The sequence below is a fragment of the Saccharopolyspora sp. NPDC047091 genome (assembly GCF_040643635.1).
Lineage (GTDB): Bacteria > Actinomycetota > Actinomycetes > Mycobacteriales > Pseudonocardiaceae > Saccharopolyspora_C.
Map to the genome: position 1 here is coordinate 1 of NZ_JBEYUS010000030.1, position 55,936 is coordinate 55,936.

Here is a 55,936-nt window from a genome sequence, read left to right on the forward strand (position 1 = left end):
GTCGAAGCGCGCCTGGGACGCGATTCCCCAGGTGGTGGGAAAACCGCCAGGATTTCCCAAGTCGTGTCGCTTGCCGCGGTGCACCACCACGTGCACCGGGTGTGCCGGTTGCTCGGGTGGTCGCTGCTCAGCGGCTTCGCCGCTGACGGGAAGGACCCGGATTCGCTGTTGTGGGTCGCGGGTCGGTGGTGGGGTGCCGGTGTGTTGCTGCGCCGGTGTTGCTGCGTCGGGTGAACGGTCCGTTCGTCCGGTGCCGTCGGGTGTTCGGTCTCGCTGCGACTGGTACTAGTGCCACTCGAACGAGTGAGTTGCTTGTTAAGGTCCTCTGCGGTCGGCGCCGGTGGACGGAGCCAACGGCTCCGGGAGGGCGGCATGGGCTCGGCACGGCGGATCTGGCGCGCGGTGCTGGCCGGCACGGCGGTGCTGGCCGTGACCGCGGGCTGCGCCGTCTCCGCCGGTTCCGGCAGCGGCACCCTGATCGGCGCGGCCGCCGCCGACCTCGGCGCGGCGCGCGTCGTCCCCGGTCAGGTGTACGCGACGCGCGCGTCCGGGCCGCTGGCGCTGGATCTGTTCCTGCCCGAAGGATCCGGGCCGCACCCGCTGGTGGTGTACGCGCACGGCGGCGGCTGGGACGCGGGCGACCGGGCGCTCGACGGGCACCTGGCCGTCGGCGGCGCCGCCGAATCGCTCGCGGCCGAACGGATGCTCAGCCGCGGTTTCGCGGTGGCCACAGTGGACTACCGGCTCAGCGATCTCGGCCCCGCACCCGCGCAGGTCGAGGACGTCGCGGACGCGGTCCGCTGGTTGCAGTCGCACGCGGGCGCGTGGAGCTTGGACGCCGACCGCGTGGTCCTGTGGGGCGCCTCCGCGGGCGGGCTGCTGGTCTCGCAGCTCGGCGCGGTCACCGACGACCCCGGCGAACCCGGTGGCGGGCTCACCGGCATCCGCGCGGTGATCGACTGGTTCGGGCCCACGGACCTGAGTGCCGAAGCGGAACTGGCCACCCCGCAGCTGTCGGACTACTCGCGCCGGACGGTGCGCAAGTACCTCGGCTGCATGCCGAGCGAATGCCCGCAACACGCGGCCGCGGCCAGCCCCGTCCGCAACCTCTCCGGCGCCGAACCGCCGTTCCTCATCCAGCACGGCACCAAGGACTCGCTGGTGCCGATCGCGCAGAGCCTCAACTTCGCGGCCGAACTGCGCGAACTCGGCGTGGACGTGTCGCTGCACCCGTACGACGACTTCGACCACGGCTTCACCCCGGGCCCGAGCGTGCCGATGATCGTGGACGCGATCGACGAGTTCCTCGCCACCCACGTCTGATCGGGCCTCAGTTCTCGGCCGGGTCGCTGCCCACCAGCCCCTCCTCCTCGCGGCGCACGGTGCCGATCGACGCGGCACCGCCCGCACCCTCCGCCAGCGGCTGCACCGCGCCGCGGAACGACTCCAGCGCGTCCAGCTCGCGGCGGCGGGCGGAGACGAAGCGCTGCAGGTGCGTGCTGGACAGGTTCACCGCCTCCACCGCGCCGGACGCGGCCCGCTGCGCGCGCACCGCCTGCGACCGCACCTGCTCGATGTCCTCGGCGATGGTGCGCTCGGTCGCCGCGAACAGCGCCGCCGAGGCCAGCACCGCGAAACCCGTGGGGCCACACAGGAAGACCCGCTTGTCCAGCAGCCAGGACAGCAGGCTCGGGTCGGTGTCCAGCGCGGTCACCACCGCCGCGTCGGACGGCACGAACATGATCGTTCCGTAGATCGCGTCCGCCCAGCGCTGGTAGCCCTTCCCGGACAGCTCCGCCGCCCGCGAGCGGATGTTGCGCACGTGCACCCGCAGCGCATCGCCGCGTTCCTGCGGGTCGTCGGTCTCCATCGCCTCCGCCCACACCGCGAGGCTCGCCTTCGCGTCCACCGGCACCTGCCTGCCGCCGCCGACGGCGAGCACCAGGTCCGGCCGCGCCGCGCCGCCCCCAGCCAGGTCGGTCTGCACGCTGAAGTGCACGCCTTCCCGCAGCCCCAGCGACTTCGCCGTCTCGACCAGCACCTGCTCGCCCAGCTCCCCGCGGCCGGTGATGGACGCGAACGCCACCTCGTACCGGCGCAGCGCCGCCTGCTGCTCCACGGTGCGGGCGCGTTCGGCCTCCACCATCCGCAGCGCCTCGTCGGCGCGGTGCGCGGAATCCGTGTAGAGCCGCCAGATCAGCACCAGCGCGGCCGCGAACAGCAGCACCAGCACGATCACGACGGCGATCAGCACGCCCATGGCGATCTCCTCTCGGCCGGGAACGGGGCTGATCATTCCGCATCCGGCCGGTGATCCGGTTCCGATCGGGTCGAGCACCACCTGATCGGCCCGAACCGGCGCGTTTTCCCTGGCAGGAACGCATGTCAGACTCGCCGTCCGCGTGTCGGCGCAACGGTCCGCCGGTCCGCCGGGAGACCCGCCGCGAGTCCGGCGCGGTGTCGATCACCTGCGAAGACGATGTCGCGGGCCGCGTCCCGACGGCCTCGACGCAGCGCGATCGGAGTCGGAGGCGTTCGGTAACTTGACCGCCATGCGGGTGCTGCACACCTCCGACTGGCACGTGGGACGGACGTTCCACGGCCGCGACCTGCTCGCCGAGCAGGAAGCGGTCCTCACCGGGCTCGCCGACCTGGTCACCGCCGAAGACGTCGACGTGGTCGTCGTCGCCGGCGACCTCTACGACCGCGCCGTGCCCTCCGGCGAGGCCGTGGAGACCTGCGTGCGCGTGTTCGGCGCACTCCGCGCGGCCGGGGCGCGACTCGTCGTCACCCCTGGCAACCACGACTCCGCCGCCCGCGTCGGCGCCTTCGGCGAGTTCGCCGCCGCCGGTGGACTGCACCTGCGCACCCGCATCTCCCGGCTGCACGAACCCGTGCTGCTCGACGACGAGCACGGGCCCGTCGCCTTCTACGGAATCCCCTACCTGGAACCGGATCCGGCGCGCCAGGTCCTCGACTCGTCGCCCGACGTGCCCGGCGCGGCACCGGTCCGGGGCCGCGGGCACGAACCGGTGCTCGCCGAAGCGATGAACCGCGTCCGCGCCGACCTCGCGGGCCGGCCCGCCGGAACCCGGTCCGTGGTGCTCGCGCACGCCTTCGTCGTCGGCGGCGACGCCAGCGAATCCGAACGGCCCATCGCCGTCGGCGGCGTCGACACCGTGCCCGGCGCGGTCTTCGACGGCGTCGACTACGTCGCGCTCGGCCACCTGCACGGGCCGCAGACCCTCGCCGAGCACCTGCGCTACTCCGGCAGCCCGCTCGCCTACTCGTTCTCCGAGGCGCGGCAGCGGAAGTCCGCGTGGCTCGTCGACCTCGACGCCGACGGGCTCCACGAGGTGCGCCGCCACGAACTGCCCGTGCCGCGCGCGCTCGCGACCGTCCGCGGCCGGCTCGAAGCGCTGCTCGCCGAACCCGAGTACGCCGAGTACGAGGACTGCTTCCTGTCCGCGACGCTCACCGACGACGTGCGGCCGGTGGACGGGATGCGCGCCCTGCAGGAGCGGTTCCCGCACGCGGTGCACCTCGAATGGCAGCCGGAGAACGGGCGCGCCACCGCGGAACTGCGCTACTCCGAAGCGGTGCGCGGGCGGGACGACATCGCCATCGCCGACGGGTTCGTCGCCGACTGCCGCGGCACCGAACCCACCGGCGGCGAACGCGCGCTGCTCGCCGAAGCGCTGCACGCCGTGCAGGTCGCGGAGGTGCGGGAATGAGGCTGCACCAGCTCACGATCACCGCGTTCGGCCCCTACCGGGACCGGGTCGACGTCGACTTCGACGCGCTCGGCACCGACGGGCTGTTCCTGCTGCACGGCGACACCGGCGCGGGCAAGACCAGCCTGCTCGACGCCATCTGCTTCGCCCTCTACGGCGCGGTCCCCGGCGCCCGCGAACAGGTCAAGCAGCTGCGCTGCGACACCGCCGCCGACGACGTGGTCACCTCCGTCGAACTGGAGCTGACCGTGCAGGGCCACCGGCTGCGCATCGTGCGCAGTCCCAAGTACGACCAGCGCAAGAAGCGCGGCGAAGGCACCACGACCCGCAACGCCAAGGCCTCGCTGACCTGGATCGACGACGCCCCCGGCGACGCGCCCTCCGAAGGTTCCAGTCGCATCGACGAGGTCAACCGCAGCGTGCAGCGGCTGCTCGGGATGAGCGTCGACCAGTTCACGAAGGTCGTGCTGCTGCCGCAGGGCGAGTTCGCGAACTTCCTGCGCGCCGAGACCACCGAACGCGAGAAGCTGCTGGAGAAGCTGTTCGGCACCCAGCGGTTCGCCGACGTCGAGCAGTGGTTCGTCGACCACCGCCGGGAACGCGGCCGCGAAGTCGACGCCCACCAGCAGCAGGTCCGCGAACTGCTCGCCCGCACCGCCCAGGTCATCGGGCAGGACCCCGAGGACGGCGCCGACGAGCGGCACTGGCTGGAGAGCTGGGAGAAGCACCTCGCCGCCGAACTCGACGAGGCCCGGCGGCAGCACGCCGAACTCGGCACCCGGCGCGACGCCGCGGAACGGGAGCTCACCGCCCGCCGCCAACTCGCCGACAAGGTGCACCGAGTCCGCAGCGCCCACGCCGAACTCGCCGAACTCGACGCGCGGCGCGCCGAGCACGAGCGGTGGCGCGCCGAACTCGACGCCGCCCAGCGGGTCCTGCCGGTGCTCACCGCGCGCCGCGCCGTCACCGAAGCCGAGACCGAACTCGACCGGGCCGCCCGCGAAGCGGCGCACGCCGAAACCGGCTGCCCCGCCCCGGACGCGCCGCTCGACGACCTGCGCAGGCGCTCCGGTGCACACCGGGAACGCGCGGGCGCGCTCGCCGAACTGCTCCCCGAAGCCCGCAAGCAGGACACCGACCGCGCCCGGCTCGCCGAACTCGACCGCGGCATCGACGCCGACGAACGCGCCATCGCCGAGCTGGACGAGCAGCAGGCCGCGCTGCCCGACCGGATCAGCGCCGCCCGCACCCGGCTCGACGAGGCGAAAGAAGCGGGCAGCCGCCGCGAGCAGGCCGAGGCGAAGGTCGACGAGCTGACCGAGCTGCTCCGCACCGCCCGCGCCGTGCCCGCCGCGCAGCAGGCCCACGACCAGGCCGCCGAAGCCGCCCGCCGCGCCGTGGACGAGCACCAGCGCGCCCGGGAGACCGTGCTCGACCTGCGCGACCGCCGGCTCGCCGGGATGGCCGCCGAACTCGCCGCCGGGCTCACCGCGGGCGACCCGTGCCCGGTGTGCGGTTCCGCCGACCACCCCGAACCGCGCTCGGCCGTCGACGACTCGGTCGGAGCCGAGGACGAGGAACGCGCCCAGCAGGCCGAACAACGCGCCCAAGCCCGCCGGGACGACACCGCCGCGGCCGAGACCGAGGCGCGCAGGCACCTCGAACTGCTGCGGGACCGCGTCGGCGACCGCGGCACCGATGACCTCGCCGCCGAGACCGCCACCGCCACCGAACACCGCGACGCGGTGCGCGATCTCGCCGACCGAACCCCGGCGCGCACCCGGGAACTCGCCGAACTCGACTCCGCCGCGCAACGGCTCACCGAGCAGCGCGGCGAACTCGACCGGCGCATCGCCGCCGCGCGCACCGAACGCACCGGTCTCGCCGACGCGATCGACGCCCGCGCCGCCCGGCTCGACGCGGCCCGCGGCGAGCACGCCGACATCGACGCGCACCGCGCGCACCTGCTCGACCAGGTCGGGCGGCTCGATCGCCTCGTCGCCGCCCGCACCGCCCGCGACGACGCCGACGCCCGGCTCGCCAAGCAGCGCGCATCGCTGCGGACCGCGGCCGTCGACGCGGGCTTCACCGACGTCGAGGAAGCGCTGCGCGCGGAACGGGACGAAGCCCGGCGCGGCGAGCTCACCGATTCCCTCACCCGCGCCGAACAGCGGCGCGCCACCGCGCAGGCCGCGCTCGGCGGTGAGGAGCTCTTCGGCATCGACGCCGACACCGAGGTCGGGCTGGACACCGCCGCCGAAGCCGCCACCACCGCCCGCGAAGCCGCCGAACGCGCCGCCGTGACCGCGCAACGCGCCGAACAGCGCGAACGCGACGTGCGGCAGCTCGCGACCCGGCTGCGCGCGGCCTGGGACGAACTCGGCCCGGCGCTCGCCGAGCACGCCGAACTCGAAGCGCTCGCCGACGTCGTCAACGGGCGCGGCCAGAACGCGCGCAAGATGTCGCTGCGCTCCTACGTGCTCGCCGCCCGGCTGGAAGAGGTCGCGGTCACCGCCACCCGGCGGCTGCGGCGGATGAGCGACGGCCGCTACTCGTTCGTGCACTCCGACGCCGCGGGCGCGCGCGGCACCCGCGGCGGGCTCGGGCTCGACGTGCTCGACGACTACTCCGGGCAGACCCGGTCCGCGAAGACGCTCTCCGGCGGCGAATCGTTCATGGCCTCCCTGTCGCTGGCCCTCGGCCTCGCCGACGTGGTGGCCGCCGAGACCGGCGGGGCGCTGCTGGACACGCTGTTCATCGACGAGGGCTTCGGCACGCTCGACGCGAACACGCTCGACCTCGTGATGGACACCCTCGACGAGCTGCGCGCCGGTGGCCGGGTGATCGGCCTCGTCTCGCACGTGGACGAGATGCGCCAGCGCATCGGGGTGCGGCTGCGGATCCGGAAGTCGCGGGACAACGGCTCCACCATCGAACTCGACACCTGACCACCGGCTTCCGATCTTGCGTTGCCGCGGCGAAGCCGCTGACGTGCCGGCCCCTTGATCGACCGGGCCGCCTGCGGGTTCTCAGCGGTCTTCTCGCGAGGACGGCGTGGTCCGCTGGGCCACCGGTGGACTCGATCCCGCAGTGAGACGACCGCCGAGGTCGCGCCACCCCTCGCCTCGCGACGAGAGCGGGTCGTCGCGGCCGGATGACAGGTGGGGGATTGCTCCTTAATGTCGGAGTCATGGCTCACTCCACGATCATGCGTTCCCGCGGCAGGCTCGTCGGCGGTGCGGCGGGCGCGATCCTCGCGCTCACCGTCACCGCGGGCTGCGACGACCCGGCTCCGCCGCCGCAACAGCAGCAGGAGCAGCAGGAGCAGCAGGACGGGGAACAGCAGGACGGGGAACAGCAGGACGGCGACCGGCAGGACGGGGATCAGCAGGACGGGGATCAGCCGGGTCCGGATGAACAGGACCGGGACCAGCCGGACGACCACGGGGACGGGGACCAGCAGAACGGGGACCAGCACGAAGACCGCGAGGACGACCAGGGCGACGGCGAGCAGGACGACGACTGACGCGGTCACCCCGATCGGCTGGACGCCCGATCCGGGCGCGCCGCGGACCGGGCTCGCACCCGAACTGGTCTTGCGTCCGAACCGGGCACCCGGACCGGTCTTGCGTCCGGACCGGGCTTGCACCCGAGCTGGTCTTTGGTCCGGACCGGTCTCGCACTCGAACCGGGCTCGCTCCCGAACCGGGCTCGCTCCCGAACCGGGCTCGCACCCGAACCGGGTGCGCGCGGTTCGGGTGCGGGCCACCTGCGCCGATCGCCGCCCGCACCACTTAGACTCACGGCCCGTGAGCCTCACCCTCGGAATCGTCGGGCTGCCCAACGTCGGCAAGTCCACCTTGTTCAACGCCCTCACCAGCAACGACGCGCTCGCGGCGAACTACCCGTTCGCGACGATCGAGCCGAACGTGGGTGTGGTGCCGTTGCCCGACCCCCGACTGGCCGAGCTCGCCGAGCTGTACGGCTCCGAGAAGCTGGTGCCCGCCACCGTGTCCTTCGTCGACATCGCGGGCATCGTGAAGGGCGCCTCCGAAGGCCAGGGCCTCGGCAACAAGTTCCTCGCGAACATCCGCGAAGCCGACGCGATCTGCCAGGTCATCCGCGTGTTCGACGACCCGGACGTGGTGCACGTCGACGGCAACGTCGACCCGTCCAGCGACATCGAGACGATCAACACCGAGCTGATCCTCGCCGACCTGCAGACCCTGGACAAGGCGCTGCCGCGGTTGGAGAAGGAAGCCCGCACGCACAAGGACAAGCGCCCCGCGCTGGACGCGGCCAACGAAGCGAAGCGGGTCCTCGACGAGGGCACCACCCTGTTCGCCGCGAAGATGGCCGACATCCCGGAGCTGCGCGAGCTGAACCTGCTCACCACCAAGCCGTTCCTGTACGTGTTCAACGCCGACGAAGGCGTGCTCTCCGACGAGGCCCGCAAGCAGGAGCTGCGCGACCTGGTCGCTCCCGGCGACGCCGTCTTCCTCGACGCCAAGGTCGAATCCGAGCTGATCGAGCTCGACGAGGAATCGGCCCGCGAACTGCTGGAATCGGTCGGTCAGCCGGAGCCGGGCCTGCACGCCCTGGCCCGCGCGGGGTTCCACACCCTCGGCCTGCAGACCTACCTGACGGCGGGCCCGAAGGAAGCGCGCGCCTGGACCATCCCGCAGGGCGCGACCGCCCCGCAGGCCGCCGGCGTGATCCACACCGACTTCGAGCGCGGCTTCATCAAGGCCGAGATCGTGTCCTTCGCCGACCTGGTCGAAGCGGGTTCGATGAACACCGCGCGCTCCGGCGGCAAGGTCCGCATGGAGGGCAAGGACTACGTCATGGCCGACGGCGACGTCGTCGAGTTCCGCTTCAACGTGTGAGGCCGCTAGCGACGAGCCTGGCCGGGGTCGGCCTCGCCACCGCGGGGACGGCTCCGGCTGCGCAGCGCGTCGCGGTTCGGAGCGCCGGGGCAGGTCGATCCGGGCCATTGCCGGCCGTGAGCTCCTGCCTCCGGAGTCTCAGCTCCCGCGATCCGATTTCGTCCGCAGTTTCTCCAACCCTCCGACCAGGACGGAGACGGCGAGTTCGGTCGCGACGTCGCAGTCGTCGCGCCAGTTGTCGACGGAGACCGCATAGGCGGGAAGCGCGTCGCGGATGGCGTCCGACATCGTCGGCGCGGGCAGTCTCTGAGCGAGTCCGAAGGCCTGGAACTCGATCATCCCGATGATCGGGAGCAGCTGGTCGAAGGGGAAGCCTCCGCGTATGAGGGCGGCGAAAACCGGCTCGTAAGCGGCGATGGAGCGCTCATCGGCGAACTTGGTGTCGAAGATCAGCGGGAGGATTCGGCGGTGCTTGATGTAGAGACCCGCGAGTCCGCGCAGCAGCGTGCTGACGGCTTCGCGCCAGTCGTGCGCATCGGGGGTCCCCATCTGTTCGAGCATCCGCCGGCGGGCGAGGTCGATGACGTCGCCCCGCCCGCCGACATGGCCGTAGAGCGAGGACGGGGCGACGCCGAGGCTCTTCGCCAGCTGGACCATCTGGATGTCCCCGGTGGTGTCGACGAGCGCGAGCGCGCCGTCGGCGATGATCTCTGCCGACAGCAGCGGCACCTTCGGTCTGGCCATCCTCGTTCGTTCCTTCGTCGATCGGCTCGCGCGTCAGCGTAGGCCGAAGCCGCGCCGCTGGAGCGTCGGGCGCAGGTTCTCGCGTCCGTCCATGTAGTCGAAACCGGTACCGATCACGACGGCCTCGGCCCAGGTCTTGTCCCGCAGGCCGTTCTCCTCCCTGAACACCGTGGTGGCGGCCTCGTAGTCGCGCACCCATTCCTCGTGGGCGGTGTGCTCGTACTTCTCGTGGTGGAGGACGACGCTCTGCGCGGGTCGCGGACGCACGGCGCTGGGACGGGTCTCGTCCGGAATGCCGATGGCCGTGCCGAAGACGACGTAGGCGTACGGCGGAAGGCCGACGAGTTCGGCGAGCTCCTCGGCGTGGTTGCGCAGCGAGCCGAGGTAGACCCCGCCCAGCCCCAGGGACTCCGCGGCGACCATCCCGTTCTGGGCGGCCAGGGCCGCGTCGACGGAGGCCATGAGGAAGGCGTCCAGGTAGTCGGTGACGACGGGGTCGCCGCCGCTGGCGGAGCTGATCTCGCGGTTGCGCGACATGTCGGCGACCCAGAGGAGCACGGTCGGGGCGTCGGCGACGAAGTCGTAGCCGCCGCCGTCCGTGCGGGCGCTGCGGGTGAGCCTCGCCAGCTCGCGCTTGGTCTCGGGCTCTGAGATCGCGACGACGCTCCACTGGTGCAGGTTCGAGGAGGTGGACGCCGACTGGGCGGCGGCGACGATCGTCTCGAGCGCCCCCTCCGGGACCGGCTCATCGGTGAAGGCCCGCACCGAGCGGTGGGCGAGGAGGGCTTCGACCTGCTGATTCCACAAGATCGTGGCGGGAGTGGGCTGCTCCCCGTAGCGGGCGCGCAGGAGTGCATCGTGCTTCGGCATGCTCACGGTCCTTCTTTCCGAATCGGATTCGGTTACGTCAACTCGCTGCGCACCCGTGGCATTCCCGGCTCCGCGGCCCGGGAGGCAGGACCTCGCGCACACGACGGGCGCGTGCTCGTCCGGCGCACGGGCCGGGTACGCGTTGGCGACAACACGCTCGCTGCACGGCTAAGGTCCACGGACGTCGCGGGGCCGGATCGACTCGCTCGCTCCGCTGCGAACCGAACGACGAGACCGCATCGGATGCGCACGGCTGGGGAGGACATCGCTGACGTGTGGGTCGTCCTGGCACCGCACCGAGCACGCTGGATCACCGGGCAGGTTCGGCACGTGCTCCGCGGCCTGAGCACCTGGTTCTCCGCATCGGAATCCGGGCGAACTCCGCTGCACCGCGCAGGTCGTCGTGGCTGAGCCGACGATCCGCGACTCGACGGGGCCCGAGGAGTACTCGGACCTCGTGCGGATCTGGCGCAGCGCCGTCGACGCCACCCACGCGTTCCTCGATCCGCGGCACCGCGCCGAGATCGAGGAACTCCTGCCCGCGGAACACTTCCCGCAGGTTCGGATCAGCGTCGCCGAGCTCGGGCACGTGCCGGTCGGGTTCGCGGGCACGTCCGGCGGCAGCCTGGAGATGCTGTTCGTCGACGCGGCGCACCGCGGGCGAGGAGTCGGCCGCGCCCTCCTCGCGCACGCGGTGGCCGAGCTCGGGGTGATGTCCGTGGACGTCAACGAGCAGAACGCGCAGGCCGTCGGGTTCTACCTCCGGCACAGGTTCGCGATCACCGGGCGCAGCGAGCTCGACGACGAAGGTCGGCCGTACCCGCTGCTGCGGATGTCCCGCGACGGCCGAGCGGCGCCCTGACCGGTGGCGGCCCGGTCCGGCTCGCGCGGGTCAGGGCAGCCGGGACGGGGTGGGCGGTGCGGTGGTCCACGCGGCGAGCAGCTGGAGCCGTTCGGCCGTCGCCGAAGCAGGCTCCGCGATGTAGGCGGACAGGACGATCGACGGTGCCGAGTCGATCGTGAGCTGCTCGAATCCCAGGTCGAGGTGGCCCACTTCGCGGTGGTCGATCGCCTTGCTGCCGTCGCGGAGCCGCCCGACGTCGTGTCCCGCCCAGCGGGTGCGGAAGTCCTCGCTGCGGGTGGAGAGCTCCCCGATGAGCCCGGTCAGCTGCTTGTCGTGCGGCGTGGCCCCGGCTTGGACGCGCAGCATCCGCACGCAGGCGCTCGCGGCGTCGTCCAGGTCGGTGTAGAAGTCTTCGGCCGCCGGGTCGAGGAAGACGAACGCCGCCATGTTCGGCGGGGTGGCCGCGGAGCTCCTCGTCGGGCTGTCGTAGACGACGGAGAACAGGGCTCGGCCGAGGGCGTTCGCCGCCACGACGTCCAGGCACCTGTTGTGGGCGAGCACCGGGGTCTGGGGCATGGCGTCCATGAGCAGCCGCACCCGTTGCGGAACCGTCCGGGCCGGTTTGGTCCGCTTGCGGGCGAGTGCGGGGCGCCGCGCGGTCCGCGCGAGGTCGTAGAGGTACCCGGTCTCGTCGGAGGTGAACCGCAGGGCTCGGGCGATGGAATCCAGGACGTCGTCGGACACGCCGGTCAGGTCGCCCTTCTCGATCCGGGTGTAGTAGTCGACCGACACCCCGGAGAGCATCGCGACCTCCTCGCGGCGCAGGCCGGGCACGCGCCGGATGCCGGGGAGCGAGGGCAGTCCCGCCACGTCCGGTGTGATCTTCGCGCGTCGGGTGGCCAGGAAGTCCCGCACGTTCTCGTCCTTCGACGCCATGCCCCGAGGCTAGGTGCGCCCGCCGCCCCGATCCAGGCTCTGGTGGAACCCCGGAAGCCCTGGTCGAGGGGGTTCCGGCCGAACCTGCCGCACCCGCCGAACGGCTCCCACAGTGGAGGGCGTCCGGTGCAGCCGGGTCCGCCGGGAGCCGGCCGGACGCGCTGCACGGCGTTTCACCGGAGGAGGATCGTGAGCGAGAACATCGAGATCGAGACCCGCAACGGCTACGGCACCACGTTGGCCGCGGTCATCAACTTCCCACCCGAGTTCGACGAGGCCGAGGAGTACCCGGCGATCGTCGTCTCCCACCCGGGCGGTGGTGTGAAGGAGCAGACCGCGGGCACCTATGCGAGAGAGCTCGCTGAGAACGGGTTCGTGACCGTCGCCTACGACGCATCGTTCCAAGGCGCGAGCACCGGCAGCCCCCGGCAGTTGGAGAACCCGCACGTCCGCACCGAAGACGTCAGCGCCGTGGTCGACCACCTGACCACCCTGCCGTACGTGGACGAGGAGCGGATCGGCGCGATGGGCGTCTGTGCCGGAGCCGGGTACACCGCGAACGCGGCGATCAACGACCCGCGCATCAAGGCCGTGGGCACCGTGAGCATGGTCAACGTCGGCCAGATGTTCCGCAACGGCTGGGACGGCTCGGTCGCCGCCGCCGATGCGGCACCGGCGCTGGACCAGGCCGCCCGAGCGCGGACCACCGACGCCACCGGGCGGGGCGAGGACAACCGGTTCCCGCTCGCGCCGATGAACAGGGAGGACGCGCCGAACCCCGAGCTGGAAGAGGCGTGGGAGTACTACCACACGCCCCGCTGCGAACACCCCGCCGCGCCGGGCTGGATGACGGCGCGCAGCCTCAGCCAGATCGTCACCTACGACGCCTTCCACGAGGCCGAGGTCTTCCTCACCCAGCCGCTGCTGCTCATCGCGGGCAGCGATGCCGGTTCGAAGTGGATGAGCGACGACTTGCACGAGCGGGCGGCGAGCGCGGACAAGTCGCTCCACGTCGTGGCGGGGGCGAACCACATGTCGCTCTACGACGGCGAGAAGGAGGTCGCCGAAGCGGTCGCCCAGCTGGTTCCGTTCTTCTTCGGCACGATCTGACGCATCGACTCGGGGCGCGGCGCCGGGGTGCGCGTGTCGCGCACCGCGCGGAGCCGCCACCGGACCCGGTGCGGGCACGAGCCGACGCGTGCACCCCGGCGCATCGATCACGGAAGTCGGCACGCGGAACCGGACATCGCGGCCGCAGGGCCGCCGAACACGAGTGCGGAGACGTGGGCCGACTGGAGACGAACCGGGCTGTATCAACGCGGAGATCTGTTCCACCGTCGGAGCGACCCTGCCCGACGGCACCACCCCGAAGACCGTGGACATCTGGTCGGTGCCCGTGGGCGGTCGGATCTTCATCCGCTCCTTCAACGGCACCCGGGGCAAGTGGTACGGGCCCGCGCTGGAGACCGGGCGGGGACGCATCTCCGCCGGAGGAGTGCGGAGGAGCGTGCGTTTCGCCGCTGTTCCCGCTGATGACGAGGAGACCAACCGGGCGGTGGACGCCGCGTTCCTCGACGAGTACTCCGACAGCCCGTATTCGGTGACGATGTCGACCGAGCCCGTGCGCCGGAACACCCTCGAGGTCGTCCCCGTGGACTGAGCTCACGGGCAGGGGCGGTCTCCCGGGATGCGCCCCCTGCCCGCTCGCCGAGGGCGCGGGCCGGTCGGGTCGGGGAGGTCAGGCCCGGGTGCTGCGCAGCGCCTTGGTGCGGGTGATCGGTTCGCCCGACTCTCCGGTGCGCCGGCCGGAGGTGAACTCCGCGTACTCCGGGCCGTCCACGGCGTACAGGGCCAGGCGGCCGCGGGCGTCGGCGTGGATGCCCCAGCCGTAGCGCTTGCCCAGCGGCGAGGAACGCAGGCAGGCCCTGCTCCGCGCGAAGAACTCCCGGCGGGCGTCCGCCCGCTCCTCGTCCGGGATGGCGGCCCGGTCCGCGAAGACGGTGAAGATGACGTCGCCGGACGTGAACTCGTACGGGTGCTCGGTGATCAGCCGGTAGGTGCGCGCGGCGACCGACGGCGCCTCGGCGTTCAGCGGGGGCACCGTCGCGGTGGTGACCGGGCAGTCCTCGGCCACCTCGATGAACGTGTTCGTGCGATCGACCCGTTCCATGGCCGGAACGGTACGCCGGGGGACCGACGTCGGATGGGGAAGCGGCCGCTCCTCGAATCCGGTCCTCCTCGCCTCGGACCGCGATCGGCTGACCCCCGATCGATGACGAACACCGGGCGAACGCGATTCTCCGACCCGCCGCCCCCTCCGCTCGGGCACGTCCGGGTGAAAGGCGGGCGGGGCCGGTAGCGCAGCGCGGCCCGCCGCGAACCGTCGGCGACGCACCCCGGAGCAACGGAGTCGCACGCCGTGACCAGGCGATTTACGTTGTGCGCATGCAGCACATCACCCTGATCTGCGGAGACTGCAACGGCAAGGGGTGCAGCAACTGCGGCGGCACCGGAACGATCACCATCGTCGAGGACTAGGGCCGCGCCGAGCGCCCGCGAACCCCGCCCCGAGCAGGCCGTGCGCGACGGGGAACGCTGCTAGCGTGCCGAAATGGCCGCCAACGGGACCGTTCTGGTCATCGGATCCGGGGTGATCGGGCTCAGCACCGCCGTGGTCCTCGCCGAATCCGGCGTGCCGGTGCGCGTCCGCACCGACGAACCACCCGCCGACACCACCTCCGCCGTCGCCGGCGCGATCTGGGGTCCGGCACTGCTGCAACCCGCCGCTCGGGTGCGCAAGTGGGTCGCCGACACCTACCACCGGCTGGTCGAGCTCGCGGCCGACCCGGACAGCGGGGTGCACCTCGCCACCGGGCGGATGGCCGCGCGCGTCGACCTCGGCGACCAGCTGCCGCCCGAAGCGCTGCTGCTGCCCGACCTGCGCCCCTGCACCGCCGACGAGCTGCCCACCGGATTCCGCAGCGGTTACCGGGCGACGCTCCCGTTGATCGACATGCCGCGCTACCTCGACCACCTCACCGGCAGGCTCCTCGCCGCGGGCGGCGAACTGCTGATCAGCCCGGTGTCCTCGCTGGCCGACGCCGCGGGCGAAGCCGACCGCATCGTCAACTGCACCGGCGTCGGCGCGCACGAACTCGTCGGCGACCCCGGGGTGCGCCCGGTGCGCGGACAGCACGTCATCGTGCGCAACCCCGGCATCACCGAGTACTTCGTGGAAGTCGGCGCAGGCCCCGAGTTCACCTCGTACGTGCCGCACGGCGACCACGTCGTGCTCGGCGGCGTCGCGCGCGAGCAGGACTGGTCCCGCACGCCCGACCGCGAGGACGGCGCCGCCGTGCTGCGCCGCTGCGCGGACGTCGAACCGCTGCTCGCCGGGGCCGAAGTGCTCGGCGCCACCGTCGGACTCCGCCCCGGCCGCGACGCCGTCCGCCTCGAAGTGGAGCGGTTCGGCGGCGCCACCGTCGTGCACGACTACGGGCACTCCGGCTGCGGCGTCTCGCTGTCCTGGGGCTGCGCCGCCGAAGCCGCCGAACTCGTCCTCCACCCGACGCGCTGACCGGGCGGGGCGGCAGCAGCGGAGCCGGCTCCCCGCGCAACGGCAGCCCGCGGCCCAGGTCGGCGCGGCTCAGGCCAGTGCGTCGACCACCCCGTCGATCTCCTCGGCCAGCGTGAAGTCCTTCGCGGTCAGACCACCCGCCGAATGCGTCGAGAGGGCGAACACGACGGTGCGCCACCGGATGTCCAGATCCGGGTGGTGGTTCTCGCTCTCCGCGATCTCCGCGACCCGGTTCACGGCCTGGATGGCCTGCGGGAAGCTCGCGAACTCCACGCTCCGCACGATCGTGGTGCCGTCCTGGGCCCACTCCGGCAGGCGGGACAGCGACTCGGCGACCTGGGTGTCGTTCAGCAGTTCGGTCATGCCCACATGGTGGTCGTCGGACGGCCGGAACGCGACCGTCGACCCCCGGCCCGGTGGTGGCACGTAGACTGCCGTCGCCACGGGAGTCCAGCGCGCTGGGCTGAGAGGAGGGGCGAATCCCCTCGACCGTCCGCACCTGAACCGGATCATGCCGGCGCAGGGAGGTGTCGCGATCAGCTCGAGTTCGCACGCGTGGCCGAGACCGGTGTGCTACTCGGGAGGACCGTTGAACCCCTTACTGCGCTGGGCCGCGGCACTCGCCGCAGCCGCGCTCACCACCGGATGTTCGCTCATCGGGAGCTCCGGCGAGGACACCGCGGCGCGCACCGTCACCCTCGTCGCGCACGACTCGTTCGTCGCCGACCCCGCGCTGCTCGCCGACTTCGAGAAGCGCAGCGGCATCCACCTGGAAGTCCGCAACAGCGGCGACGCCGGAGAGCTGACCAACAAGCTGGCGCTGTCCCAGGCCGCCCCGCTCGGCGACGTCGCCTACGGCGTCGACTCCACCTTCGCCTCCCGCGCGCTGCGCTCCGACGTGTTCGCCCCCTACCGGCCCGCCGCGGCCGACCGCGGACCCCAGCGCTACGCCCAGGGTGGGCAGGACCGGCTCACCGCCATCGACGTCGCCGACGTGTGCATCAACATCGACCCCGCCTGGTTCGCCGCGCACCGGCTGCCGGAACCGGCGACGCTGCAGGACCTCACCGACCCGCGGTACCGGAACCTCACCTCGATGCCGGACCCGACGACGTCCTCCCCGGGGCTGGCGTTCCTGCTCGGCACCATCGACGCCTTCGGCGAACCCGGCTGGCAGGACTACTGGCGTGCCCTCGACGCCAACGGCGTGCGGCTCTCCTCCGGCTGGGAAGAGGCCTACAACCAGGACTTCTCCGGATCCACCGGGCAGGGACCGCGGCCCATCGTGCTGTCCTACGCGTCCTCGCCCGCCGCCGAGGTCGACGACAGCGGAGCGCCGCGCACCAAGGCGCTGCTCGACACCTGCTACCGGCAGGTCGAATACGCGGGCGTGCTCACCGGCGCCGCGGACCCGCAGGCGGCGCGAGAAGTCGTGGACTTCCTGCTCTCGCCCGAATTCCAAGGCCAGGTCGCCGACCAGATGTACGTGTACCCCGCGCTCGACGGGGTCGCGCTGCCGAAGGGGTGGACGGCGAGTGCACCGCTGCCGCCGCGGCCCAGGGAACTGCCCGCCGACGAAGTGGAGAACAACCGGGACCGGTGGGTCGAGCAGTGGCGGACGCTGGTCCGGGGATGACCGGCGAACTCCGGCGCCGGGTGCCGGTGGCGCTGGCCGCGGTGCTCGTCCTCGGCTTCCTCGGGGTGTTCTTCGCCTGGCCGGTCGCGGCGATCATCGGGCTCGGCGTGCGCGGCGACGTCGGAGCGGTGCTGGCCGAGCCGTCCACCTGGCGCCTCGTCGGCTTCACCCTCGGCCAGGCCGCCGCGTCCACCGCCGTCGCGCTGCTCTGCGGACTGCCGCTCGCGTACGTGCTCGCCCGGCTCGTCGTGCCCGGCAAGGGACTGCTGCGGGTCGCGGTGACCGTGCCGTTCGTGCTGCCGACGATCGTCGTGGGCATGGCGTTCCGGGCGCTGTTCGGCGCCGACGGGGGAGTGCTGCCGATCGTGCTGGCCAACGCGTTCTTCAACGTCGCCGTTGTCGCGCGCACCGTCAGCGGGCTGTGGAGCCACGTGGACCGGCGGATGGAGGACGCCGCGCGCTCGCTCGGCGCCGGACGACTGCGCACCTTCAGCTCGGTGACGCTGCCCGCGCTGCTGCCCGCGATCGGGTCGGCGGCGGCCGTCGTGTTCCTGTTCAGCGCCACCAGCTTCGGAGTGGTGCTGGTGCTCGGCGGGGGACGGCTGCGCACCTTGGAGACCGAGATCTACCTGCGCACCGTGCAACTGCTGGACCTGCCCGGCGCCGCGGCGCTCTCCCTGCTCCAGCTGGTCGCCGTCGTCGCCGCGCTGCTCGTGGCCACCCTCGCGCGCCGCCGCCGGGAGACCGCGCTGCGGCTGCGCGCGCCCGCGACCACCGCCCGGCCGCCGCAGGGCGCGGAGTGGTGGATCGTCGGGCTAGCCGGTGCCGTGCTGTGCGCGCTGCTCGCGCCGATCGCCACGCTGCTGGTGCGGTCGGTGTCCACCCGGGACGGGTGGGGGCTCGCGGGATACCGCGCGCTGCTGGGCAGCGGGCAGCCCGGAACCTTGGAGGTCACCGGGCTCGAAGCCGCGCTGAACTCGGTGCGCACCGCGGTGGACGCCACCTGGATGGCACTGCTGCTCGGACTGCTCGCCTCGTTCGTGCTCGTCGCCGTGCGGCGGCGGTTCGTCGCCGAGAGCCTCGACCTCGCGCTGATGCTGCCGCTGGGGGTGTCCGCGGTGACCGTCGGCTTCGGCTACCTGATCACGCTCGGCTCGCTGCCCGGGGACCTCCGCACCTCACCGCTGCTGGTGCCGTTCGCGCAGGCGCTGGTGGTGACGCCGCTGGTGATCCGCACCGTGCTGCCGGTGCTGCGGGCCATCGACGACCGGCTGCGGCAGGCCGCGGCGACGCTGGGTGCCGGACCGTGGCGGGTACGCCGCGAGATCGACTTCCCGCTCGCGGTGCGCTCGGTGCTGGCCGCCGCCGGTTTCGGATTCGTCGTCGCGCTCGGGGAATTCGGCGCTACCAGCTTCCTGGCCCGGCCCGATGCGCCGACGCTGCCGGTGGCCATCGCCCGGCTGCTCGGCAGGCCGGGCGAACTCAACTCGCAACTCGCCTACGCCGCCTGCGCGCTGCTGATGATCGTCACCGTGCTGGGCGTGGTGCTCATCGAACGGCTGCGGGTGGGCACCGACGCCGTGGAGGACTTCTGATGGGGCTGGAAGTGCAAGGGCTCACCGTCCGCTTCGGCGACACCACGGCGGTGCGCGACGTGCGGCTCTCGGTGCTGGACGGCGAGGTGCTGGCGCTGCTCGGCCCGTCCGGCTGCGGGAAGTCCACGCTGCTGCGGGCCGTCGCCGGGCTCGAGCGCCCCACGGCGGGCTCCGTGCGCTGGAACGGGCGCGACCTCGCCGCCGTGCCGGTGCACCAACGCCGGTTCGGGCTGGTCTTCCAGGACGGGCAGCTGTTCCCGCACCGGAACGTGGCGGGCAACGTGGCGTTCGGCCCGCGGATGCGCGGCGTCGGCGGCGCGGCCCGGGCGGCGCGCGTCGCCGAGCTGCTCGAACTCGTCGGGCTGGCCGGGTACGAGGACCGGCGGGTCACCGACCTGTCCGGGGGCGAGGCGCAGCGGGTCGCGCTGGCTCGGGCGCTGGCCGCCGATCCGGAGCTCCTGCTGCTGGACGAACCGCTCTCCGCGCTGGACCGGATGCTGCGCGAGCGGCTCGCGGTGGACCTGGCCGCACTGCTCGGCCGCGGCGAGTCGACCGCGCTGGTCGTCACGCACGACCACGACGAGGCGTTCACCCTCGCCGACCGGGTCGCCGTCATGGCCCGCGGCACGATCTTGCAGGCCGACACTCCCGACCTGCTGTGGCGCCATCCCGCGGACGAGGAGGTGGCCGCGTTCCTCGGCTGCACCACCTTCCTGCCCGCGGAGGTCCGCGACGGCGTGGCGACCTGCGCGCTCGGCGCCGTCGACGTGACCGCGAAGGACGGGGCGGCACGGCTCGGACTGCGAGCCGCCGGAGTGCGCGCCCGGCGCATCCGGCCCGGCGATCCCGCACCGGCAGGACCGCTCGGCGCGGTGCGCGAGCGGGTGCACCGGCACGACCACGTCCGGCTCGCCGTCACCGTGCCGGAGCTCGGGCAGGTGGAGGCCGTCGCGCACATCGCCGACGCTCCCGCGGTCGGCGACGAGGTCCGGCTGCGCCTCGACCCGGACGGGGTCGCGCTCGTCGGCGGTGACTGACCTCGCCTGCTTCGTCCGCCGCGTTCGCGAGCCGTCCGGCTCCGGTGCGGTGGTTCCAGGGCCGCGGAAGCCACCGCACCGGACCTCGATCAGACGTCCCGGGTGACCATGCGCAGCACTGTCGCCGAGAGACCGATCACCAGGTAGCAACCGGCGCGCAGCAGGCCCGTGGACAAGGTGTCCGTGAAGATCGGATCCCGCAGCACGTCGATCACGGCCGACCAGTCGGTGGTGATCAGCAGCGGGCGCATCCACTCCAGCGACGGCACGGTGCCCAGCACGCCGAACACGATCAGCGCCGCCATGGTCCCGGTCATCACCACCAGCGGGTGCTCGGTCAGCGAGGACAGCGCCAGTGCCACCGCGCCGACCGCCGCCATCTGCGCCGCGCACCACAGCACCGCCAGCGCGATGCGCCCCAGCGCCGCGCCGAGCGACAGCGTCGTCCCGGACAAGGTCACCAGGCCGTCACCGCCGACGATGATCAAACCGGTGAGCAGGCCGCTGACCGCCAGCACGAGCACGGACAGCAGCACCATCAGCAGCACGCCGGCCGCCTTGACGCCCACCAGCCGAACCCGGCTGATCGGCGCGATCAGCAGCCCGCGCAACGTGCCGTGCGAGGTCTCGCCGGCGATCGCGTCCGCCGCGACCATCGCCACCACCAGCGGCAGCAGCATCGTCTGCGCGAGCACGATGCTCGCCACCGGCAGCACCAGCCCGTTGCCCGCGACCGCGCTGAGCACCGGTGGCCCGCCGCCGCGGCTCGGACCGCCGGTCAACGCGATGCCCGCGCCGATCAGCACCGGCAGCCCCGCCAGCATCAGCAGCGCCAGCAGGTTCCGCGGCCGCCGCAGCACCCAGCGGAACTCGGCCAGCAGCACCCTGCCCAGCGGTGCTGAGCGGCGCGCCTGCGGGGCCGCGACAGCCTCGGCCGGTGCGGGGGCGGTCATGATTCCTCCTCGGTGAGCCGGGCGAACAGGTCTTCCAGGCCCGCGCGCCCGCGACGTGCCTCGTGCACCCCGACGTCGGCGCGGACCAGCGTCGCCACCACTTCCGGAGCGTCCACTTCGGACAGTTCCACCCGCAGTGCGCCCTGCTCGGTCCGCGCCGAGATCCCGCTGTCCCGCAGCGCTTCCAGCCCGGCGTCGAGGTCCGGCGTGGCGACCACCAGGTGCGGCCCGCCCGATTCCAGCAGGCCCGCCAGCTCGCCCTGCGCGACCAGCGTGCCCCGGTGCATCACGGCCACGTGCGTGCAGGTCGCCTCCACCTCGGACAGCAGGTGCGAGGACACCAGCACGGTCGTCCCGACGGCGTGCAGCTCGGCGATGATCTGCCGGATCTCCCTGGTGCCCGCCGGGTCCAGCCCGTTGGTCGGTTCGTCGAGCACCACCAGCTCCCGCGGCACCAGCAGGGCCGCGGCCAACCCCAGCCGCTGCTTCATGCCCAGCGAGTAGCCGCGGAACCGGCGACCCGCGGCGGCCGCCAGCCCGACGCGGTGCAGCGCCCCGTCCACCGCGGCCCGGATGTCCGCGCTCGCCAGGTCGGGTTCCATCGCGGCGCACCGCAGCAAGTTCTCCCGCCCGGACAGGAACGGGTGGAAGCCCGGGCCCTCGACGAGCGCCCCGACCCGGGGCAGCACGCGGTCGGACTCGTCCGGCAACGCGTGCCCCAGCAGTTCGACCGAGCCCGCCGTGGGCTTGATCAAGCCCAGCAGCATCCGGATCGTGGTGGTCTTGCCCGAACCGTTCGGCCCGAGCACCCCGACCACGGCGCCGCGGGGCACGGCGAGATCGATGCCCGCCACCGCCACGGTGTCGCCGTAGGTCTTGCGCAGACCCGAGGTCCGCGCGGCGTACACCTCGACCGCGGCGGGGGCGGACGTCGCCGCCCCCGCCTGCTCGGCCTGGTCGGCCACTTCGGTCATCACGGAGTCCCGATCGCGGCGGTGAGCACCTGCTCGGGAACCGCACCGGCCGCGACACGCCCGTCGGAGGTGACCAGGGCGGAACCGACCTTGGTGCTGATCAGCCAGCCGTCACCCCACGGGCCGTTGATCGGCTTGCCCAGCTGCTGCGCCATCGCCTGCGGGTTCATCCGCTCGCCACCGCGCTTCCCGTCCTCGCCGCGCGGCGAACCGGGGCGGTCCTGCTGCGCCGCCTGCTGCGGCAGGTGCGCGACCAGCACGGTGTCCCAGCCGTCGCCGACGACGGTCGGGTGCTGCCCGGCGTGCTCCGGACGGTCCTCCGGGCGACCTTCCCGGTGGTGCCGATCCCCGGCAGGGGCCTCTTCGACCTTCGCACCGGCCGGTGGGGTGAAGCGGAACATCGCCGGGTCCGGCTGGGACAGGTCGAGCTCGGAGAACCCGGCGCGCAGCGCCGGTTCGTCCGAACCGTTGGTCAGCACGGTGACCTCCAGCGGCGAGCGGGTCTGCGCGTCCACCGCGAGCCGGACCTCGCGCAGCACGGTGCGCTCGGTCGGCTTCGGCGTCAGCACCAGCTCGTAGGCGTCCCGGCCCGCGACGGTCGCGGTGCCGTCCACGGCGACGTCGCTGGTCTGCCGCAGCCGCTCCACGATGTCCCGGGAGAGCGCCGCCGGGTCCCGGTCGACGTCCTCGCCGCCGTGGCCGAGCGGTCCGCGGCCGTCCGCGTCGCCCGGGTGCTCCGGCTTGGTGGTCTTGGTGGCGGTGCGGGACTCCGAGTCCCACTTCCACAGCGCGGTGCCGTCGTCCACGACGGTCACCTCGCCGGACGACGAGGGCAGCGAGGCGCGCTTGTGCCCCTCCCCGTCGTTCCACACCCGCAGCGTGCTGCTCCCGTCGCCCAGCATCGAGCCAGCCCCGCCGTCGACGCCCGGCAGCGCGGGGAGCCCGAGCGCGTTGTCCACCCGCACCGTGCCGGTCAGCGCCGGGGGAGTCGAGGTCAGCACCGATTCGACCAGCTGCTCCGGCGCGACCGGCGGTAGCTGCGGGTCCTCGTCCGCGCCGGCCGGCAGGCTCAGCACGGTGAGGCCGAGCAGCCCCGCCAGTCCACCCGCCGAGGCGGCGACCATGACGTTCCTGCGTTTCATGCGGTCCTCCTGGTGATCCGATCCGCTGCCCTGAGCGTGATCCCGCACAGCTGAGATGGACCTGAGAGCTCCTCTCGAGCTGAGAAGGATCTCAGGAGTGGCTGCGCGCGGCCGTGCCACGACGGCATGCTGAGCAGATGCAGCCGCGGGTGTTGGTGGTCGACGACGAGCCGGGAGTCCGGACCGCGCTGCGCCGCGGCCTCTCCGCCGAGGGCATGGAGGTCACGGTCGCCGTCGAAGGCGTGGAGGCGCTGCGGCTCGCCGCCACCGGCTCCTTCGACGTGGTGGTGCTGGACGTGATGCTCCCCGGCCTGTCCGGGTACCGAGTGCTGGAGCGGCTGCGCGGTCAGGGGATCACGACCCCGGTGCTGCTGCTGTCCGCGAAGGACGGCGAGGTGGACCAAGCCGACGGGCTGGACCTGGGGGCCGACGGTTACCTGGTCAAACCGTTCTCCTTCCTGGTGCTGACCGCGCAGGTCCGGGCCTTGGCCCGGCGCGGGGAGAGCTCCGCGCGGCACGCCCGGCTGCGGGTGGGCGAGCTGGAGATCGACCGGGACGTCCGCGAGGTGAGCTGGGCCGGAGTCCCGGTGGCGCTCTCCCCGCGCGAGTACGGGTTGCTCGTCGCGCTGGCGAGCCGCCCGGGCACGGTCGTGCCGAAGGAGGACCTACTGCGCCAGGTGTGGGGCGCAGACCAGTTCGTGACCCGCAACGTGGTCGAGGTCTACATCGGCTACCTGCGCCGCAAGCTCACCGCCGTCGGCGCCGGGAACCTGGTGCGCACGGTCCGCGGCCACGGCTACCAGGTCAGCGACGAAGCGGACCCGGACGAGGCCGCCGGCGCGGAACCGACGAGCACCCGTGGCGGGAACGGTTCCCGGTGAGCCGGTGGCCGCTGCGGCAGCTGCGGGCGTGGTGGTCGCGCCGCACCCTCCGGTTCCGGACCAGCGCGGTCGCGACCGCGGTGGCCCTCGTCGGACTCGGCGTGCTCGCGCACTTCGGCGTCGGCTTGATGAGCTGGCTGCTCGTCGAATCCGTGGACGCGGAGCTGAAGGGCAAGGTCGGGGTCGCCGTTCGCCAGATCGCCGCCGGAACTTCGCCGCGCGCCGTGGCGGGTGGTGAGGTGCGGGTCCTCGACACCTCCGGCGTCCCGGTCGATTCGCTGCCGGACCCGGGTCTCGGGCGGTCGAACATCAGCGAGCTCAAGAGCGGTGCGGGCGTCGTCGAGTGGTCGGGGGACGGGTCGGGCCAGGGCCTCTACCGCTGGGTCGGGGCTGTGGTGCCCGATCCGGCGGGCGAACCGCGGCTGGTGCTGGGCGGCGCGCACCTGATCGGCCACTCGGACACGGTCCGTTCGGCGGGCCGTGCCCTGGCGCTCGGTTCGATCCTCGCCGCCGGTGCCGTCGGCGTCGCGACCTGGTTGGTGGTGCGCCGCTCGCTGCGCCCGGTGGAGCGGATGCGGCTCGCCGCGGTGCGCCTGCCGGAGGGGCACCGGCTGCCGGTGCCGGAGGCCGACGACGAGCTGCGCGCGCTCGCGGAGGCGCTCAACGAGATGCTGGCCCGCCGCGACGGCGACACGGAGTGGCTGCGCCGGTTCACCGGTGATGCCGCGCACGAGCTGCGCAATCCGGTCGCCTCGATCCGGGCGCAGGCCGAGGTCGCCGTGGTGCACCCCGACCCGGAGCTGGCGCAGGAGACCTTGCAGGACATCGCCGCCGAGGCGCAGCGGATGTCCGAGCTGGTGGACGGGCTGCTCGCGCTGGCCAGGGCGGAGTCCGGCGCGCAGCCGCAGCAGCAGCCGATCGAGCTCGGCAGCGCCGTGCGCGCGGCCGCCGACCGGGCGAACCTGCGCGGTGCCCGGCCCCGGGTCCAGGTCACCGCGCCCACCGGGAGCGTCGTGATCCTCGCCGGTGCCGCCGAGGTGGCCACCGTGCTGGACAACCTGATCGGGAACGCCCTGCGGCACGCGCGGGCCCTGGTCCGGGTGTCGCTGCTGCCCGCCGCCGCGAGCGTTCGCCTGGTCGTGGACGACGACGGTCCGGGCATCCCCGCCGAACACCGGACGCGGGTGTTCGACCGGTTCCACCGGGTGCAGCCGGACCGGGCCCGCCGCACCGGCGGTGCCGGGCTGGGGCTCGCGCTGGTGGCCGAGGCCGTGCGCGGCCGGGGCGGTTCGGTGCACGCGGCGGAGTCGCCCGAAGGCGGGGCCCGCATCGAGATCCGCTGGCCGCTGCCCGGGCCGTTGCGCCCCGCGTCCCGGCAGGAGTGAGCCCACCGCGAGCGCGACACCGCGCAGCCACCGGACACCGGAGAGGGCGCGTAGCCGTCCGCCCGCACCCGGCGCCCGGGCGCGGTCCCGGAACCGGAACCACCCCGGAGCGTGCTCCGCGCGGTGTGCGGCAGGATGTACCCACGTGTCGGTGTTGCGAAGCACAGGTCTGGTGGCGGCCCCGCTGCGGACGGTCGGGGCGGCGCTGCGCCACACCCGCACCGCCGAGGACGGCCTGCGGGCGCTGGGCGTCCAGGGACGGGCGCTGACGCCCGCCGCCGAACTCCTCGTCCCGGGCGACGACCTCGCCTTCCGCTGGACGAAGCTCCCGCCGGCGAGGCTGCGCACCCGCATCGTGCGGGCGGACGCGGATCGGTTGGAATCGGTGCTCATCGCTGGTCCTCTCCAAGAATTGCGGCACGAATCGGTGCTGGCCGCGGCCGGTGGCCGCACGCTGCTCACCGACTCGCTGCGGTGGACGACGCCGTTCGGCGCGCTCGGACGGGTGGTCGACGTGGCGCTGGCCCGTCGGGTGGTGCTGGCGGTGCTGGCGCGCCGGATGCGCGCGGTCGGCGCGCTCGCCGAGTCCTGGGCGGCGCGTCCGGTCGTGGTCGGAACGGCGATCACGCGGGAGGGCCGGCTGCTCGTGCAGCAGCGCCGGTTCCCCGCGCGGGACGCCGGACGCTGGGAACTCCCCGGTGGCCGGGTGGAGCCGGGGGAGAGCGAGCACGACGCGGTCGTCCGGGAGTGCAAGGAAGAACTGGACGTCGAGGTCGTGCCGACCGGACGCGTCGGCACCGACGTGCCGCTGCGCAACGGGATGCTGCTGCGGGTGCACACCGCGGAGCTGGCCGATCCGGGCGCGGAGCCGCGGGCGGTCGAGCACCGGGCGGTGCACTGGGCACGCCGGCCCGAGCTGGGCGAGCTGAACTGGCTCGAAGCCGACCAGGTGCTCGCGCATTCGCTGCGCGACCTGCCGTTCTGAGGTCCCTGCGGTCGAGTCGGAGGCCGTTCCCGGCGGGGTGCGCGTTCGCTGCGTCCATGCACCGAGATTGCCGGGTTCGACCACCTGTTCGCCACGTTTTCGGCCTGAACTACTCGAACTGGTGAACGAATCGACGGACGGGCTCGCTCCGGTGGTGAAGCTGAAGAACCAGGTCAGGGGCCCGTCGGGCGTGCGGCGCCCGGCTTCGGGCCCCTGCCTCGGCTCGTTCGATCAGGGGACGGTCAGCGCAACCCGGCGACCCGCAGCGCGGCGTCCAGCCGCGGCCGGGCGCGCTCGGCCGCGCGAGCGGCCCCCTTCTCCCGGACCCGGTCCAGCTCGGCCGGGTCGTCCAGCAGCTCCCGCGCGCCGTCCCGGACCGGCCGCAGCAGTTCCACCACCGCCTCCGCCACGGTGTCCTTGAGCTGGGCGTACGTGCTCGCGGACGAGGCCGCGGCGTACGGGCTGCCCCCGGTGCAGGCGGCGAGGATCTCCAGCAGGTTCGCCACCGCGGGCTGTTCGTCCGGGTCGTAGCGGACCGAGGCCCTGTCGTCGGTGACGGCGCGGCGGAACTTGCGGCGCACCACGTCCGGCTCGTCCAGCACGAACACGACGCCCGCCTGTTGCTGCGCGGACTTCGCCATCTTGCGCGCGGGATCGGACAGGTCGCGCACCGCGGCGGCCGTCTTCGGCACCACCGCGCGCGGGACGACGAACACCTCCCCGCGGCCGCCGTTGAACCGCTTGGCCAGCGTGCGGGCCAGTTCGACGTGCTGGTTCTGGTCCACGCCCACCGGGACCTCGGTGGCGCCCTGCAGCAGGATGTCCGCCGCCATCAGCACGGGGTAGGTGAGCAGGCCGAGCCGCGCGCCGTCCTGGCCGTCGCCCTTCTCCTTGAACTGGATCATGCGGCTGGCCTCGCCGTAGCCGCAGGTGCACTCCAGGACCCAGTTCAGCGCGCCCAGTTCGCCCGCGAGGTCGGACTGCACGAACACCGAATCGGCGGTGATGCCGGTGGCCAGCAGCACGGCCAGGTTCTCCCTGGTGAGCGCGCGCAGCCGCTCGGGCCGGTAGGGCAGCGTCATCGCGTGCAGGTCCGAGATGAAGTACAGGTCGTCCGGGCCGCCTTCGGTCGCCCACCGGCGCAGCGCGCCGAGGTGGTTGCCCAGGTGGACGTGGCCGGACGGGGTGATGCCGGACAAGCGGGTCACGATCTCTCCTCGGATCGATGGCCGCTCACCAGCCTGCACCGCGCAACGCCCGGTCGCCTGGTGGCGACCGATGTGCGTGCGGTTCAGCGCACGACGAGCCGGGGCCGCCCTGGGGCGGCCCACCACATGCTCAGACGCGGATGCGACATTTCGTGCACGGCGCGCACGTTACCAGAAGGGTATGGGCACTCGTGCCGGAGGAGGGCTATTCTGGATTCATGTTCGTCGTATTGCTGAACTACACGGCTCCGCAATCGGACATCGACGGCGCATTGGTGGATCACTATGAGTGGGTGAGCAGACATTACGAGGCCGGTGACTTCATCACGACCGGCCACCGGACTCCGGAACCGGGCAGCCCGTTGACCGGGGGCGTGCTCATCGCCAGATCCATGTCTCGTGGCAGGTTGGAGGCCATCCTCGCCACCGACCCCTTCGAACTGCGAAAACTCGCCCGCCACGAAGTGATCGAATTCCAGGCGCTGCGCACCGTGCCGGAAATGGCGAAGTACGCCGACCAGCTGGTCCCGGTGAGCGAATAGAGCGCCCGCGCTGATCCGCACCTGGGCTTCGCGCCGAGGTGCGGATCAATGCGACTTCTTTTCCTTTGACTCTTTCTTTGCCTTCTTTTGCGCTTTCTTGACCTCGCGTGCTTTCGCGTCCTTCAGCGCTTCCCGCAACACCACGATCGGGCATTGCTTGCACGGTGGTTTCGAAAGGCAGCACTTCCGCTTCACCTTGATCGTTTTCTTGCTCACGACTGGCTTCCCGCTGCCGGAGGGGTCCGCTCGGGGACCGGACTCCGCCACCCTAGGTCGGTCCCGGTGGTTCCGGCGAACCCGCGGCCGCGGGTGTTGCGCTCAACACCTGTCCGCGGTCCCGTTCGGGAAGTGCTCTACGCTGGAGTAGGCCGCGTGTCGACAACGCACCGAGCCTCAGCAAGTGTCGGGCCTTCGACATGACGGCCCCGCCGTCCGCGATCGGCCGCCTTCTTCAGACGGGTGAGCCAGCCGGAGCACGGGGTTCTCGGAACGCGGGTCCGCGCCGGGGGCCGCAACTTCCCGCAGCGGCGGCAGCGGGACGGCGGCCGGCAGAGGTCGACAAGCGCCTGCCGCCTGACCTGATCTTCGTCTTCCAACTCATGGAGTGCTCGCGTGCCCGCCACCAGCGTCGCCGAACCGAACCAGCGGATCCGCAACGATCTGCGCAACGTCGCGATCGTCGCGCACGTCGACCACGGTAAGACCACCCTGGTGGACGCCATGCTGCGGCAATCCGGCGCCTTCTCCGAACGTGCCGAACTCGTCGACCGGGTCATGGACTCCAATGACCTGGAACGGGAAAAGGGCATCACGATCCTGGCCAAGAACACGGCCATCCGGCGGGAGACCGAAAGCGGTCCCGTCACCATCAACGTCATCGACACCCCCGGCCACGCCGACTTCGGCGGTGAGGTCGAGCGCGGCCTGTCCATGGCCGACGGCGTGGTGCTGCTGGTCGACGCCAGCGAGGGGCCGCTGCCGCAGACCCGCTTCGTGCTGCGCAAGGCGCTGGCCGCGAAGCTGCCGGTGATCCTCGTCGTGAACAAGGTCGACCGTCCGGACGCGCGTTGCGCCGAGGTCGTCGACGAGGCCCACGACCTGCTGCTGGACCTCGCCTCCGAGCTCGACGACGGCGAAGGCTCGGTGGACATGGACGCCGTGCTGAACCTGCCGGTGATCTACGCCTCCGCCCGCTCCGGGCGCGCCAGCCTCACCCAGCCCGCCGACGGCGACCTGCCCGCGGACGAGGACCTCACCGCGCTGTTCGACGTGCTGATGGAGCACGTGCCCGCGCCGGTCGGCGACTACGAGGCGCCGCTGCGCGCCCTGGTCACCAACCTCGACGCCTCCGCGTTCCTGGGCCGCATCGCGCTGTGCCGCATCCACGCGGGCACCATGCGCAAGGGCCAGACCGTCGGCTGGTGCCGCGAGGACGGGTCCGTCGAGAAGGTGCGGATCACCGAGCTGCTCATCACCGAGAACCTGGACCGGGTGCCCGCCGCCGAGGCGCACGCCGGTGACCTGGTGGCGATCGCGGGCATCCCGGACATCACCATCGGCGACACCCTCGCCGACGCCGACGACCCGCAGCCGCTGCCGCGGATCACCGTGGACGACCCGGCCATCTCGATGACTATCGGCGTGAACACCTCGCCGATGACCGGCCGCAACGGTGGCACCAAGGTCACCGCGCGGTTCGTGAAGAACCGCCTCGACGCCGAGCTGATCGGCAACGTCAGCGTCAAGGTCGTGCCGACCGAGCGCCCCGACACCTGGGAGGTCCAGGGCCGTGGCGAACTGGCGCTGGCGGTGCTCGTGGAGACCATGCGACGCGAGGGCTTCGAGCTCACCGTCGGCAAGCCGCAGGTGGTCACCAAGACCATCGACGGCAAGCTGTGCGAGCCGTTCGAGCGCCTGACCATCGACTCCCCGGAGGAGCACCTGGGTGCGATCACCCAGCTGCTCGCCGGCCGCAAGGGCCGGATGGAGACGATGGACGGCCACGGCACCGGCCGCATCAAGCTGGACTACGTGATCCCCTCCCGCGGGCTGATCGGCTTCCGCACCGAGTTCCTCACCGAGACGCGCGGCACCGGCATCGCCAACCACGTCTTCGAGGGCTACTTCCCGTGGGTCGGCGAACTGCGCACCCGGCACAGCGGCTCGTTGGTGGCAGACCGCTCCGGCCCGGTCACCAGCTACGCGATGATGCAGCTGGCCGACCGCGGCACGTTCTTCGTGGAGCCCGGCGCCGAGGTGTACGAGGGCATGGTCGTGGGCGAGAACCCGCGCGCCGAGGACCTCGACATCAACGTCACCAAGGAGAAGAAGCTCACCAACATGCGCTCCGCCACCGGCGACGAGCTGGAGCGGCTGGCCCGCCCCCGCACGCTGGGCCTGGAGGAGGCGCTGGAGTTCTGCTCCGCCGACGAGTGCGTCGAGGTCGGCCCGGACGCGATCCGGGTGCGCAAGCTCGTGCTGGACGCGACGACCCGCGGCCGGGAGCGCTCCCGGGCCAAGGCCCGCGACAACGGCTGAGCCCCACCTGAGCGGAAGCTGAGCGTTTCCACCCCGGTGTGCAGTGCCAGAAGGACGCGCGGAACCATGAGTGCTTCCGCGCGTCCTTCTACAGGGGGACATCGCGTCCGCCTGTGATCGGCGACCGGGGAAAGAGGGGAGGTTCGGCGGCGTGCACCAGGGTCGACACCCGTTCATCGCGGTCAGCTTGCTGGTGACGATCGGGAGCTTGGTGGTGGCGTGCACCGACGCGCCGCCTCCCCCGCTGGTCGAACCACCGGCGCCGAGCCCGCAGACGGCTCCGTCCACGCAGCCGATGCCGACCGAGGTCGTCGTCGGCGTCGACTCGCTGGAGGGCGGGTTCAACCCGCACACCCTCGCGGACCTGTCGCCGACCAGTTCGGCGCTGTCCAGCCTGATGCTGCCCTCGGTGTTCCGGCCCGGTCCGGACGGGGCGAACGCGCTGGACACGACGCTGATGGAGTCGGCGGACGTGGTGCCGGACGCGGAGCGGTTCACGGTGCGCTACCGGATCCGCAAGGAAGCGGCCTGGTCGGACGGCGCGCCGATCGCCGCCGAGGACTTCGTCTACCTGTGGGAGCAGCTGCGCTCCCAGCCCGGCGTGTCGGATCCCGCCGGATACCAGCTGATCGACGACGTGCAGTCCCGCGAAGGCGGCAAGAGCGTCGAGGTCACCTTCGAACGCCCCTACCCGGGCTGGCAGAGCCTGTTCGCGAACCTGCTGCCCGCGCACCTGCTGCGGGACGCGCCGCGCGGGTGGGCCACGGCGCTGGACAACGGCTACCCGGCTTCCGGCGGCCCGTTCGCCATTCGCCAGGTCGACCTGCAGCGCGGCGAGATCATCCTGGAGCGCAACGACCGGTTCTGGGGCAAGCCCGCGGTGTCCGACCGGATCGTGCTGCGCGCCAGCGACCAGGCCGGCCAGGTCGCCGCGCTGCGCAGCGGGGACCTGCACATGGCGGTGTTCGGCGCGGACCGCGGCACCATGGGTGCGCTGCGCGATCTGGGTTCGTCGGTGCAGGTCAGCACGGTTCCCCGGCCGGCGACGATGCAGGTGCTGCTGCGGCCGACCAGCGCGCAGCTCGCCGACGCCCGGGTGCGGAACGCGGTCGTGGCCGGTCTGGACCGGGAAGCGCTGATCGACGTCGGCAGCGGCGGTGGACCGGGCGACCAGCTGCACGCGCACTCCCAGGTGCTCGCCCCCTCGGAACGCGGCTACACCCCGACCGAGCCGCCGGGCGCCGACGGGCCCGATCCGGCGCGCGTGCAGCGGCTGCTCACCGAAGCCGGGTACGAGCACCGCGCGGGCGCGTGGACCAAGGACGGCCGCCCGCTGAACCTGGTGATCGCGGCGCCGTTCGAGCACGAGCAGTACATCCGGATCGCCGAGGCCGCGGCCGCGCAGCTGCGGGCCCAGGACGTCCAGGCCACCGTGGTCACACCCACCGGTGATCAGCTCTTCGGCGAGATGCTGCCCACGAACCCGCTGTCCGAGGAACCCGGCGCGGCCAGCTCGGTGGACATGGCGGTCGCACCGCGCCCGGCCGACGGCGATCCGGCGGCGATGATGGCGACCTCCTACGGCTGCCCGGGCGTCGACTCGGACGACCGGCCGTTCCCGTTCAGCGCCACCGGTTTCTGCGACCAGCTGCTGCAGCCGACGATCGACGCCGCGCTCAGCGGGGCGCTGCCGTTCCCGGAGGCGTCGGCGAAGGTCGAATCGGTGCTGTGGTCGCAGGCCGTGGCGCTGCCGCTGTACCAGCAGGCTCAAGTGCTGGCGTTCGGCCGGGACGTGACGGGGGTGCAGCGCGGGAACGGCCTCTCCGGCCCGTTCTCGACCGCGGCCGACTGGAAGGGCACCCCGAGCGACAACGACGGGTACTGAGCCCCGGTCGCGGCCGGGCATCGAGGAGAGAACGTGGATTCGGGACGGTTGCAGCAGATCAGGACGTTCCACCTGCGCCAGCGCGTGACGTTCATGGTCAACCGGTACGAGATCCGGGCCGACGACGGCCGGGGCGGCGAGGGCGAGCTCGTCGCGTTCGCGCAGCAGAAGCGGGTCGCGCTCAAGGAGCAGGTCACGCTGTACGCGGACGCGGACAAGACGCAGCCGGTGGCGGGGTTCCGCGCGCGGAAGGTGGTCGACCTGGCCTCCGGGTACGACGTCACCGACGCGGCGGGGGCGCCGATCGGGTTCTTCCGCAAGGACTTCCGCAAATCGCTGACCCGCTCCACCTGGCACCTGGAGCAGCCCGGCCAGCCGGCGGCCGTCGGGCACGAGCGGAGCAAGCCGATCGCGCTGCTGCGCCGGCTGTGGGAGTTCATCCCGTTCATCGAGAACGTCCCGTTCTTCTTCCCGTACCACTTCGACTTCGCGGTGGACGGGCAGGTCGTGCTGTCGGTGGAGAAGAAGTTCGCGCTGCGGGACCGCTACGTGATCACGGTGCACGACGACCGGCTGGACCGGCGGGTGGTGTTCGCGCAGGCCGTCGCGCTGGACGCGCTGCAGGGCCGCTGAGCTGATCGTCCGGGCGATCCTGTCCACCGGCCCGGGTGAAAGTTGATCGCCGCTGGTTGACAGGTCGCGTCGCGGGCTGTTCGACCACCGCGTGGAGGGGTGCGCCGCGCCGATTAGGCTGGGCAGGTGACGCTGACGGCTCCTCCCCGGTTGTTGCTGGTGCACGCGCATCCGGATGACGAGACCCTCTGGACCGGCGGGACGATCGCCCGCTACGCGGCGCGCGGTGTCCAGGTGACGGTGGTGACCTGCACCCTCGGCGAGGAGGGCGAGGTCATCCCGGAGAGCCTGCGGGGGCTGGCGGCCGACCAGGCCGACCAGCTCGGCGGCTACCGGGTGGGTGAACTCCGTTCCGCGTGCGCGGCGCTGCGGGTGGCCGACCACCGCTTCCTCGGCGGCATCGGTCGCTGGCGGGATTCCGGGATGCTGTGGGAGGAACCCGGCCGGGCCGGAGCGCTGCCCTCGGCGCACCCGCGGGCGTTCGCCGTCGGCGACCTGGCCGAGCAGACCGAGGCGCTCGCCGAGATCCTGCACGAGGTGCGGCCCCAGGTCGTGGTGACCTACGCGGCCGACGGCGGCTACGGACACCCCGACCACGTGCGCGCGCACGACGTGACGATGGCCGCGGCCGAGCGCGTCCCGGACGTGCTGCGCGTGTTCCACGCGGTGCCGTCCCGGGACCGGCTCCGCGCCGGGCTGGCGGACCTGGCCACCGCCGAGTCGATGCCGTTCGAGCTGCCCGACCTGGCGGACCTGGCGAGCGTGCCCGACGAGTCGATCACCACGGTCATCGACGTCGCGGACCACCTGTCCGGGAAGATCCGCGCGCTGCGCGCCCACGGCACCCAGGTCCGGGTGTGGGTGGACGAGTGGAACAACGGGGACGGCCCCGGCGCCTACGCGCTGTCCAACGGGGTGGCGCACCCGCTGACCGGCACCGAGCACTACGTGCTGGCCACCGGCGATCCGGCGGGTGGCGAGCAGGACCTGTTCGGCGGACTCGGGGTGAGCGGGACCGAACCGGTGGTGCCGAGGTGACCGGCCGCGACCGGCTGGTCTTCGGCTTCCTGCTGCTCGACGCGGTGGTGCTGGCGCTGGTGGAGGTGCTGTACCTGCCGCTGTGGATCGGGAGCACGCCGTTCCCGATCACCACGGCGGTGGCGGCGGTGACGACGCCGATGCTGGTCTCGGCCGCCGGTCGGCTCTCGCCGAGCAGGCGGGTGGCGGCGGCGCCGCTGGTGGTCTGGTTCGCCACCATCTTCGTGTTCGGGCTGTTCGGCCCCGGCGGCGACGTCATGCTGCTGGGCAACGACTGGCGGACGTTGTTGCTGATCGGCGCGGGAACGCTGCCGTCGGCGATGATGCTCGGGATCGTCCTGGGCCGGACCGCCGGGAAGTGAGGGGGCGGTCGTGCCCGAAGTGCTGACCGACGAGCGGGTCGCGGTGGTGCTGCGGCCGTTCGTGCGCGCGACCGCGCCGCTGCTGGAGGTGCTCCGGGAGGCCGATCCGCTCCGGCTGCGCGGGAGGTTCGCGGACACCGCCGCGGACGTGGAGGTCGCCGACATCGCGGCGGGGACCGAGGACGCGGCGTCGGAGACCACGGCTGCCGCACCGGAGATCGAGCGCGCTGAGCCGGAGACCGCGGCTGCCCGGGAGGTGGCGACGGCATCGGAGGCCACTACGGCACCGGATGCCCCGACAGCGCCGGAGACCACGACGGCGCCGGAGAACCCGACAGCGCCGGAGACCCCGACGGCACCGGAGAACGACGCCGCTGACCCCGCGGAGACCGGTACCGGAGATCCGACCGAGCCGGGCACCGGAGCGCGGTCGTCCTCCGCCGCCTCCGCCGACCAGACCGCCGAGCCCGGCCTGCTGGACAAGCTGCTGCGCCAGCTCGACGGCATGCAGCTGCCGGGCAGCTCGACCTGGGACGCGATGAGCGTCGACGAGCGCTGCGGTTGGTGGGTGCAGCGGGTGGGCAGGCTGGTCGCGGTCGCCGCCGGCCTGCCGCGCTTCGGCGGCGCGCTCACCGCCCGGCTGCCGATCCGCAACGCGCTGGGGCTGGCCGGGCAGGGCATGGTGCTCTCGGCTATCGCCGCCGAACACGGTGTCACCGACAGGGGGACCCACGTGCGGCTGATCGCCAAGGTGCTGCTGGACCGCGACCTGTCCCCGGAGATCGCCGCGGGGGAGCGGGGCGGGGCACCGGCCGAGGAGGATGCGAAGACCGCCGAGCTCACCGAGGAACTCGACGAGGCCCGGCGCACCGGCGGCGGCAGGATGCGCGCGGTGGTGCGCACGGTGTGGCGAATGGCACGTGCCCTCTGGGAGATCGACTCCGAGCTGGACAAACGCCCGCAGGGCCGCTTCTACCACGAGTGGATCGGGAACGTGCCCGTGGTCGGCGTCGTGGGTGGTTACCTGGGCGAACGGTCCGCGCTGCGCCGCATCGCGAAGCAGGGCGCGAGGTGGTTGCGGAAGGACGCCCACGGGTCGGGACGCTAGCGATCTAGGAGTTCATGCCGTTTACCGCCCTCGGCGGCCCGAAGTATGGTCGAAATGGTGCCCGTGCGACGGGGACCCGCCTTGGTCCGCGGCGGTGGGCCGGGGGGATACTGGCATCGGCCGGGTAGCGGAAGCCTGGTCCGGATCGAAACAAGCAGGAGAGCAACCGTGACCTACGTGATCGCCGAGCCCTGCGTCGACGTGCTCGACAAGGCATGCATCGAGGAATGCCCTGTCGACTGCATCTACGAGGGCGGGCGGATGCTCTACATCCACCCCGATGAGTGCGTCGACTGCGGTGCTTGCGAGCCGGTCTGCCCGGTGGAGGCCATCTACTACGAGGACGACGTCCCGGACGAGTGGGGCGCCTACACCAAGGCGAACGTGGACTTCTTCGACGAGCTCGGTTCGCCCGGCGGCGCGGCCAAGGTCGGCAAGGTCGACAAGGACGTCGAGCCCGTCACCAGCCTGCCGCCGCAGGGAGAATGACCTCCGAGAGGCGCGAGCCGCGCGGTCCGCGACTGCCGGATTTCCCGTGGGATTCCCTGGCGGCCCAGACCGCGACGGCCCGCTCGCACCCGGACGGGCTGGTGAACCTGTCGGTCGGGACCCCGGTCGACCCGGTGCCGGAGCCGCTGCGCGCGGCGCTGGCCTCGGTCTCCGAGGTCCCCGGCTACCCCGCGACGCACGGCACGCCGGAACTGCGCGCCGCCGCGGTGGAGGCGCTGGCCCGCAGGCACGGCGTGACCGTCGACCCGGCGGCGGTGCTGCCCACGATCGGCTCCAAGGAGCTGGTCGCGTGGTTGCCGACGCTGCTGGGCGTGCGGCCCGGTGACGTGGTCGCGATCCCGGAGCTCGCGTACCCGACCTACGACGTCGGCGCCAAGATCGCCGGTGCCGAGGTGGTCCGGCTCGCGCCGGGCGAGGCCCCGCCCGCGGGGACCGCGCTGGTGTGGCTGAACTCGCCGTCCAACCCGACGGGCCGAGTGCTCGACGCGGCCGCGCTGGCCGAGTCGGTGCGCGCGGCCCGCGAGGTCGGGGCCGTGGTGGCCTCCGACGAGTGCTACCTGGCGCTGGGCTGGGAAGCGGAGCCGGTGTCGGTGCTGCACCCGTCGGTGACCGGCGAGGACCCCACCGGGGTCCTGGCGGTGCACTCGCTGTCGAAGTCCTCGAACCTGGCGGGCTACCGCGCCGGGTTCGTCACGGGCGACCCGGACCTGGTGGCGCAGCTGCTGGAGCTGCGCAAGCACTCGGGGATGATCATGCCGCGGCCGGTGCAGCAGGCGATGACGGCGGCGCTGCTCGACGACGAGCACGTCGAGGTGCAGCGCGAGCTGTACGCCGCCCGCCGCGCGGTGCTGCGGCCCGCGCTGGAGGCCGCCGGGTTCACCATCGAGCACTCGCGCGCCGGCCTGTACCTGTGGGCCACCCGCGGGGAGGACGCCTGGGCGACGGTGGACCTGCTGGCGCAGCACGGCATCCTCGTCGCGCCCGGCACGTTCTACGGCCCGGGCGGGCAGCAGCACGTGCGCATCGCGCTGACCGCCTCGGACGACCAGATCAAGGCCGCCGCGACCCGCCTGGGCTGACGAAACCGTCAACCCGCACCGTGCCAAGTCGTCCTTCCTGTCAGCGGCGCAGCCGCTGAGCAGCGACCACCACAGCAACCGGCACCGCTGAGGTTCCGCCACCCGCCCCTCCCCGCAAGAGGAGCGAAGCGCCAGCAGTTCACACCTTCGCGGCACTGCTGCGCAGCTCGCGCCAGCACTCCCACCACTGCGCCCGGTGCTCGACCCGCCGCGCGTGCTCCCGCTCGACGAGGCGACCGGCCACGAACGCGAGCTCCAGGTCCGGTTCGAGGTCGGGGAGCAGCCGCTGCACCCGCTCTTCGGCGATCCGGGCGTCCTGGACTTCGCCGAGCACGTCCTGGAACCGCTTGGCGGCGCCGAGCAGCCGCCGCATCGGCTTGCCGAGCACCGGTTCGGCGAGCTCCGCGGTGTAGCGCACTCGTTTGCCGAGGACGCGGAGCCGGTGCAGCTCCTCGTCGGTCGCCTGGGCGCCCAGCTCGTCGACCTCGCGGCGCAGCTCGCGGTACTGCTCGGCGACGAGCGCCCGGAGCGCGCGCCCCGCGTCGTGCTCCGCGGTGGACGTGGGCGGCGGCGCGTGCACGGCCGCGACGAGCTCGTCGACCAGCGCCCGGTAGCGCTCCCCGTCCAGCACGGCCACCAGCGTTCGCCGCGCCGCGCGGTGCTCGCGCGCCACGGCGTCCAGCAGCGGGCGGGCGGATTCCCGGTGCGCCACGTCGAGATCGGCCACGTCGCGGTGCAGCCGGGCCAGCAGCACGTCCAGGTCGCGGACGGCGCCGAGCTCGCGGCCCAGCCAGCGCAGCTCCGCGCGCAGGTGTTCCGGCCTGCTCTGGTCGAGGAAAGGCGCGGCGGCCCGCAGCACCGCCCGCATCCGGCGCACCGCGATCCGCATCCGGTGCACGGGTTCGGCGGATTCGCCGCTCTTGGCGCCGGGTTCGCCGTCCAGCAGGTCCCGCGCGCGGAGTTCCAGCGCCGCGCGGACGTGCTCGGCGATCGGGTCCGACCGGCCCGCCACCCGCGGTTCGGGTGGCAGGCCGGACGCACCTGCGGCGTGGTTCATACCACCAGTGTCGCCGATCCGGGGCCGGTGAACCCCCGCCCTTCGGTGGTCGGATCGGCGTAGCGGTCAGTCGTTCGCGTGCAGCGCCGCGTTCAGCTCGACCTTGCCACCGGCGCGCGGGCGGACTTCCACCGCGCCGGTGCCGGAGTTGCGCAGGAACAGCAGGCCGTCGGAACCGGACAGCTCGCGGGCCTTGGTCAGGGTGCCGTCCGGCAGCGAGACCTTGGTGCCCGCGGTGACGTACAGCCCGGCCTCCACCACGCAGTCGTCGCCGAGGGTGATGCCGATGCCGCCGTTGGCGCCGATCAGGCAGCGCTCACCGATGGAGATGACCTCCTTGCCGCCACCGGACAGGGTGCCCATCACCGAGGCACCACCGCCGATGTCGGAGCCGTCGCCGACGACGACGCCCGCGGAGATCCGGCCCTCGACCATCGACGCGCCGAGGGTGCCCGCGTTGAAGTTCACGAAGCCCTCGTGCATCACGGTGCTGCCGCTGGCCAGGTGCGCGCCCAGCCGCACCCGGTCCGCGTCGCCGATGCGCACGCCGGACGGCGTCACGTAGTCGACCATCCGGGGGAACTTGTCGACGCTGTGCACGGTGACCGGGCCGCGGGCCCGCAGCCGCAGCCGGGTCGCCTCGAAGCCCTCCACCGGGCACGGGCCGTGGTTGGTCCACACGACGTTGGACAGCAGCCCGAACATGCCGTCCAGGTTCTGCCCGTGCGGGCGGACCAGGCGGTGCGAGAGCAGGTGCAGCCGCAGGTAGATGTCGTGGGTGTCGGCGGGCTCGTCGGAGAGCCTGCCGATCTCGGTGCGCACGGCGACGACGTCCACGCCGCGGGCGTCGTCGCGGCCGAGCAGTGCCGCCCCGGCCTGGCCCAGGGACTGCACCGCTTCCTCGCCGGTCAGCCGGGTGGTGCGGGATTCGCCGGGCTCGCCGAGCTTGACGGTGGGGAACCAGGTGTCCAGCACGGTGCCGTCGTCGGTGACGGTGGCCAGGCCGATGCCGTGGGCGCCGGTGCTCTGCGGGTCGGGTGTCTGCGCGCTCATGCGAAAAACGGTAATCGGCGCGTGGTGGCAGTGCCCTGCAGGGGTCGGCTCGGCGGGCGGCATCGGCACGATTCGTGAGCACGCGATCGCGCCGAGCGAGGGCGGATTCCGCCCGCCGGACCGTCCACCGTGGACTGCGCGGGGACGGGCGCCGCCGGTGCCGCCACGGGTAGCCTGCGGCGGGTGACCGACCTACTCGATCTCCGCGCCGATCCCGTCGACCTGACCGCCGCGTTGGTGGACGTCCCCAGCGTCTCCCGGGACGAGCGGCGCCTCGCCGACGCCGTGGAGCACGCGCTGCGCACCCAGGCGCCGCACCTGGAAGTGGTGCGCAACGGCGACGCCGTGCTGGCCCGCACCGACCTGGGGCGGGACTCCCGGGTGCTGCTCGCCGGTCACCTCGACACCGTGCCGATCAACGACAACCTGCCGTCCCGGCGCACCGGATCCGGTGCCGACGAGGTGCTGCACGGCTGCGGGACCGTGGACATGAAGGGCGGCGACGCCGTCCTGCTGCACGTGGCCGCGACGCTGCCGGAACCGCGCCACGACCTCACCTTCGTGTTCTACGACTGCGAGGAGATCGCCGCCGAGCACAACGGGCTGAACCGGATCGAGCGGGAACTGCCGGACTGGCTGGACGGCGACCTGGCGATCGTCGGCGAACCGTCCAACGCGGGCATCGAAGCGGGCTGCCAGGGCACGTTGCGGGTGGAGATCCGCACCAGCGGGGCCCGCGCGCACACCGCGCGCGCGTGGATGGGGGAGAACGCGATCCACGCGGCCGAGCCGATCCTGCGCAGGCTGCTGGACTACGTGCCGCGGCAGCCGGTGATCGACGGCCTGCAGTACCACGAAGGCCTGCAGGCGGTGCGGATCGAAGGTGGCGTCGCGGGCAACGTGGTGCCCGACGCGTGCCTCGTCGCGGTCAACCACCGCTTCGCCCCCGACAAGACGCTCGCCGAAGCAGAAGCCCACGTCCGCGAGGTGTTCGACGGCTTCGACGTCACCGTCGTCGACGCCTCCGGCGGTGCGCTGCCCGGTCTGAGCTCGCCCGCCGCCGCCGAACTCGTCGCGGCTGCGGGCGGGGAACCGATCGCGAAGCTGGGCTGGACCGACGTGGCCCGGTTCGCCGCGCGCGGAATGCCCGCGGTGAACTTCGGCCCCGGTTCGCCGACGCTGGCGCACACCCGGCAGGAGAACGTGCCCGTCGCCCAGATCCTGAGCTGCGCCGAAGCGCTCACCCGCTTCCTGAGCTGAGGACCCCGGGCCCCATGCGGGCGTCGTGGACCTGCGGGACGCCTTCGACGTCGGGCACGCCCGCCGGGTCCGGGACCTGGTCGATCGCGCCGGGGCGGGGCTCGTCCCGGCGCTGCTCCGGTGCGGGCCCGGCCGCGGTGTGCTGGGCGTGCTCGACGAAGCGCAGCAGCTCCACCGGGAACGGCAGCACCAGCGTCGAGTTCTTCTCCGCCGCCACCTCGACCACGGTCTCCAGCAGCCGCAGCTGCAACGCGGCCGGGGCGTCGGCCATGACGCCCGCCGCCTCGGACAGCTTGCGGGACGCCTGGAACTCGCCGTCGGCGGCGATGATCCGCGAGCGCCGCTCCCGCTCCGCCTCGGCCTGCCGGGCGATGGAGCGCTTCATCGACTCCGGCAGCGACACGTCCTTGATCTCCACCCGGTCGATGTGCACGCCCCAGTGCAGTGCCGGGTTGTCGATCATCACTTCGAGGCCCTGGTTCAGCCGCTCCCGGTTCGACAGCAGGTCGTCCAGGTCGCTCTTGCCGATGATCGAGCGCAGCGAGGATTGCGCGACCTGGCCCATCGCGAACAGGTAGTCCTCCACGTTGACCAGCGCGCGTGCCGGATCGGTGACGTTGAAGTACACCACCGCGTCCACCCGCACCGTGATGTTGTCCCGGGTGATGCCCTCCTGCGCGGGCACCGGCATGGTGATGATCTGCAGGTTCACCTTCCGCAACCGGTCCACCCCGGGCACCACGAAGGTGAGGCCGGGACCGCGCACCGATTCCTGGAGCCTGCCGAAGCGGAACACGACGCCCCGCTCGTACTGCGTGATGATCCGCGCCGCGGAAGCCGTGCCGATCACGCCGATGACCAGGACGATGACGAGCAGTTCGATGAGCATGGCCGCCCCCTGACCGCGGTACCGCCGACCCGCCGGGGCACCGCTCGGTCGTCGTACCGCCCACGGTACGCCCGCGAGCCGCCGCGCGGGCGGGTTCGCGCAGGTCACCGAGGCCCTTCGCCGGTCGTGAGACCGGACGGCACCACGTGGTCACCGGCGCGGCACCTGGAGTTCTCCGGCGCCTGCTTACCCTCGACCCATGACGATCGAGGGTTCACCGAACGGCGCCGAGCGCCCGCAGGAGAAGCGACGCGGACCGGTCGTGCTGCGCCGCTCCCGCCTGCACGAACCGACGACGACCGACCAGCGGCTGCTGGACTCGCGCGGCCCCACCGACTGGGTGCACACCGACCCGTGGCGGGTCATGCGCATCCAATCGGAGTTCGTGGAGGGGTTCGGCGCGCTGGCCGAGGTCCCGCGCGCGGTGACCATCTTCGGATCCGCCCGCACCCCGCGCGAACACCCCGAGTACGAGATGGGCGTGCGGCTGGGCGCGGCCATGGCCGACATCGGCTGCGCCGTGATCACCGGCGGCGGACCGGGCACCATGGAGGCGGCGAACCGGGGCGCGTCCGAGGCGGGCGGGCTGTCGGTCGGTCTCGGCATCGAGCTGCCCTTCGAGCAGGGGCTCAACCCGTGGGTGGACCTCGGGGTGAACTTCCGGTACTTCTTCGCCCGGAAGACCATGTTCATCAAGTACGCCCAGGCCTTCATCTGCCTGCCCGGCGGGTTCGGCACGATGGACGAGCTGTTCGAGGCGCTCACCCTGGTGCAGACCAAGAAGGTCACGAAGTTCCCCGTGGTGCTGTTCGGCCGGTCCTACTGGCAAGGCCTCTACGACTGGGTGCGGGACACGATGCTCGCGTCCGGCAAGGTCGGTGAGAAGGACCTGGCCCTGCTGCACCTGACCGATGATGTGGAGGATGCGGTGCGCATCGTGGAAGAGGCATACCAGGCTTGGGAGGCGGCGCATTGAGCGAGCAGGAGACCACCGGGAACGCGGTCGCGGTGTACTGCGCCTCCGGACCGGTGGACCAGCGGTACCTGGACCTCGCGGCCGAGGTCGGCACCGGCATCGCCAAGCGCGGCTGGACGCTCGTCTCCGGTGGCGGGCGCGTCTCGATGATGGGTGAGGTGGCGCGGGCGACCCGCGCCGGCGGTGCCCGCACCGTGGGCGTCATCCCGCGCGCCCTGGTGGACCGGGAGGTCGCCGACGACGATGCCGACGAGCTCCTCGTCGTCGACACCATGCGCGAGCGCAAGGGCCTGATGGACGCGCACGCCTCGGCGTTCCTCACCCTGCCCGGCGGCATCGGCACCTGCGAGGAGTTGTTCGAGGTGTGGACGTCCCGGTACATCGGCATGCACGAGAAGCCGGTCGTGATCCTCGACCCCGACGGGCACTACGACGGGATGCTCGCCTGGGTGCGCAGGCTCGTCGCCGACGGGTTCGCCTCGCAGCGCTCGCTGGACGCGCTGGTCGTGGTCACCGAGGTGGAAGCGGCGCTGGACGCCTGCGCGGTGCCGTCCCGCTGAACCGGCGCGGGCGGGCGCCGCACCCGGTCGTGCCAGGATCGGGAGCATGACGACTCAGCCCGCGCTGCGCTTCGGGGACAAGGACGTGGCGGCGGACCGGCCGCTGGTCATGGCCATCGTCAACCGCACCCGCGACTCGTTCTTCGACCGCGGCGCCACGTTCGCCGCCGACGCCGCGCTGGCGGCCGTGGACGCCGCGGTCGCCGACGGCGCCGACATCGTCGACATCGGCGGGGTCCGCGCCGGGGCGCAGGGCGAACGGGTCGGTGCCGACGAGGAGTCCCGGCGGGTGGTGCCGTTCGTGGCCGCGGTCCGCGAGCGGCATCCCCGGCTGGTGATCAGCGTCGACACCTGGCGCGGCGATGTCGCCAGGCGGGTGTGCGAAGCGGGCGCCGACCTGCTCAACGACACCTGGGCCGGCGCGGATCCCGACGTGGCTCGGGTCGCCGCCGAGTTCGGCGTGGGTGTCGTGTGCTCGCACACCGGTGGGCTGCCGCCGCGCACCGATCCGTACCGGGTGCGCTACCCGGACGTGGTCGGCCAGGTCGTCGCCGAGCTGGTCGAATGCGCCGAAGCCGCGGTCGCGCTCGGCGTGCCGCGCTGCGGAGTGCTGATCGACCCGACGCACGACTTCGGCAAGAACACCTGGCACGGGCTCGAACTGGTGCGGCGGGTGTCCGAGCTCGCCGACACCGGGTGGCCGGTGCTGATGGCGCTGTCGAACAAGGACTTCATCGGCGAGACCCTCGACGCCGAGGTGGGCGAGCGGCTGGAGGGCACCCTCGCCGCCACCGCCGTCGCCGCCTGGGGCGGTGCGCGCGTGTTCCGCGCGCACCACGTCGCCGAGACCCGGCGGGTCCTGGACATGGTCGCGGCGATCGCCGGGACCACCCCACCGCACCACGTGCTGCGCGCCCTCGCCTGACCTCCTCGGGGTTCGGGCTTGCACCGCGGAACGGGGCGGAAGCTCAGCGGGGTTCTCGCTGCGGGACCGCCGTCACCGGCTCGACCGCGGGAGAGCCCGCCGTCCTCGCGAGCATCCGGCGGGCGGGGTCCTGCCGCTCAGGTGGTCGCCGCTCAGCGGCTCCGCCGCCGGTCGGACGCCGGGCACGACCCGCCGGGTGCGGTCACCGCCGGTCAGAAGGCGTCGTCGATCATCCGGCCGGTGGCGGCGACGGGGAGCGCGGCGTCGAGCTCGGTGAGCAGCGGGGCGAGCCGCAGCCAGCGGGAGCGCACCCGCGGCTGACTCGGGTACGGGCGGTTGATCTCCTGGGCGAGCTCGTCGATGCGCCACTGCGCCTCGTCCAGCTCCAGGCCGGTGGCGGGCAGGTTGTGCACCGCCTCCACCAGCGCGGCGATGCGCACCCGCAGGTCGTCGAGGCTCGACCGGACCGACAGCGAGCTCGGTGCCGCGTCGGGCCTGCGGCGGGGAGCGGGCAGGACGACCTCCCGGTCGTCGATCGAACCGGTGGCTTGTCGTTCGCTGTCGTCGCGCACGCCGACCTCCTGGCCTCCTCGTCGGCACGCGCCCGGCTCGGGGCGCGTCTGGTGATCCGCAGTGTGCTGCCGCCGGGGAGCGGCGATGCGGTGCTCGTGAATCGATCCACTCGTTCGGTCGAGCAATGCCCCACGAACGGGGCGACGGTCTCGCCGGGCCGGTCACGAAACGCGATCTCCCCACCCGCCGGTCGGCGGAACCGGGACGGCTCCGTTCGCCGCGAAACCCGACCACCCGGGTGAGTGATCGAACTCACCGGCAGAGGAATCGGGAAAGGACCAAGGTCCCCTTGTGCCGGAACGGTGACAGTGGTGGCGAATGACCGTAGAGTCGCTACCTGTGAAGGCTGATGCGCTCCGCGGACACCTCGACGCGCTGCTGCTGGCGACCCTGGACGGCAGACAGCTGCACGGGTACGCGATCATCGAGGCGTTGCAGCAGCGCAGCGGTGGTGCGCTGGACCTCCCGACGGGCACCGTGTACCCGGCGCTGCGCAGGCTGGAGCGCGCCGGCTACGTCACCAGCGCCTGGAGTACCGTCGGCGGCAGGCAGCGCCGCACCTACCGGCTCACCCCCTCCGGCGCGGAGGCGCTGCGCGCGGAACGCCGCGCGTGGCGCGAGTTCACCTCGGCCATCGAAGGCGTCCTCGAAGGCAAGGTCATCCCGGCCCAGGGCTGAGCGCGGCCGCACCGGCGAGGTCTGCTGCCGCCCGGCGGGGCGGGCGTGCCACGATCGGACCGTGGCTAGTGCGCTGATCTACCTGTTCGTCGTGCTCGTGGTCGCCGCGGTGATCTACCTGCTCGCTGCCCTGGTCTTCGGGCGGGGGGAGCAGCTGGAGGCGCTGCCGCCCGGAGCGACGCCGACCAGACTGCCCGCCGTCGACGTCGAAGGCGCCGACGTGCGCTCGCTGCGGTTTCAACAGGTCGTGCGCGGGTACAAGGCTGCCGAGGTGGACTGGGCGCTGGAGCGGCTGGCCAACGAGATCGACGACCTGCGCGGCCAGGTCGCCGTCCTGCAGCGGCAGCTCGACATCGCGGGCGATCAGCTGCAGCGCGCCCGGTCGGTCGACCAGGAGGAGTGAGTCGGGTGGGCAATGCGCAACTGCGGCTGGAGGTACCGGTGCGCGCCGCACCGGAACAGGTGTGGGCGGCGGCGACCGACTGGTCGCGGCAGGGCGAGTGGATGCTCGGCACCTCGGTGCACGTGGTCCGCGGCGACGGCGGCCTCGGCACCACGCTGGCCGCGTTCACCGGGCTGCGGGGGGTCGGCTTCCTGGACACCATGGAGATCATCGAGATGCGGCGGCCGCTGTGCTGCCGGGTCCGCCACACCGGCGCCCTGGTGTCCGGGGAGGGCGGTTTCCGGGTGATCGCGCACTGCAAGGCCGACGAGTCGACCTTCGTGTGGTGGGAGGACCTGTCGGCGCCCGCCGGGACCGGCGCGCTGTGGCCGGTGGTGCGGCCCGCGTTCAGCTGGGGCCTGCGGCGGTCGCTGGACCGGTTCGCCGAGTTCTGCCCGGAGTACCGGCCGCGCACCGGGTGATCCGGCGTGATCCGGCGCTTGCCGAGTGATCTTGAGCGCACCGGGTGATCCGGCGCGGGCCGCCCGGCGGACGGCCCGCGGCGCGGGTCAGTGCCCGGTGAAGTTCGGCGTCCGCTTCTCCACGAACGCAGCCACCGCCTCGCGGTGGTCGGCTGTGCTGCCCGCCTCGTTCTGCGCGCCCGCCTCCACGTCCAGCGCCTCGTCGATGCCCTCGGCGGCCGCCGCGCGGACCGTCTCCTTGATCCGGGCGAAAGCGCTGGTGGGGCCGGTCGCCATCCGCGCGGCGAGCTCCATCGCCGCCTCGGTGGCCTGGCCCTGGTCGACCACCCGGTTGACCATGCCGATGCGCAGCGCCTCTTCGGCGGCGACCGGTTCGGCCAGCAGCAGCAGTTCCATCGCCCGTCCGTAGCCGATCAGCCGCGGCAGCGTCCAGGACGCGCCGGAATCCGTCGACAGCCCGACGTTGGCGAAGGCCATCAGGAACTTCGCGTCCGCCGAGGCGATCCGCAGGTCGCTCGCGAACGCCAGCGAGGCGCCCGCCCCGGCCGCGCTGCCGTTGACCGCGGAGATGACCGGCTTCGGCATGGTCACCACCGCCCTGATCAGCGGGTTGTAGTGCTCCTCCACCGTCTTCAGTGGACTCGGGTCGTCCGCTTGCAGCTGCGCGATGTGCTCCTTGAGGTCCTGGCCCGCGCAGAACGAGCGCCCGCTGCCGGTGAGCACCACCGCGCGCACCGCGTCGTCGGCTGCGGCCTCGCGCAGGGCGCCGACCAGCGCGAGCTTGAGCTCGACGTTGAGCGCGTTGAACGACTCCGGCCGGTTGAGCGTGAGCAGTCGCACGCCACCGGTGTCGCGGGTCAGCAGTACATCGGACACTTCTCGCCCTTTCGTCGCCTGGGAGGTGCGGGCCGCGGCCGCCCTGACCAGCGCATCCACAGTGGACCGCGCACGGGCGGTGCCGGGTCGATCACGGAGCGCGGCGCGGAGGAGGTCCTGACTGGACGGTCGGCCGGGAATGCCGCTGCCGCCGCACGACGCCCGCACGGGTGGCCGTGCGGAGAGCCGAAAAGCCCGGAAAAAGCCCGCACGGAGCCTGAGTCTGCCACCTGCCACGGGCATTCGACCAGCGCAACAGCGACACGAGTTGATCGGTTCGGTTTCGCGGCTGCGTCCGGATGGGGGAGAATGGGACCGGACCCGGCTGGTTGTGGGCGATCAGTGGGTGGGAAGAGTTCACGGAGGGAGCACGCTATGGCGGCCATGAAGCCCCGGACCGGTGACGGTCCCCTCGAGGTGACGAAGGAGGGTCGCGGCATCGTAATGCGCGTCCCCCTTGAGGGCGGTGGGCGGCTCGTCGTCGAGATGTCGGTGGAGGAGGCAAAGAACCTGGGCGATGCCCTGGAATCTGCCACCGGCTGAGGCCGCTGCGCAAGCGATCGGCGTGCACCCGATCGTCTCACCGGCTCTGGCATCCGAGTTCGATGCCGGAGCCGGTGTCCGTGGAGTGGCCGAGACGGCCTTTTCTCTTTGAGTGCGGGAAGGATCTCAATCCGTGTCCGATTCCTCGGTGTTCGGTTCGTCGCGGTCGCCGGAGCAGACAGCGCTCCCGGTGATCCCGACGGCACTGGTCGAAGTGGACGTGGTCTCGCGGTGGCGGGACGGCGTGCCGACGGCGGTGCCGGTGTTCGACGGGGTCTCCGGGCCCGACCTGGCCGCAGCGGCCGAACCGTGGGGAGTGGACGTCGCGCTGCTCGAAGCGCTGGGCGTGACCGCATCCGTGGGCGAGGTGCGCACGGTTCCGCTGGCCGACGGGCGGTTCGGCTGGGCCGTCGGGGCGGGCTCCGGCGAACCCGGCCACTGGCGCGCGATCGGCGCGTCGATCGCGCGGGCGGCGCGCGCCAAGCTCGGCGAAGGGGTCGCCTCGGACGACGACCCCGCGGACCTGGGCGATGCGGCCGACGCGGAGTACGTCCAGGTGCTGCTGCCCGCGGACGCCGACGTCGAGCTCGTCTCGGCGTTGACGCTCGGGGTGTCGCTGGGCGACTACCGGTTCCGGGTGTCGGCGGAACCGGCCGCGCCGCGGATGCGCAAGGCCTTACTGGTGGTTCCCGGCGGGGCGGACGCGGACGCGTTCCGCGTGGCCGTGGCCCGGGCGGAGGAGCTGGCCGCGGCCACCTCGCTGACCCGGGACCTCGCCAACGCACCGTCGAACGTGAAGAACCCGGCCTGGTTGGCCGGTGCGGGCACCGCGCTCGCGGGTCCGCTGCAGGGCGTCACCGCGACCGTGCGGGACGAGAAGTGGCTGGCGGACAAGGGCTTCGGCGGCCTGCTCGCCGTCGGGGGCGGCTCGGCGAGCCCGCCGCGGCTGCTGGAACTGGCGTGGCGTCCGGAAGGCGTGAAGTCCGGTCCGCACCTGGTGCTGGTCGGCAAGGGCATCACCTTCGACACCGGCGGGCTGTCGCTGAAGCCCGCCGACGGCATGCACCTGATGCGCACCGACATGGCAGGCGGTGGCGCGGTGCTCAGCGCCCTGCTGTCCATCGCCCGGCTGCGGCTGCCGGTGCGGGTGACGGCGCTGGTGCCGTCCGCGGAGAACCACGTGTCGGGCAGCAGCTACCGGCCCGGTGACGTGGTGCGGCACTACGGCGGGAAGACCACCGAGGTCGGCAACACCGACGCCGAAGGGCGCATGGTGCTCGCGGACGCGCTGGCCTACGCGGTGGACCGGCTCGAACCGGACTACCTCGTGGACGTGGCCACGCTGACCGGCGCGATGAAGGTCGCGCTCGGGCTGCGCACCGGTGGCCTGTTCAGCACCGACGAGCGGCTCGGCCGGTCGCTGCGGGAGGCGGGCGAGCGGGTCGGCGAGTCCTGGTGGCCGATGCCGCTGCTGGAGGACCACGCGGCCGACGTGCGCGGCGAGCTCGCCGACGTGCGGCAGGCGCCGCAGGGGCCGGGCGGGATCACCGCCGCGCTGTTCCTGCGCGAGTTCATCGGCGACGTGCCGTGGGCGCACCTGGACATCGCGGGCCCGGGGCGCGCGGACAAGTCCTACGACGAGGTCGTGCCGGGCGCGACCGGTTTCGCGGCCCGCACCCTCGTCGAACTGGCCGCCTCGCTGGCCGGATGAGGTAGCCGGACCGGAGCGATCCCGCGGTGGACCCGATCCCCGCGGGATCGCTGCCGTTCAGGGCAGGGACGTGACCGTTCCGGGCCGGGACGTGGCGTGGTCGCGGAACGCGCGCACCACCGGCGGCGGGGTGCGGCCGGCCGGCCAGGCCATCCCGACCGTGCGGTGCGCGGCCGGGGACAGCGAGATCTCCACCGTGCCCGCCACCTCGCCACCGAAGGCCCGGGGGAGCAGCGTGACGGCGAGACCGGCGGCCACCAGGCCGCGGAGGGTGCCGACCTCCTCCGCTTCCCAGCTGGGCCGCAGCGGCACCTCGGCCGCCTCGGCGAGCTCGGTGACGATGTGCCGCAACCCGTAGCCCGGGCTCATCAGCGCGAACTCCTCGGCGGCCAGCTCCGCGAGCCGCACCTCCGCGCGCTCGGCCAGCGGATGGCCGGGTGGCACCACCGCGACCAGCTCGTCGCGCGCCACCGCCACCGACCGCCACTCGGCGCCGGTCGGCAGCGGCGAGACCAGGCACAGGTCGAGCCGGCCGTCCAGGGCGCCCGCCAGCATGTCGTCCCTGGCCCCCTGCACGAGCCGGAACCGCACCCCGGGATGCCCGGCGCGGAAACCGCGGATCAGCTCCGGGACGAGGGCGCTGCCCATGGTGTGCTGGAAGCCGAGCGAGATGCGGCCGCGGTCCGGGTCCAGCTCCTCGACCACCTCGCGGCACCGGTCCGCCAGCTCCGCGTAGGCGTGCTCGGCGGCGGCCGCCAGTTGCGCCCCGGTGCGGGTGAGCCGGACACCGCGCCCCTCCTTCGTGACGACGTCGGTGCCGAGGCGGTCGGCGATCCTGGCCAGCGCGCGGCTCACCGTGGGCTGCGGGACGCCGAGCCGGGCCGCCGCGCGTGTGAGATGCCCCTCGGCGGCGACCGTGCGCAGCAGGTCCAGCGTCGGGGCGAGATCGGCGGTGAGCTGGGCGGCGTCCAGCGGCGGCTCTGATTCATGCGGCACGGCATGAATTGTGGGCCTCCGGCGCATTGGACGCATTAATTAGCTCGGCTTACGGTCGCCGATGTGCTCACCGACGACCTGAACCGCATCCGCCGCATCAGGATCGCGCTGCTCATCGGCGCACTGGCCCTGTTCGCGCTGCTGTACGCCCCGCAACCGGTGCTGCCGCAGTTCGCCGACGCCTTCGGCCTCGCGCCCGGCACCGTGGCCCTGCTGGTCTCGGCGGGCACCCTCGGCCTGGCGATCGCGGCGATCCCGCTCGGCACCCTGTCCGAGGTGTACGGCAGGCGGCGGATCATGGTCGGCTCGCTGCTGCTCGCCGAAGCGATCGGCGTGCTGCTGCCGTTCATCGGGAACTTCCCGCTGCTGGTCGCGCTGCGGCTGGTGCAGGGCGCGGCCGTGGCGGGCATCGCCGCCGTCGCCGCCGCCTACCTCGCCGACGAGACGGGCGGGCGCGACCTCGGCACCACGATGGGCCTCTACGTCGCGGGCACCACCGTCGGCGGCATGTCCGGTCGGCTGCTCGGCGGCATCGCCGGGGACTACGCGGGGTGGGCCGGTGGGATCGCGGCCGTCGCCGTCCTCGCCGGGATCTGCACCGTCGGTTTCGTGCTGCTGCTGCCGAAGGAACGCCACCAGCGGCGGCAGGAACTGCACTGGAAGCCGCTGCTGGTCGGCGTGCGGGCCGCTGCCACCGATCCGGCGCTGCGGCCGCCGTTCCTCGTCGCCGCACTCGGCATGGGCGCGTTCGTGGCCGTCTACAACGTGCTCGGGTTCCGGCTGGTCGAACCGCCGCTGTCGGTGCCGCCCGCGCTCGCCGCGCTCGCGTTCCTGGCCTACGCGGCGGGCACCGTGACCTCCGCGGTCGCGGGCGGGCTCGCCGACCGGTGGGGGCGGCGGCCGGTGCTGCTGACCGGGCTGGGCACCGCGCTGCTGGGGCTGCTGCTGATGCTGGCCGGGAACCTGGTGGTGATCCTGGCCGGGCTCGTCGTGTTCACCGGCGGGTTCTTCGCGGCGCACTCGGTGGCCAGCGGCTGGGTGGGAGTGCTCGCGTCACCGTCGGCGCGCGGCCAGGCCTCGGCGATGTACCAGCTCGCGTACTACGGCGGCAGCAGCGTCGGCGGCGTGGTCGGCGGCATCGCCTACGCGGCCTGGGGCTGGAACGGGATGTCGATCGTGCTCGGCTGCTCGATGCTGCTGGCCGGGCTCGCGGTGCTGCGCGGCAGGCGCGCCGAAACCGCGCGGGCGGAGCCGGTGGCGGCTCAGGCTCAGGTCGCGTCGGAGTCGTAAGGGGGGCGCTCGCCCTGCTCCAGCGGTTGCTGCGGCTTCGGGGGCTGCGCGGCCGGGGTCGGCGGCTTCGCGGCGGTACCGCTGCCGTTCGTGCCGGTCCCGTTCCCGTTCAGCGGCGGGTCGAGCGGGTTCTCCCCGTCGAACAGGTGCTTGGTGACCGCGCTGCGCGGGTTGAAGTCGCGGATGCCGCGCAGGTCCTCCAACGGCTTGCGCAGCTCGTCGAATTCGGGGCCCAGCTCGGAGCGCAGGTGCTCCCTCGCCCCGGTGGCGTACTGCTTGACCTGCCGGATCGTCTTGCCCAGCCACGCGGCGCCCTCGGGCAACCGGTCCGGACCGAGGATGAACAGACCGACCACGATGAGGACCAGGATCTCACCCCAGCCGATGCTGTCGAACACCTCGGATCACCTTTCGCTCCCGTGCGTGGCGCTGCGCGCCGGACCCAGCCTACCCATCGGCCGGGGCCCGGTGGAAACGCCACTTTTCCCAGAACTGCGCGCGATCAGCGCAGTGCCACGTCCAGCACCAGCTCGCGGCCCTGGCGCACCACCGTCACCGGCACGGTCTCGCCGACGCGGTGCCGATCGGTCGCCACCACCAGCTCGTCCGCGGTGCTCACCTTCCGATCGCCCACCCGGATGATCACGTCGCCTTCGGCGATGCCCGCCCCGGCCGCGGAACCGCCGTCCCGCACGTTGAGCACCTGGGCGCCGTCGGTGGTGCCGTCGTTGACGGACTTGGCGTTCACCCCGAGGTCCGCGTGCGCGGCCCGCCCGCTGCGGATCAGCTCCTGCGCGATGCGCCGCACGTCGTCGATGGGGATCGCGAAGCCCAGCCCGATCGAACCGCCCTCACCACCGGAACCGATGGTGCGGATGCCGCTGTTGATGCCGACCACCGCGCCGTTGCCGTCGACGAGCGCGCCACCCGAGTTGCCCGGGTTGATCGCCGCGTCCGTCTGGATCGCGTCCACCACCGCGTTGGTGTCGGTGCCCTCCCCGGCCAGCCGCACCGGCCGGTGCACCGAGCTGACGATGCCGGTGGTGACCGTGCTGGCCAGTCCCAGCGGGGAGCCCACGGCGATCACCTGGTCGCCCACCGCGAGATCGGCGGAGCGGCCCAGCTGCGCCACCGTCGGGTTCGCCACCTCCACCTTGATCACGGCGAGGTCGGTCTTCACGTCCCGGCCCACGATCCGGGCGGGCACCCGGCTGCCGTCGCTGAACACCGCGGACACCGTCGCGCCCGGCGTGTCCGCGGCCATCGACACCACGTGGTTGTTCGTGACGATGTAGCCGTCGCCGTCGATGACCACCCCGGAGCCGCTGCCGCCCTGCGCACCGACGTGCACCTCGACCGAGACCACGGCAGGCACGATGCGGCGGGCCACGGCGGACACGCCGCCGCTGGGCCGGTCCACACCCGGCTGCACCTCGGCGAGCGTCACGTCCGGGTTGGTCAGCGGGTTGCCCTCCTCGGCGGTGATCCGCCCGACGAAGCCGCCGATCCCGGCCAGCAGCACGGCGACCCCGGCCAGCGCGGCCAGCGAGCGCGGCCGCACCCGGCGGCCGAACAGCACTTCGCGGGCGCTCAGCAGCGGACCCGGCCCGGGCTCGGGCGAAGGTTCGGGGGCGGCCTCGGACACCGCGGGCGGGCCGATCACGGAGCTCGCCGACGGGTTGCGCCACGGGTCCTGGTCGCCGCGGTCGTTCCAGAACGTGGCGGGCTCGTCAGCGGCGGGCGCGGGCGCGGTCTCCCCGGGCTCGCGCTGCAGCGATTCGGGCGTGCCCTGCGGGCGGCCGAACGCCTTGACCAGCGCATCGGGTGGGGGAGGGGCCTGCTCGACGCCGGGCGCGCGGCGGTCGTTCCCGGTCTGGAAGCTGCCGGAGACGCCGTCGGGCCTGCCGAAGGCGGCGGCCTGCGCGGGGTCGACCTCGGGGTGCCGGGGCGGTGCGGGCTGCTGCGGAGCGGGTGGCGCGTCCTGGTCCGGGCGGGAGAAGTCCTCGGCGGGCACGCCGCGGGCGGGAGCGGCCGAACCCGGCTGCCACGGGTGCACCGCTTCGCCGTCCGGCGCGGGCGGAACCTGGTGGCGCTGGTCGTCGTGCGGCCGAGCCTCGTCGGGCCGCACCGGATCGGCCTCCTGCGCGGGTTTCCTCGGCTGCTCGCTCATCGCTCCCCGGGCCTGCGAAGTCGTCGACACATCGGCGATGCGAGTGGATCACACGTGGGTGATCGCCCGCGCACCGGTACGTCCCCATCCTGCCCAGCACCAGGTGAAGTCCGCGTAGGCGCCGGGCGGTGGCCCGATGATCAGGGCTGCGTGGAGGCGGAGACCAGCGGCGCGTCGGGCGGCGTGAACGGGGCTTCGGCACCCGGCGCCGCGCCCGAAGTGGGGGCCGGCGAGGTGGCGGACGTCGGTGCCGCCGAGGTCGGCGTCCGAGGCTCGTCCAGCCGCGCCGAAGCGGGGATCAGAGCCGAGTCGTAGGCCTCGCCGGGCAGCGGCAGCGGCGGACCCGCGTCGGTCGGCGGGAGCTGGTCGTCCGGGATGCTCACCAGCGCCAAGGCGCCGAGCACCAGCCCGGAGAACACCACGCCCGCACCCGCTCGCCTGCCGCGCCCACCACGCGGTTCCTCGGACTGCGCCGAGCCGAGCGGCGTGCTCGACCCCATCGGCTGCCTGCCGCCGCCGAGGGGAGTGCTGGAACCGAGCGCCGCGCCGGAACCGAACCGGCCCGGTCGTGCGCCCGGGTTGATCGCGACGAGCTGCCCCTCTTCGGTCAGCGCCAGCCCGTCGGGCTGGGCGGGGAGTTCGGCGCTCGACGGGATCGACTGCAGCGCTTGCAGGAGCCCGGCGGACATCGACGGGCAGGATGCGGAGCGCACCGCCGCCCGTGCCTGCCGCTGGGCGGTGGCCTCGGCCGCGCACGCCGGGCACCTGGCGAGGTGGGCGGCCGCGCGGTCGTGGGCGTTGGCGGTGAGCTCCCCGTCCACGAATGCCACGAGCGCGTCCAGTGCGAGGTGCTGTTCGGACAGCCCCCACCCTCGCCGAGCCGTCATGCCGAGTCCTCCCGAGCCTGCTCCCGCCTGGCTTCCAACGTGGCCTTCAACATCTGCCTGCCGCGGTGGATCCTGCTGCGCACAGTACCGAGCTTCACCCCGAGGGTGGTGCCGATCTCCTCGTACGACAGCCCTTCCACGTCGCACAGGACCACGGCCGCGCGGAACTCCGGCGGCACCTCGTCCAGCGCTGCCTGCAGGTCCGGGTCCAGGTGCGTGTCGTAGAACACCTGCTCGGGGCTGGGGCCGGTGCTGGGCAGCCGGTCGGTGTCCTCGGGCAGGCCTTCCATGCGCAGCCGGGAGCGGCGCCGGGCCATGTCCAGGAACAGGTTCGTGGTGATCCGGTGCAGCCAGCCCTCGAAGGTGCCGGGCTTGTAGGACGCCAGCGAGCGGAAGACGCGGATGAACGTCTCCTGCGTGAGGTCCTCGGCGTCGTGCTGGTTGCCGGTGAGCCGGTACGCCAGCCGGTACACCCGGTCGGCGTGCTCCCGGACCACCTCGTCCCAGGACGGCGGCGTCCACGTCGCCTCCGCGACGGGTGCGGTGGCGACGGCGTGCTGGTCGGCTCGAACGGCCGGACTCATCGACTGTGTTGGCATCGGACGAGAAGCCACCTCCTGCGGCGTGTGCATCCGGGGAACGAACGCGATCGCCGGTTTGTTCCCCGGCCGAGGCCGGGCGGGGCCGGTGGGGCGCGCGTTCCGCGTGCTGCCCTCGTTGCGGGGAGCGGCGGTCCGCTCCCGGTCGCAACCCACTCTCGCGCGCGCTCGTGAGGGACGGATGAAAAGGCCCTGAGAGCAGCCTGAGAACCTGACGTTCACCTGATCGGCCCAAGATCGGACGTGATACCGGAAACAGCCGTCTAACGATGTGCCGAACAGGGGCAACCGAACCGCCCGCTGAAGATAATCTTGCGCCTCGTGATACCCGAGACGTCGATCGGCACCGGTCCCCTGGACCGGCCGGGCAGCATGCTCGGCGACGCCCGCGGATCCATCGGGCAGGCGGCCGACCCAGCGGAAGAGTCCATCGACGCGTCCGCGGGCGCCGCGCTGCGCTTCCTGGCGACCGTGCTGCGCGCGAAATCCGTCGTCGAGATCGGCTCCGGCACGGGCGCCTCGGCGAGCTGGCTGCTCCGCGGCATGGTGCCCGAGGGGGTGTTGACCTCGATCGACATCGACGCCGCCGCGCAGCACATCGCGCGCGAGGCGCTGCGGGCCGAAGGCGTGCCCCGCTCCCGCACCCGGTTCATCGCCGGGCTGGCCGAGCGGGTGCTGCCCAAGCTCACCGAGGGCGCCTACGACCTGGTGTTCGTCGATGCGATGCCCACCAAGTACCCGGTGTTCCTCGAACTCGGCGCGCCGCTGCTGCGCCCGGGCGGGGCCATCGTGTTCGCCGGGCCGGTCGACGCCGCGCAGCGGCAGGAGCCGCGCGCCCAGGCGCTGCGCGAGCTGACCAGGGCCGTGCGCGCGGACGAATCGCTGGTGCCGGTCGCGCTGCCCGTCGGCGACGGCCTGCTGGCCATCGCCCGCACCGAACAGCAGTG

General features: G+C 73.0%; 56 protein-coding genes and 1 riboswitch (1 of these 57 cut by a window edge). Of the genes, 35 read left to right on the forward strand and 21 right to left on the reverse strand.

The window, feature by feature from the left end; genetic code table 11:
• Positions 1-372: 372 nt before the first annotated feature.
• Positions 373-1,323 (forward strand): alpha/beta hydrolase, encoded by a 951-nt coding sequence (locus ABZ805_RS15230; protein WP_358439856.1) that lies wholly within the window; start codon positions 373-375, stop codon positions 1,321-1,323.
• Positions 1,324-1,330: 7 nt separating this feature from the next.
• Here the strand turns inward: ABZ805_RS15230 and ABZ805_RS15235 are convergent, their stop codons facing one another.
• Positions 1,331-2,260, reverse strand: a complete 930-nt coding sequence (locus ABZ805_RS15235) for a DNA recombination protein RmuC (RefSeq protein WP_358439858.1) — start codon at positions 2,258-2,260, stop codon at positions 1,331-1,333.
• A gap of 292 nt (positions 2,261-2,552) precedes the next feature.
• On the opposite strand from ABZ805_RS15235, the gene ABZ805_RS15240 reads away from it, so the two are divergent.
• From ABZ805_RS15240 to ychF, 4 genes are all read left to right on the forward strand, one after another.
• Positions 2,553-3,734, forward strand: coding sequence for an exonuclease SbcCD subunit D C-terminal domain-containing protein (locus ABZ805_RS15240; protein ID WP_358439861.1), 1,182 nt, complete (start codon positions 2,553-2,555; stop codon positions 3,732-3,734).
• Positions 3,731-6,682, forward strand: coding sequence for an SMC family ATPase (locus ABZ805_RS15245; RefSeq protein ID WP_358439864.1), 2,952 nt, complete (start codon positions 3,731-3,733; stop codon positions 6,680-6,682). Before ABZ805_RS15240 ends, ABZ805_RS15245 begins: the two co-directional genes overlap by 4 nt.
• A 242-nt stretch (positions 6,683-6,924) precedes the next feature.
• Positions 6,925-7,260, forward strand: coding sequence for a hypothetical protein (locus ABZ805_RS15250; RefSeq protein WP_358439866.1), 336 nt, complete (start codon positions 6,925-6,927; stop codon positions 7,258-7,260).
• A 283-nt stretch (positions 7,261-7,543) separates the two neighbouring features.
• Positions 7,544-8,620 (forward strand): redox-regulated ATPase YchF, encoded by a 1,077-nt coding sequence (ychF, locus tag ABZ805_RS15255; protein ID WP_358439869.1) that lies wholly within the window; start codon positions 7,544-7,546, stop codon positions 8,618-8,620.
• A 138-nt stretch (positions 8,621-8,758) separates the two neighbouring features.
• Here the strand turns inward: ychF and ABZ805_RS15260 are convergent, their stop codons facing one another.
• Positions 8,759-9,364 (reverse strand): TetR/AcrR family transcriptional regulator C-terminal domain-containing protein, encoded by a 606-nt coding sequence (locus ABZ805_RS15260; protein ID WP_358439872.1) that lies wholly within the window; start codon positions 9,362-9,364, stop codon positions 8,759-8,761.
• Positions 9,365-9,397: 33 nt separating this feature from the next.
• Positions 9,398-10,234, reverse strand: a complete 837-nt coding sequence (locus tag ABZ805_RS15265) for an NADPH-dependent oxidoreductase (RefSeq protein ID WP_358439875.1) — start codon at positions 10,232-10,234, stop codon at positions 9,398-9,400.
• A 403-nt stretch (positions 10,235-10,637) separates the two neighbouring features.
• Here ABZ805_RS15265 and ABZ805_RS15270 point away from each other — a divergent pair, with 403 nt between their 5' ends.
• Positions 10,638-11,096 carry an acetyltransferase gene (locus tag ABZ805_RS15270; protein ID WP_358439878.1) on the forward strand — a complete coding sequence of 153 codons (459 nt, stop codon included), beginning with the start codon at positions 10,638-10,640 and terminating at the stop codon, positions 11,094-11,096.
• A gap of 30 nt (positions 11,097-11,126) precedes the next feature.
• Here the strand turns inward: ABZ805_RS15270 and ABZ805_RS15275 are convergent, their stop codons facing one another.
• Positions 11,127-12,014 carry a helix-turn-helix transcriptional regulator gene (locus tag ABZ805_RS15275; RefSeq protein WP_358439880.1) on the reverse strand — a complete coding sequence of 296 codons (888 nt, stop codon included), beginning with the start codon at positions 12,012-12,014 and terminating at the stop codon, positions 11,127-11,129.
• A gap of 189 nt (positions 12,015-12,203) precedes the next feature.
• Here ABZ805_RS15275 and ABZ805_RS15280 point away from each other — a divergent pair, with 189 nt between their 5' ends.
• Both ABZ805_RS15280 and ABZ805_RS15285 read left to right on the forward strand, forming a co-directional pair.
• Positions 12,204-13,124 (forward strand): alpha/beta hydrolase, encoded by a 921-nt coding sequence (locus ABZ805_RS15280; protein ID WP_358439882.1) that lies wholly within the window; start codon positions 12,204-12,206, stop codon positions 13,122-13,124.
• 163 nt (positions 13,125-13,287) lie between these two features.
• Positions 13,288-13,674: a DUF2255 family protein gene (locus ABZ805_RS15285; protein WP_358439884.1), complete on the forward strand. Its 387-nt coding sequence runs from the start codon at positions 13,288-13,290 to the stop codon at positions 13,672-13,674.
• 78 nt (positions 13,675-13,752) lie between these two features.
• On the opposite strand, the gene ABZ805_RS15290 is transcribed toward ABZ805_RS15285, so the two are convergent.
• A complete protein-coding gene (locus ABZ805_RS15290; protein WP_358439887.1) occupies positions 13,753-14,184 on the reverse strand; it encodes a DUF6157 family protein in 432 nt (143 codons plus the stop codon).
• A 441-nt stretch (positions 14,185-14,625) separates the two neighbouring features.
• Here ABZ805_RS15290 and ABZ805_RS15295 point away from each other — a divergent pair, with 441 nt between their 5' ends.
• Positions 14,626-15,591: an FAD-dependent oxidoreductase gene (locus ABZ805_RS15295; RefSeq protein WP_358439889.1), complete on the forward strand. Its 966-nt coding sequence runs from the start codon at positions 14,626-14,628 to the stop codon at positions 15,589-15,591.
• A gap of 69 nt (positions 15,592-15,660) precedes the next feature.
• Here the strand turns inward: ABZ805_RS15295 and ABZ805_RS15300 are convergent, their stop codons facing one another.
• On the reverse strand, positions 15,661-15,954 hold the full coding sequence (locus tag ABZ805_RS15300; RefSeq protein WP_258343104.1) for a 4a-hydroxytetrahydrobiopterin dehydratase: 294 nt from the start codon (positions 15,952-15,954) through the stop codon (positions 15,661-15,663).
• Between the two features lie 69 nt (positions 15,955-16,023).
• A riboswitch (TPP riboswitch) is annotated at positions 16,024-16,134 on the forward strand.
• Positions 16,135-16,180: 46 nt separating this feature from the next.
• Here ABZ805_RS15300 and ABZ805_RS15305 point away from each other — a divergent pair.
• From ABZ805_RS15305 to ABZ805_RS15315, 3 genes are read left to right on the forward strand one after another with little or no spacing between them, the layout of a single operon-like run.
• Complete coding sequence (locus ABZ805_RS15305) at positions 16,181-17,227, forward strand: thiamine ABC transporter substrate-binding protein (protein ID WP_358439892.1); 1,047 nt, start codon at positions 16,181-16,183, stop codon at positions 17,225-17,227.
• Entirely contained in the window at positions 17,224-18,822 is a 1,599-nt protein-coding gene (locus ABZ805_RS15310) for an iron ABC transporter permease (protein ID WP_358439895.1), read from the forward strand. The genes ABZ805_RS15305 and ABZ805_RS15310 overlap by 4 nt, the downstream gene beginning before the upstream one ends.
• Positions 18,822-19,859 (forward strand): ABC transporter ATP-binding protein, encoded by a 1,038-nt coding sequence (locus ABZ805_RS15315; protein WP_358439898.1) that lies wholly within the window; start codon positions 18,822-18,824, stop codon positions 19,857-19,859. Before ABZ805_RS15310 ends, ABZ805_RS15315 begins: the two co-directional genes overlap by 1 nt.
• Before the next feature lie 89 nt (positions 19,860-19,948).
• Here ABZ805_RS15315 and ABZ805_RS15320 read toward each other — a convergent pair whose 3' ends face one another.
• From ABZ805_RS15320 to ABZ805_RS15330, 3 genes are read right to left on the reverse strand one after another with little or no spacing between them, the layout of a single operon-like run.
• On the reverse strand, positions 19,949-20,812 hold the full coding sequence (locus tag ABZ805_RS15320) for an ABC transporter permease subunit (RefSeq protein WP_358439901.1): 864 nt from the start codon (positions 20,810-20,812) through the stop codon (positions 19,949-19,951).
• A complete protein-coding gene (locus ABZ805_RS15325) occupies positions 20,809-21,786 on the reverse strand; it encodes an ABC transporter ATP-binding protein (RefSeq protein ID WP_358439904.1) in 978 nt (325 codons plus the stop codon). The genes ABZ805_RS15320 and ABZ805_RS15325 overlap by 4 nt, the downstream gene beginning before the upstream one ends.
• Complete coding sequence (locus ABZ805_RS15330; RefSeq protein WP_358439906.1) at positions 21,786-22,928, reverse strand: outer membrane lipoprotein carrier protein LolA; 1,143 nt, start codon at positions 22,926-22,928, stop codon at positions 21,786-21,788. The genes ABZ805_RS15325 and ABZ805_RS15330 overlap by 1 nt, the downstream gene beginning before the upstream one ends.
• Positions 22,929-23,065: 137 nt before the next feature.
• Between ABZ805_RS15330 and ABZ805_RS15335 the strand changes: the two genes are divergently transcribed.
• The 3 genes from ABZ805_RS15335 to ABZ805_RS15345 all read left to right on the forward strand — a co-directional run bounded on the left by ABZ805_RS15335 (position 23,066) and on the right by ABZ805_RS15345 (position 26,179).
• Positions 23,066-23,809 (forward strand): response regulator transcription factor, encoded by a 744-nt coding sequence (locus ABZ805_RS15335; protein ID WP_358439909.1) that lies wholly within the window; start codon positions 23,066-23,068, stop codon positions 23,807-23,809.
• A complete protein-coding gene (locus ABZ805_RS15340) occupies positions 23,806-25,194 on the forward strand; it encodes a HAMP domain-containing sensor histidine kinase (RefSeq protein WP_358439911.1) in 1,389 nt (462 codons plus the stop codon). Before ABZ805_RS15335 ends, ABZ805_RS15340 begins: the two co-directional genes overlap by 4 nt.
• A 151-nt stretch (positions 25,195-25,345) precedes the next feature.
• The gene (locus ABZ805_RS15345; RefSeq protein ID WP_358439914.1) at positions 25,346-26,179 is read left to right on the forward strand and encodes an NUDIX domain-containing protein; all 834 of its coding nucleotides are present in this window, start codon (positions 25,346-25,348) and stop codon (positions 26,177-26,179) included.
• A 242-nt stretch (positions 26,180-26,421) separates the two neighbouring features.
• Here the strand turns inward: ABZ805_RS15345 and trpS are convergent, their stop codons facing one another.
• Positions 26,422-27,387 (reverse strand): tryptophan--tRNA ligase, encoded by a 966-nt coding sequence (gene trpS, locus ABZ805_RS15350; RefSeq protein WP_358439916.1) that lies wholly within the window; start codon positions 27,385-27,387, stop codon positions 26,422-26,424.
• 218 nt (positions 27,388-27,605) lie between these two features.
• On the opposite strand from trpS, the gene ABZ805_RS15355 reads away from it, so the two are divergent.
• A complete protein-coding gene (locus ABZ805_RS15355; protein ID WP_358439919.1) occupies positions 27,606-27,929 on the forward strand; it encodes a YciI family protein in 324 nt (107 codons plus the stop codon).
• Between the two features lie 45 nt (positions 27,930-27,974).
• Here ABZ805_RS15355 and ABZ805_RS15360 read toward each other — a convergent pair whose 3' ends face one another.
• A complete protein-coding gene (locus ABZ805_RS15360; RefSeq protein WP_358439922.1) occupies positions 27,975-28,145 on the reverse strand; it encodes a hypothetical protein in 171 nt (56 codons plus the stop codon).
• A gap of 396 nt (positions 28,146-28,541) precedes the next feature.
• On the opposite strand from ABZ805_RS15360, the gene typA reads away from it, so the two are divergent.
• The 8 genes from typA (at position 28,542) to dapC (ending at position 37,082) form a co-directional block, all read left to right on the forward strand.
• The gene (gene typA, locus ABZ805_RS15365) at positions 28,542-30,467 is read left to right on the forward strand and encodes a translational GTPase TypA (protein ID WP_358439925.1); all 1,926 of its coding nucleotides are present in this window, start codon (positions 28,542-28,544) and stop codon (positions 30,465-30,467) included.
• Between the two features lie 151 nt (positions 30,468-30,618).
• Complete coding sequence (locus ABZ805_RS15370; protein WP_358439927.1) at positions 30,619-32,352, forward strand: ABC transporter family substrate-binding protein; 1,734 nt, start codon at positions 30,619-30,621, stop codon at positions 32,350-32,352.
• Between the two features lie 33 nt (positions 32,353-32,385).
• Positions 32,386-32,985 (forward strand): hypothetical protein, encoded by a 600-nt coding sequence (locus ABZ805_RS15375; protein ID WP_358439930.1) that lies wholly within the window; start codon positions 32,386-32,388, stop codon positions 32,983-32,985.
• A 126-nt stretch (positions 32,986-33,111) separates the two neighbouring features.
• Positions 33,112-34,023, forward strand: a complete 912-nt coding sequence (gene mshB / locus ABZ805_RS15380) for an N-acetyl-1-D-myo-inositol-2-amino-2-deoxy-alpha-D-glucopyranoside deacetylase (RefSeq protein ID WP_358439933.1) — start codon at positions 33,112-33,114, stop codon at positions 34,021-34,023.
• Entirely contained in the window at positions 34,020-34,385 is a 366-nt protein-coding gene (locus tag ABZ805_RS15385) for a hypothetical protein (protein WP_358439936.1), read from the forward strand. Before mshB ends, ABZ805_RS15385 begins: the two co-directional genes overlap by 4 nt.
• Before the next feature lie 10 nt (positions 34,386-34,395).
• Positions 34,396-35,493, forward strand: a complete 1,098-nt coding sequence (locus ABZ805_RS15390; protein WP_358439939.1) for a hypothetical protein — start codon at positions 34,396-34,398, stop codon at positions 35,491-35,493.
• Positions 35,494-35,661: 168 nt separating this feature from the next.
• Positions 35,662-35,982, forward strand: a complete 321-nt coding sequence (fdxA, locus tag ABZ805_RS15395) for a ferredoxin (RefSeq protein WP_224956059.1) — start codon at positions 35,662-35,664, stop codon at positions 35,980-35,982.
• Entirely contained in the window at positions 35,979-37,082 is a 1,104-nt protein-coding gene (dapC, locus tag ABZ805_RS15400) for a succinyldiaminopimelate transaminase (protein ID WP_358439942.1), read from the forward strand. Before fdxA ends, dapC begins: the two co-directional genes overlap by 4 nt.
• A 139-nt stretch (positions 37,083-37,221) precedes the next feature.
• Here the strand turns inward: dapC and ABZ805_RS15405 are convergent, their stop codons facing one another.
• Complete coding sequence (locus ABZ805_RS15405; protein WP_358439945.1) at positions 37,222-38,139, reverse strand: CHAD domain-containing protein; 918 nt, start codon at positions 38,137-38,139, stop codon at positions 37,222-37,224.
• A gap of 66 nt (positions 38,140-38,205) precedes the next feature.
• The gene (gene dapD / locus ABZ805_RS15410) at positions 38,206-39,192 is read right to left on the reverse strand and encodes a 2,3,4,5-tetrahydropyridine-2,6-dicarboxylate N-succinyltransferase (RefSeq protein WP_358439948.1); all 987 of its coding nucleotides are present in this window, start codon (positions 39,190-39,192) and stop codon (positions 38,206-38,208) included.
• Positions 39,193-39,375: 183 nt separating this feature from the next.
• Between dapD and dapE the strand changes: the two genes are divergently transcribed.
• Positions 39,376-40,452: a succinyl-diaminopimelate desuccinylase gene (dapE, locus tag ABZ805_RS15415; RefSeq protein WP_358439950.1), complete on the forward strand. Its 1,077-nt coding sequence runs from the start codon at positions 39,376-39,378 to the stop codon at positions 40,450-40,452.
• On the opposite strand, the gene ABZ805_RS15420 is transcribed toward dapE, so the two are convergent.
• Positions 40,433-41,341, reverse strand: coding sequence for a slipin family protein (locus ABZ805_RS15420; RefSeq protein WP_358439953.1), 909 nt, complete (start codon positions 41,339-41,341; stop codon positions 40,433-40,435). The genes dapE and ABZ805_RS15420 overlap by 20 nt on opposite strands.
• Before the next feature lie 199 nt (positions 41,342-41,540).
• On the opposite strand from ABZ805_RS15420, the gene ABZ805_RS15425 reads away from it, so the two are divergent.
• The 3 genes from ABZ805_RS15425 to folP are packed head-to-tail and all read left to right on the forward strand — an operon-like array spanning position 41,541 to position 43,802.
• On the forward strand, positions 41,541-42,317 hold the full coding sequence (locus tag ABZ805_RS15425) for a TIGR00730 family Rossman fold protein (RefSeq protein WP_358439955.1): 777 nt from the start codon (positions 41,541-41,543) through the stop codon (positions 42,315-42,317).
• The gene (locus ABZ805_RS15430) at positions 42,314-42,877 is read left to right on the forward strand and encodes a TIGR00730 family Rossman fold protein (protein ID WP_358439958.1); all 564 of its coding nucleotides are present in this window, start codon (positions 42,314-42,316) and stop codon (positions 42,875-42,877) included. The genes ABZ805_RS15425 and ABZ805_RS15430 overlap by 4 nt, the downstream gene beginning before the upstream one ends.
• Positions 42,878-42,923: 46 nt before the next feature.
• Entirely contained in the window at positions 42,924-43,802 is an 879-nt protein-coding gene (folP, locus tag ABZ805_RS15435; RefSeq protein ID WP_358439960.1) for a dihydropteroate synthase, read from the forward strand.
• Between the two features lie 212 nt (positions 43,803-44,014).
• On the opposite strand, the gene ABZ805_RS15440 is transcribed toward folP, so the two are convergent.
• The gene (locus ABZ805_RS15440; protein ID WP_358439963.1) at positions 44,015-44,374 is read right to left on the reverse strand and encodes a hypothetical protein; all 360 of its coding nucleotides are present in this window, start codon (positions 44,372-44,374) and stop codon (positions 44,015-44,017) included.
• A 340-nt stretch (positions 44,375-44,714) separates the two neighbouring features.
• Here ABZ805_RS15440 and ABZ805_RS15445 point away from each other — a divergent pair, with 340 nt between their 5' ends.
• From ABZ805_RS15445 to ABZ805_RS15455, 3 genes are all read left to right on the forward strand, one after another.
• On the forward strand, positions 44,715-45,053 hold the full coding sequence (locus ABZ805_RS15445; protein ID WP_358439965.1) for a helix-turn-helix transcriptional regulator: 339 nt from the start codon (positions 44,715-44,717) through the stop codon (positions 45,051-45,053).
• Positions 45,054-45,114: 61 nt separating this feature from the next.
• The gene (locus tag ABZ805_RS15450; RefSeq protein WP_358439968.1) at positions 45,115-45,456 is read left to right on the forward strand and encodes a DivIVA domain-containing protein; all 342 of its coding nucleotides are present in this window, start codon (positions 45,115-45,117) and stop codon (positions 45,454-45,456) included.
• 5 nt (positions 45,457-45,461) lie between these two features.
• Positions 45,462-45,917, forward strand: a complete 456-nt coding sequence (locus tag ABZ805_RS15455) for an SRPBCC family protein (RefSeq protein ID WP_358439971.1) — start codon at positions 45,462-45,464, stop codon at positions 45,915-45,917.
• Between the two features lie 87 nt (positions 45,918-46,004).
• Here ABZ805_RS15455 and ABZ805_RS15460 read toward each other — a convergent pair whose 3' ends face one another.
• The gene (locus tag ABZ805_RS15460; RefSeq protein ID WP_358439974.1) at positions 46,005-46,793 is read right to left on the reverse strand and encodes an enoyl-CoA hydratase-related protein; all 789 of its coding nucleotides are present in this window, start codon (positions 46,791-46,793) and stop codon (positions 46,005-46,007) included.
• A 375-nt stretch (positions 46,794-47,168) separates the two neighbouring features.
• Between ABZ805_RS15460 and ABZ805_RS15465 the strand changes: the two genes are divergently transcribed.
• The gene (locus ABZ805_RS15465) at positions 47,169-47,336 is read left to right on the forward strand and encodes a DUF3117 domain-containing protein (protein WP_009949794.1); all 168 of its coding nucleotides are present in this window, start codon (positions 47,169-47,171) and stop codon (positions 47,334-47,336) included.
• 133 nt (positions 47,337-47,469) lie between these two features.
• Positions 47,470-49,047 carry a leucyl aminopeptidase family protein gene (locus tag ABZ805_RS15470; RefSeq protein WP_358439977.1) on the forward strand — a complete coding sequence of 526 codons (1,578 nt, stop codon included), beginning with the start codon at positions 47,470-47,472 and terminating at the stop codon, positions 49,045-49,047.
• Positions 49,048-49,104: 57 nt separating this feature from the next.
• Here the strand turns inward: ABZ805_RS15470 and ABZ805_RS15475 are convergent, their stop codons facing one another.
• A complete protein-coding gene (locus ABZ805_RS15475) occupies positions 49,105-50,043 on the reverse strand; it encodes a LysR family transcriptional regulator (protein ID WP_358439980.1) in 939 nt (312 codons plus the stop codon).
• A 63-nt stretch (positions 50,044-50,106) separates the two neighbouring features.
• On the opposite strand from ABZ805_RS15475, the gene ABZ805_RS15480 reads away from it, so the two are divergent.
• The gene (locus tag ABZ805_RS15480) at positions 50,107-51,333 is read left to right on the forward strand and encodes an MFS transporter (RefSeq protein WP_358439983.1); all 1,227 of its coding nucleotides are present in this window, start codon (positions 50,107-50,109) and stop codon (positions 51,331-51,333) included.
• Here the strand turns inward: ABZ805_RS15480 and tatB are convergent.
• The 4 genes from tatB to sigE all read right to left on the reverse strand — a co-directional run bounded on the left by tatB (position 51,312) and on the right by sigE (position 54,974).
• Positions 51,312-51,731 carry a Sec-independent protein translocase protein TatB gene (gene tatB / locus ABZ805_RS15485; RefSeq protein WP_358439986.1) on the reverse strand — a complete coding sequence of 140 codons (420 nt, stop codon included), beginning with the start codon at positions 51,729-51,731 and terminating at the stop codon, positions 51,312-51,314. The two genes, ABZ805_RS15480 and tatB, sit on opposite strands and share 22 nt — an antisense overlap.
• Positions 51,732-51,835: 104 nt before the next feature.
• Complete coding sequence (locus ABZ805_RS15490) at positions 51,836-53,503, reverse strand: trypsin-like peptidase domain-containing protein (RefSeq protein WP_358439988.1); 1,668 nt, start codon at positions 53,501-53,503, stop codon at positions 51,836-51,838.
• Between the two features lie 140 nt (positions 53,504-53,643).
• The gene (locus ABZ805_RS15495) at positions 53,644-54,390 is read right to left on the reverse strand and encodes a zf-HC2 domain-containing protein (protein ID WP_358439991.1); all 747 of its coding nucleotides are present in this window, start codon (positions 54,388-54,390) and stop codon (positions 53,644-53,646) included.
• Positions 54,387-54,974, reverse strand: a complete 588-nt coding sequence (gene sigE / locus ABZ805_RS15500; RefSeq protein WP_358439994.1) for an RNA polymerase sigma factor SigE — start codon at positions 54,972-54,974, stop codon at positions 54,387-54,389. Before sigE ends, ABZ805_RS15495 begins: the two co-directional genes overlap by 4 nt.
• A gap of 336 nt (positions 54,975-55,310) precedes the next feature.
• Here sigE and ABZ805_RS15505 point away from each other — a divergent pair, with 336 nt between their 5' ends.
• Positions 55,311-55,936, forward strand: partial view of a class I SAM-dependent methyltransferase gene (locus ABZ805_RS15505; protein WP_358439997.1) — the 5' portion only. Its footprint extends 1 nt past the window's final position; 626 of the gene's 627 nt are visible here — the first part of the coding sequence; the start codon lies at positions 55,311-55,313; only part of the stop codon is in view: it crosses the right edge, with 2 bases visible at positions 55,935-55,936.

Excerpts from the sequence above, each read along its gene's own strand:
- sigE (WP_358439994.1), bottom strand. The coding sequence starts at position 54,974 with ATGAGTCCGGCCGTTCGAGCCGACCAGCACGCCGTCGCCACCGCACCC.
- ABZ805_RS15240 (WP_358439861.1), top strand. The coding sequence starts at position 2,553 with ATGCGGGTGCTGCACACCTCCGACTGGCACGTGGGACGGACGTTCCAC.
- ABZ805_RS15495 (WP_358439991.1), bottom strand. The coding sequence starts at position 54,390 with ATGACGGCTCGGCGAGGGTGGGGGCTGTCCGAACAGCACCTCGCACTG.
- ABZ805_RS15405 (WP_358439945.1), bottom strand. The coding sequence starts at position 38,139 with ATGAACCACGCCGCAGGTGCGTCCGGCCTGCCACCCGAACCGCGGGTG.
- ABZ805_RS15250 (WP_358439866.1), top strand. The coding sequence starts at position 6,925 with ATGGCTCACTCCACGATCATGCGTTCCCGCGGCAGGCTCGTCGGCGGT.
- dapC (WP_358439942.1), top strand. The coding sequence starts at position 35,979 with ATGACCTCCGAGAGGCGCGAGCCGCGCGGTCCGCGACTGCCGGATTTC.
- ABZ805_RS15265 (WP_358439875.1), bottom strand. The coding sequence starts at position 10,234 with ATGCCGAAGCACGATGCACTCCTGCGCGCCCGCTACGGGGAGCAGCCC.
- ABZ805_RS15235 (WP_358439858.1), bottom strand. The coding sequence starts at position 2,260 with ATGGGCGTGCTGATCGCCGTCGTGATCGTGCTGGTGCTGCTGTTCGCG.
- ABZ805_RS15300 (WP_258343104.1), bottom strand. The coding sequence starts at position 15,954 with ATGACCGAACTGCTGAACGACACCCAGGTCGCCGAGTCGCTGTCCCGC.
- ABZ805_RS15275 (WP_358439880.1), bottom strand. The coding sequence starts at position 12,014 with ATGGCGTCGAAGGACGAGAACGTGCGGGACTTCCTGGCCACCCGACGC.
- ABZ805_RS15330 (WP_358439906.1), bottom strand. The coding sequence starts at position 22,928 with ATGAAACGCAGGAACGTCATGGTCGCCGCCTCGGCGGGTGGACTGGCG.
- ABZ805_RS15230 (WP_358439856.1), top strand. The coding sequence starts at position 373 with ATGGGCTCGGCACGGCGGATCTGGCGCGCGGTGCTGGCCGGCACGGCG.
- ABZ805_RS15320 (WP_358439901.1), bottom strand. The coding sequence starts at position 20,812 with ATGACCGCCCCCGCACCGGCCGAGGCTGTCGCGGCCCCGCAGGCGCGC.
- ABZ805_RS15335 (WP_358439909.1), top strand. The coding sequence starts at position 23,066 with ATGCAGCCGCGGGTGTTGGTGGTCGACGACGAGCCGGGAGTCCGGACC.
- ABZ805_RS15420 (WP_358439953.1), bottom strand. The coding sequence starts at position 41,341 with ATGCTCATCGAACTGCTCGTCATCGTCCTGGTCATCGGCGTGATCGGC.
- ABZ805_RS15290 (WP_358439887.1), bottom strand. The coding sequence starts at position 14,184 with ATGGAACGGGTCGATCGCACGAACACGTTCATCGAGGTGGCCGAGGAC.
- folP (WP_358439960.1), top strand. The coding sequence starts at position 42,924 with ATGACGACTCAGCCCGCGCTGCGCTTCGGGGACAAGGACGTGGCGGCG.
- ABZ805_RS15245 (WP_358439864.1), top strand. The coding sequence starts at position 3,731 with ATGAGGCTGCACCAGCTCACGATCACCGCGTTCGGCCCCTACCGGGAC.
- ABZ805_RS15295 (WP_358439889.1), top strand. The coding sequence starts at position 14,626 with ATGGCCGCCAACGGGACCGTTCTGGTCATCGGATCCGGGGTGATCGGG.
- dapD (WP_358439948.1), bottom strand. The coding sequence starts at position 39,192 with ATGAGCGCGCAGACACCCGACCCGCAGAGCACCGGCGCCCACGGCATC.
- ABZ805_RS15355 (WP_358439919.1), top strand. The coding sequence starts at position 27,606 with ATGTTCGTCGTATTGCTGAACTACACGGCTCCGCAATCGGACATCGAC.
- ABZ805_RS15260 (WP_358439872.1), bottom strand. The coding sequence starts at position 9,364 with ATGGCCAGACCGAAGGTGCCGCTGCTGTCGGCAGAGATCATCGCCGAC.
- ABZ805_RS15465 (WP_009949794.1), top strand. The coding sequence starts at position 47,169 with ATGGCGGCCATGAAGCCCCGGACCGGTGACGGTCCCCTCGAGGTGACG.
- ABZ805_RS15425 (WP_358439955.1), top strand. The coding sequence starts at position 41,541 with ATGACGATCGAGGGTTCACCGAACGGCGCCGAGCGCCCGCAGGAGAAG.
- ABZ805_RS15310 (WP_358439895.1), top strand. The coding sequence starts at position 17,224 with ATGACCGGCGAACTCCGGCGCCGGGTGCCGGTGGCGCTGGCCGCGGTG.
- ABZ805_RS15490 (WP_358439988.1), bottom strand. The coding sequence starts at position 53,503 with ATGAGCGAGCAGCCGAGGAAACCCGCGCAGGAGGCCGATCCGGTGCGG.
- ABZ805_RS15315 (WP_358439898.1), top strand. The coding sequence starts at position 18,822 with ATGGGGCTGGAAGTGCAAGGGCTCACCGTCCGCTTCGGCGACACCACG.
- ABZ805_RS15325 (WP_358439904.1), bottom strand. The coding sequence starts at position 21,786 with ATGACCGAAGTGGCCGACCAGGCCGAGCAGGCGGGGGCGGCGACGTCC.